Raw genomic sequence first — 57,671 nt, forward strand, 5'->3', positions numbered from 1 at the left:
AAGAAATTCAGGTGGTTATAGCACGAGGGTTCCACCTCTTCCCATTCCGAACAGAGAAGTTAAGCCTCGTCACGCCGATGGTACTGCGTAACAGTGGGAGAGTAGGTAGCCGCCATTTTTAGAGAAGCCCTTCTGGTATTTCTACCGGAAGGGCTTTATTGTTTTGGATACTTTCGGATTTAAGACTGGAGAGGATTTATTGATTATACATATTTCTCTCAATTATTAAACTTGGCGGACTTCTTTAAAACGTATGTACGCCTAACTACTTTTAACACATAAAATCACAAACTGCGAGAACAAAACACTTTGTACGTTGTTTCAATAATAGAGTTAAACTTTTATGCTTAAATGATGTGAATAACGACAAACGGATATATTTAATTGCTACATTTGTCGCCGAAATACGAGAATTCGATATAAACAACTAAAATAAATATCATGAAAGGTTCTGTGAGATTCATATTAGCGATTGTTCTGCTGATGCTATCATATAGCATAGGTGGAAATGCTATGAATATCACTTCATGTATTTCTCAGAGCGAATGCTCTTGTCAGTTGTCTGAATCAACTTCCGATACGAATTCTAATTCTTCATTTAAGACTCGTTCGCTGGGGTATGACAGATCATCCCAGTCTTTGTCTATTTCTGACGTAGAATTAGGCTTTAAATCAGTAACAGAAACATCTTCTAATAATTATCGTCTGCGTAGAATCATTGAATCCAATGATTTCTTTAAAGACGTTATGTATAAGTTCTTCTTGTTAAGAGAAAACTCACTTGTATTAGATCAAAGTAAATCCTATTATTCGGATAAGGATCCACATTACTCCATTATCTGTAGCGACTACTACGTGTTCGCTCTAAGACGTATCCTTATTTAATTACTTATCCCATCTTATTTACTTTTTCGTACCCTGTATGAAGCTGTGTGACTTTCATTCTTGAAAAGTCACAGGGTCTATAGCGCAGTGTATCTAATCATTTGAAAATTTTCTAAATAACTAAAATTAATATCTTAACAAAAAAACTTATTATGGAAACTACTAAAAAGTCTCAGATTGTAGGTATAAAGAATGCCGGTATCGTAATCATCTGCTGTTTCATTGTAGCAGTGTGTATTTTTCAGTTCCTGTTGGGAAATCCGTCTAACTTTATGAACAATGACCCTAACAACCATCCATTGAACATGTTGGGTACCATTTACAAAGGTGGTGTGATTGTGCCTGTTATTCAGACACTGTTGTTAACTGTACTCGCTTTGAGTATTGAACGCTTTTTTGCTCTTCGTTCTGCTTTCGGTAAAGGCTCGTTGGCTAAATTTGTAGCTAACATCAAAGAAGCTCTGGCTGCCGGTGACCTTAAGAAAGCACAAGAGATTTGTGACAAACAACGCGGTTCTGTTGCCAATGTAGTTACTGCTACTTTGCGCAAGTATGAAGAAATGGAAAAGAACACTGCTTTGCCTAAAGAACAAAAGCTGCTGGCTATCCAGAAAGAACTGGAAGAAGCAACTGCTCTGGAAATGCCTATGATGCAGCAGAATCTTCCGATTATCGCTACAATTACGACTTTGGGTACATTGATGGGATTGCTCGGTACTGTAATCGGTATGATCCGTTCATTTGCCGCATTGTCCGCCGGTGGTGGTGCCGACTCTATGGCTTTGTCACAAGGTATCTCTGAAGCCTTGATCAATACGGCTTTCGGTATCTTGACAGGTGCGCTGGCTGTTATTTCTTACAACTACTTCACTAACAAAATTGACAAATTGACTTACGGACTCGACGAAGTCGGATTCTCTATCGTGCAGACTTTTGCAGCTACTCATTAATTTGGCGAACCCTTTAAAATCTATTAATCATGGGTAGAGCGAAAATTAAAAAGAAAGATACGTTCATAGATATGACCGCTATGAGTGACGTAACTGTATTGCTTCTGACTTTCTTTATGTTGACATCAACATTTGTGAAGAAGGAGCCGGTGCAGGTTACCACTCCAGCCTCCGTATCGGAAATCAAGATTCCGGAGACAGATGTACTCCAGATTCTGGTTGACCAGGAAGGAAAAATATTTATGAGTCTCGACAAGCAGCAGGATATGCAGGCTGTCTTGGAGAGTATGGGTGAAGAGTATGGCATCAAGTTCACTCCGGAACAGGCAAAGAGGTTCACAGTGGCTTCTACGTTTGGAGTGCCTATCAGAAGTATGCAGAAATTCCTTGACCTCCCGGAAGATCAACGGGACAAAATTCTGAAGAATGAAGGAATTCCTTGTGATAGTACCGATAATCAGTTCAAGTCGTGGGTGCGTAATGCACGTGCCGCCAATGCTGATCTGCGAATTGCTATTAAAGCGGACGCTTCAACTCCATACTCAGTGATAAAGAACGTAATGAACTCACTTCAGGATTTGCGGGAAAATCGGTATAATCTGATTACTTCTCTCAAAGCAGAATCTGAAAATTAAAAGGGAGGAAAGACAATGAGTGCTGAAGTACAAGAGAGCAGCGGAAAAAGAGGAAAAGGCAAGCAGAAGAAAATGACTGTCCGGGTAGACTTTACCCCGATGGTGGATATGAACATGTTGCTGATTACTTTCTTTATGCTTTGTACCACGCTGAGCAAGCCTCAGACGATGGAAATAAGCATGCCGAGCAATGACAAGGATATAACTGAACAACAAAAGAGTATGGTGAAAGCCTCTCAGGCAATTACATTATTGCTGGGAGCCGATAACAAGCTCTATTACTATGAGGGAGAGCCTAACTACAAGGATTACACCTCATTGAAAGAGACTAGTTACGGGGCAAGCGGGTTACGTGCCGTACTTCTTCAGAAAAATGCTGCAGCTGTCAATCAGGTAAGAGCTTTGAAACAACAGAAGCTCGATCTGAAGATAACAGATGACGAATACAAAAAGAAGGTTTCCGAAATAAAAAGCGGAAAAAATACGCCGACCGTCATTATCAAGGCGACGGATGATGCTTCTTATATGAATCTGATTGATGCATTGGACGAGATGCAGATATGTAATATAGGTAAATATGTGATAACGGATATTGCCGAAGCTGATGAGTTCCTGATTAAGAATTATGATGCTAAGGGAGAACTGTCACAGAACTTGGCCGATAAATGATGTAACACCTAAAAAAAGAAAGTAAAATGGCAAAATTAGATTTAGCTTCTTCGGAATGGTGTCAGCTGATTTTTGAAGGCAAGAATCAAGCGTACGGCGCATATAGAATGCGTGCCAATTCACCCAGACGGCATACTATTGCAATGCTGATTGTGGTGGCGATAGCAATCGTTGGATTTACTATCCCTACGCTGCTTAAGTTGGCAACCCCGGAGCAAAAGGAAGTAATGACAGAGGTAACAACTTTGTCGAAATTGGCAGAACCGGAAATCAAACAGGAAGAGATGAAACGGGTAGAACCGGTTGCACCTCCCCCTCCTGCATTGAAGAGTTCTATTAAGTTTACTGCCCCTGTCATCAAGAAAGATGAAGAGGTGCACGAAGACGATGAGATCAAGAGTCAGGAAGAATTGACTTCTACCAAAGTGGCAATCTCCATTGCCGACGTAAAAGGTAATGACGAAGCCAACGGAGCCGATATTGCTGACCTGAAGCAAGTGGTGACACAGGCTGCAGAACCGGAAAAAGTATTTGATATGGTAGAGCAGATGCCGACTTTCCCCGGTGGACAGCAGGAACTGATGTCATACCTTGGAAAAAACATCAAGTATCCGACAATTGCACAGGAGAATGGAACACAAGGTCGCGTTATTATCCAGTTTGTGGTAGAGCGTGACGGTACTATCACCGATGTACGTGTAGCTCGTGGTGTAGACCCTTACTTGGATAAAGAAGCCGTGCGTGTGGTACAAAGTATGCCGAAATGGATTCCTGGTAAACAAAATGGTAAAGCGGTACGTGTGAAATTCACCGTTCCGGTAATGTTTAGATTACAGTAAGATGATGAAGAGACAATTTTGGCTGGTAGGAATCGTTTTGTTGGCGGTGTTGAGTGCTTGCCGTTCCAAATCGGATGGACCGACGGATACGTATTCGTCTGGGGTGATATCTATTGCGGCGGATGAAAGTTTTGAGCCTATTATACAGGAAGAGATAGATGTGTTTGAAAGTCTGTATCCTTTGGCCGGAATTGTCCCTCGCTACACGACGGAAGTCGAGGCTATTAATTTACTTCTGAAAGACAGTGTCCGGTTGGCTATTGCAACCCGGACATTGACTGAGGAAGAAATGAATTCCTTTCACAGCCGCAAGTTCTTTCCCCGCGAGATTAAGCTGGCTACAGATGGTCTGGCATTAATCGTCAATCGGGACAATCCGGATTCTTTGTTGACCGTACGGGATTTCAGCCGCATCCTCACAGGTGAGGCGAAAGACTGGAAGGATATAAATCCGAACTCCCGCCTGAAGAGTATTCAGGTGGTGTTCGATAATAAAAACTCCAGCACCGTACGCTATACAATGGATTCTATCTGTGGTGGAAAACCACTGGCTACTGACAATGTCAGTGCCTTGAAGACCAATCAGCAGGTGATAAAGTATGTAGCAGAGAACCCCGGAGCAATGGGAGTCATTGGTGTGAACTGGCTGGGCAACCGCAGCGACACCACCAACCTTTCTTTCACCGAGGAAATCAGAGTAATGGCAGTGAGTGCGGAGGATGTAGCTACTCCTGCTAACAGTTATAAGCCTTATCAGGCTTACCTGTATTACGGTAACTATCCATTGGCACGACCCATTTACGCATTACTGAATGATCCTCGCAGTGCGCTGCCTTGGGGATTCGCTTCTTTTATGACATCCGACAAAGGGCAGCGGATTATATTAAAATCTGGACTTGTTCCGGCTACTCAGCCAGTGCGTATTGTCCATGTGAAAGACGAATAATAACTAAAATTAGAGACTATCATGAAAAGAGTACAAATGTTTTTAGCTGGAGCGTTTATAGCAGTTGGGTCGCTCTATGCGCAATCATCTGATGCCGAATGGCAGGCAGGAGTTGCAAAATTGAAAGAAACCATTCAGACGAATCCGGCTCAGGCCAATGAGGAAGCTGAACAGTTGATAAAAGGAAAGAATAAAAAGAATGTGGAACTTCTGGTGGCTATCGGCGAGGTATATCTGAAAGCCGGAAAACTTCCGGAAGCACAGGAGTATGCTGCTCTTGCCAAAAAAGTGAATGGCAAATCGGCTCTTGCTTCCGTACTGGAGGGAGACATTGCCTTTGAGCAGAAAAACGCCGGTCTTGCATCTCAGAAATATGAAGAAGCTATCTATTTCGATCCGAGTTGCACGGAAGCATATCTGAGATATGCGGATATTTATAAATCAGCCAATGCTGCTCTGGCCATTGAAAAGCTGGAACAGCTGAAAACCCGGGAACCGTCCAACACAGCCGTAGATAAGAAACTTGCCGAAATCTATTATTTGAAGAATGATTTTAGTAAAGCTGCCGAAGCTTATTCGCGTTTTGCGATGGGACCGACAGCGACAGAAGAGGATCTGGTGAAATATGCATTTGCCCTCTTCTTGAACCATGACTTCGAGAAGTCACTTGAAGTGGCGAATATGGGATTGAAAAAGAATGCGCGTCACGCGGCGTTCAATCGCCTGACAATGTATAATTATACAGACCTGAAGCGCTTTGATGAAGCAATAAAGGCAGCGGATGCTTTCTTTACCGAATCGGACAAAGCTGATTATTCCTACCTTGATTACATGTATTACGGGCATTTGCTCGAAGCTCTGAAAAAATATGATGAAGCTGTAGAGCAATATGAGAAAGCCATACAATTAGATCCGACAAAGACGGACTTATACAAAAATATCTCTTCTGCCTATGAACAGAAGAATGATTATAAAAAAGCAATCAGTGCATACCAAAAATATTATGCATCTCTTGATAAGGAACATCAGACTCCGGATTTACAATTCCAGTTTGGCAGACTTTATTATGGTGCAGGTACGCAGACTGATTCGCTGACAATCAATGCTGAAGAGCGCAAGCAGGCTTTGATGGCCGCTGATTCTGTTTTCCATTCCATCGCAGAAGCAGCACCGGACAGCTACCTGGGTAATTTTTGGAGGGCACGTGCCAATTCCGCACTGGACCCCGAAACGACTCTTGGACTGGCGAAGCCTTTCTATGAGGAGGTAGCCACCCTGCTGGAAAGCAAGAATGATCCTCATTACAATTCAGCTTTGATTGAGTGCTACAGTTATCTTGGATATTACTACTTGTTGGCTATTGAAAATCCGGCACTGAAAGCGGAAGCAATGGCGAATAAAGAAAAATCTAAGGAGTATTGGAGCAAAATTCTGGCTATAGACTCCACTAATGCTACAGCTAAAAGGGCATTGGATGGCATCAAATAGTGAATAATTTTAGTTGTTTGTCGTGACAGGAGGAGTGGAGAGTGATCTTAGCTCCTCCTTTTTTTTATTGTCACGTTTAGCTGTTTTTCAGTCTGTTACATTCCTTTGGTAAGCGTAAAGCAGTCGATGTCCGGTGCCCAGTTGTAGCTGTTGCCCATACGGATATGATTGTAACCGGCTTTCAGATCAACGGGGATTGTTACTTGATTGTGCTTGTCATCCTCTCCCAGCGAATCGATTTTGGTTACGATGCCGTTGACATCTATCTCCAGTTGTCTTCCTTTACCGAATGAATAATGAACCGTCATTTGGTAACGTCCGCCGTCTGCGCTGTATACTTCCGACCATTCTGCGTAATTCTCCGGTTGTCCGCCCAAGAAACCTACTTTCATTTTTCCGGAAGCTTCCTGATCGGCAGCATATATGATGCCTTTCGGATTTTTGCCGAGATCATTGAACATTGGCAGGTATGCCCATTCTGCTTCATACAATGTCGGTTCCAGACGTGTTTCGCCTTCCATGCGGAGGAACATAGCGCTGTGTGCAGGAAGCGTTTGCTCAAAGACATCAGAGAAATTTCCCAAATCACTGCGTTTTGCCAAGTCACGTACTTTTACGTTCCCGCCAAATTCCAGTGCCGAGAAAGGTACGGAGAAGCTGCAAACAGTGTCCGATGGATTGTAAAGAGCAACGGCACGTACATTTCCACGTTTTTGTTCGATGTCTTTTACCAGTACATAGCCTTCGTTTTCATGTTGTGCTACGTATGCCTGCAAGCCTAGCGGGTCTTGGTTCAGAGCGATTAATTCTTTGTTTGTCAGCAGTTCAAGAGAAGATTCCGGCAGACTTTCCAGATTACATCCGATCAGCAGGGGTGAGCTCATGATACACCATAAGCCGAAGTGAGCTTCTTCCTCTGTCGGGGTAAGTCCTTTTCCTCCTACTTTGCTGTTGTCGCGGAAACCGATGACCATCATATCCATGTCATTGTAATGTCCGTCTTTGGCGTAGGCAGACAGGTATAGGTTTTTGCCGACCACATATCTCAATGACCCCCAATGCGCATTGATGTCACCGCTGATACGCCATGAAGTAGCTACATCCTTTGCCCATGTGCCGGGAAAAGCCCAACGGCAGATGTTGACAGAGACGTCCTTGTCTACTTTGTCGATGCTGTTCCGGATGGAAGTATAGCGTTCCTGTTCATTCAGGCCCAGTACATCTCCGCCGCAGTAGTCTATCTTGATAAAGTCGAATCCCCAGTCGCCGAAATAGAGTTGGGCATCCTGTTGCTCATGTCCGTAAATACCGGCACCTACTCCTGCATGATCGTTGTCCCAGATAGAACCGCAAGTGTTGTTGCCCGCATCTGTATAAATACCGGCTTTCATTCCAAGACTATGTATATGGTCGGCAACCGGTTTCATTCCATTCGGGAAACGGTTTTTGTTGGTCTGCATTTTCCCATTGCCGTCCCGTTCGCCGAAATAGCCGTCATCAACGTTGATATAGCGGTATCCTGCGTCTTTCAGACCTTTTTTTACCATCAGGTCTGCCTGATTTTTAATAATATCTTCACTGATGTCTACCCGGAAAGCATTCCATGAACTCCAGCCCATAATAGGGGGATTGACTGCTTTTTCACTTCCGGACTGAGAAACCTGAGTTTCTGCACAACTAACACATAACAAGGAAACTACCGCTGTGGCTAAAAGGTGGAATCTGTTTTTCATGATGTAATAGGTTGATGAATTAATGGGATTAAATGAAATATTGGTAACAAAGATATAAATGAATCTATTGGCGTGCAAATAAATTAAACTGAAAATAGGGAGGAATCGAACGAAAAAGAAATTGATTATTGAATTATCTGGTGGATGATCAGTACGTTATACCCGCCGTCCCGATTTCGTCCCGGCTGTTTAAAAAGATAAGGGGTTAACTTTCTGAATCTCAGTAAGCTAACCCCTTATCTTGTCGGAATGAGGCGACTCGAACGCCCGACCCCTACGTCCCGAACGTAGTGCGCTACCAACTGCGCTACATTCCGCTCTCGAAATGTGGTGCCACCAGCAACCGAAAATCGGTTTGTATAGCACTATTTCTCAATAAGTTATATCTTCATTACGATGTTAGTCCCTTGAATAAGGTTTTCACAACTTTGCACCGTTCAACACAATTTTGTGTCTTAGGTTCGATTTCTGCGTGCAAAGGTAGATATTTATTTGGAATTATCAATATATCCAAGAAGTTTTTTTAGCATTTAGTATATTTTCAAATATTACATTATCTTTTCGGGAAACGAAAACAAGAATATTATCTATTGAATAACAGGTATTTACAAGAAGTATATAGAATAATGGGTAACGATATAGAAACGAGCGTATTTCTTTAATTTGCCTTATGTTTCCACTGTTTCAATACTCTGCTACAAAAATAGTTATATTCCTTTAAATGCCAATAATGTCTTTGTAAAACTACAACTTTATTGTAGTTTTGTATAAGCATGAGATTAGTAAAAATATCATCTCCTAACAATATCAAACATATGAAGAACTTCAATGCACAATACGGTAAGCATTCCCGATTGGAATTATTAAAACATTTCATCTTGGAGCATGGAACTTATATCGAACTCAAAAAGGGAGAACAGTTCTCTGTTCAGGGTAAAATGAACCGCCGGGGGGCTTATATTGAAAACGGCTTATTGAGATATATCCATGTGGATGAAAGAGGAAATATACATATAGTAGGATATACTTTTTCAAATGAATTTGCAGGGAGTTTATGTACATTCATAAATCCCGACCGACCGTCATTAGTCACTATTGAGGCTGTTTGCGATTCAAAGATTTACTATCTACCGTATTCAACGGCAGAGGAATTCTTTACGACAAATGCCGAAACCATGCAAATAAAGTGTACGCTTGTCGAACAATCATACTTGTTGATGTATCATAGATTATTGGATATGTACTGTAAAACTACGGAAGAACTTTATCTTGATTTATTGAACAGATGCCCCGACATTCAAGAGCACATTACGTTGAAAGAAGTGGCTTCTTTCTTACAAGTCACACCTGAAACAATCAGTCGCATCCGCCACAAACTGAACAAATGCATCCGTTGCAAACTGGAGAAATAGCCAATCTTTAACATCCATTATAGCGGGGTCTTGACAATTGTCAAGACCTTTTTTCTTTATTCTTCCGTATTTTGCCATTTCAAGAAATCAATGTTCAATTACTTAAAACAGCAATAAGATGAAGAAGAAAATTACTTTTCACATGATGTTTTCCGTATTTATTATCTGTACTCTCTCGTGTCTAACAAGTTGTAGTAACAACGATATTCCTATTCCTGTCTTTACCTCTGAGGCATTGGAACAAACCACTTGGTAAGCACAAAGAACTGTGTACAATACCAAAATTAAAGAAGATGTATTAGCGGATAAGGCTTAAATGAAGTGTGGATGCGACTAATCAGATAATTTCAAACGTTTGGAAGACAGCAATATTTTTGTTATTTTTTTTATTTCTCGCCCGTTCAGTCAATGCACAAGTACAAAACGGGTGGACTCCAAACGATTCTGTCCGATTGACCAAAATGCTGAAAGGAGAAATGCCTATCCATATTGATGATGCTTTTAAAAGGGAACTGGAACAGTCTATTATTGGTCATTCGCCAAAAGACGATAATAGGTACTGGGATGATTTTAGGTTAGATATTGATTTTAAAGAAGATTTTCCGAATGTAGTAAATATTGAGTGCGCCACAACGTTTCACTACAAATTAAATCATAACAATAATCTATTGAATGGAAATCTAAAATGCAAAAGCCTTATGAGAAATAGTCGGATAGATAAAAATCTCCCTCTTATAAAGATTCAACAAAAAACAAACATGACTATTCCTTTAAACAAGAAATTACATTTTAGTGTATATGGAAGCTATACACTGGACAAAAAACGTAGTGTGATACTTCCGGCAACTTCTATCCCTTATAAGGTAGGAGCAGGATTTTCATATGAGATAGGTAAACATGCCATTATTAAATCCCAAACGAACTACCAATATAACATAATACAAAAAAAATGGGAATGGTTCTTTGGTGCAGGAGTTTTTTTTACCTTTTAGTAGTCTTGTAATCAATAAACTGAATTCGTATGATGCGATTAAATAAAATAATAACATTGACATTTTTCTACCTATTTTTAGGTTGCTCTCAAACAGTCGCTTGGGGGCAAACGATTAACGGAAAAATAATAGATGACAAACAACTGCCTATAGACGGTGCGACTATTATTTTGCAAACAATGGATTCGACTTATATAGGCGCATCCATTTCCAATGCTGACGGCATATTCGTTTTTAAAAGCCAACAGGAAGAATACCGATTGATAATACAACACCTTTTGTATGAAACAAAACAGATGACAGGTAAGGGAAATGATGCCGGAATTATTCAACTTCAACCTAAAGACTATGCTTTGGATGAAGTTATCATAAAGGCGGAACGTCCTTTTGTAAAAGTGGAGAATGGACTTTTAGGATATAATCTTGCTGTTCTTACCCAAAATCAACTCGTAAACAATGCGTATGAAGCATTGACAAAAATACCGGGAGTGCAAGAAGACAGAGGAATACTAACTTTGGCTGGAGCAGGAAAACTGACTGTTATTCTAAATGGGAAACCTACCACAATGGATGCCGGACAGCTTGAAACAATTTTGCGCAATACTCCGGTGAATCGTGTAGAAAAAGCGGAAGTGATGTATAGCGCACCTCCTGAATATCATGTACGGGGAGCAGTCATTAATCTTGTTTTAAAGCATGCAAACGATTACTCTTTTCAGGGGGAGATAAGTGCTGACTATAAGAACCAGTACTTCAATGACGGGGGAATGAATGGAAACTTTCGTTTATCAACTCCCAAAATGGCTTTTGATGTAATGTACGGAGCAAATAACGTAAAAAAGATAGAATACATAGACCTTGATTCCAAACATACGCTAAAAGATGAACCACATCATATCATACAAAACGAACAGTTACGTAGTAAGTACTGGAAGCACGACCTTAGAGTAGCTTTTGAATATAACTTCAACAACAAAAACAATATCAATGTAGCATACACAGGCAGTTATACCCCCGACCAGCATAATAACAGCCGGACATCAGGCAACTACCAAACCAGCAATGTGGATAAATATGTTGACAATCAAATGCACAATATTACATTGCAATATCATTTGGGGTTCGGAATTGAAATAGGTGGTGATTATACACATTATACTTCCAATAATAATCAAAGGCTATACGCAAATTATCAAGATGGAAATCAGAGTTGTTTCTCTATGGTTGGCGGACAAAAGATAGATCGCTATTCTATCTATGCAGACCGGAAACAGTCTTTACCCAAAAGATGGAATCTGGGTTATGGAGTTTCCTACCGATTTGCTAAAGACATTGATTTCCAAACTTATGATAAAGTGACAGGTAACATTCAAACTCAAAACACATATTCCAATCTAAGAGAACAAACTACCAGCTTTTATGTATCATTGAGCAAAAACTATACAACAGGTACGTCTTTATCCGTTTCTGCTACGGGAGAATATTATACGATTGGCAATTATCATAAATGGGCAGTTTACCCACAAGCATCATTGATTTACTTTAAAACACCGAAACATATGTTTCAACTTTCATTATCTACGGACAAAACTTATCCAAGCTATTGGGATATGCAATCTTCCGTCAGTTATCTTAATGGATATACAGAATTATGGGGAACGCCGGGGTTGAAACCGATGACAAACTATAACCTGAATGGGAATTATATATGGAAGCAGAAATACATCTTTGGTTTGTTTTTCACGTACACCTCAGATTATTTCACTCAAGCCGCCTATCAATCGACTGACAGGCTGGCACTAATCTATAAAAATACAAATTGGAACTATATGCAGGTATGGGGCGCAAACATCATATTGCCTTTTAAGGCAGGAAACTGGCTGGATTCCCGATTGACCTTAGTCGGTATGCAAATGCACCAACGCTGTGATAATTTTTTCGACATTCCTTTCAATCGTAAGAAATGGGTATTTAGCGGCACACTGGATAATACGTTTAAGGTAAATAAGAATTTGTCTTTCGAACTGATGGGAAATGTACAGACGCCCGTCATACAAGGGACATTTGATATAGAATCTATTTTTAATCTCACTGCCGGATTACGGTGGAATTTCGCCAATGACAAATTGAGCTTATCCGCCCGTTGCAATGATATATTTGATACGGGAATGCCTGCAACACGAGTTCGTTTTAAGGAGCAAAACTTGAATATGAATAGCGGATTTTATTCACGAGCATTTACTCTACATTTCAGTTATCGCTTTGGTGGATATAAGAAAAAAGAGGTAAAAAAGATTGATACATCAAGATTTAGATACTAATTCAAAAATGATATGAGAACATTGTTACTAATTCTGAGTGTTTTATGTTTCGGTTCATGCAAAACGTCATTGATTACCTATCGAAATGGATATATATTTGACAAGCAAGGTGAAACGATTGGTAATTATACTAACGGATATATTTATAGTTCAAAGAGAATACTTAAAGGATATTATTCCAATGGCTATATTTATGATGATAATCACAATATTATAGGGAATTATGCAAATGGATATGTGAAAATGAAAAACAAAGACGATTAATAATATAATTTCAACACTACATGGAAAGTGTATTACAACAGAGATTTTTCCGTTTATTATCGGAATACTCGCAGCGTACAGTTTCTGTTTCCGAGTTGGCAGAAGCTATCGAGGAATTGGCTACGCATGTAGCCAATTTTAGTATCAACGAACAGGATTATAGCGTATCACTGCGTTATTTTTCCTTTGGTTTGCACCGTCTTAAATCGTATCGTGTACGGTTTGAGCAAGAAAAAAATGCCCTATCTGTATCTAATTGATGAAGCGATAGGACTTTTGAACACCGAAATACGCCTTATCGAGTGGCATATCAAGTACCCGGAACAGTTACAGCAACCCGTCAACAAACAAGCCCTTTCCCCTCTTTTCCTCGCTGACAAGACTACTCTTATCAACATCATGGAAATGGTCAGCGGTCTGTTCCTCTCCAAAGAAATCGTATATCAGAACGGCAAGCCCGCCTACCTGGTGGATTTGTCCAAAGCCTTTGAATGGCTGTTCAACATCAAGATAAGCGACTGCCACCAAAAGCATGAGGACGTGATAAAACGCAAGCCGGGTAAAATCACAGAGTTTCTTAATGGACTGGCAGAGCTTATCCGCAAGGAACATGAAAAGAAAGGGTACAGATAACCAACGGCTTATGATTTATTTATAGGGGATTCCATTAGTTCCCCCGTAATTTCTTTGCGCCTGTTTTCTGAACTTTGCTTCATCAATCGATTGACAGACCATAATGTATAATCAGAAAAATGAAGCAATCATGTATATAGAGAATGACGATTTCAGCGTATGGATGCAGAAGCTGTACGCCAAACTGGAAGAACTCTGCAAGGATGTACGGGTACTGCGCAATGCCGACAGGGTGCTGCCCGAAGATGACAACCTGCTGGATAATCAGGACTTGTGCCTGCTCTTCAAGGTGAGTATCAAGACCCTGCAACGCTACCGGGCTATCGGTGCGCTGCCGTACTTCACAATCAGCGGAAAAGTGTACTACAAGGCTTCCGATGTCCGGGAGTTCATCAAGGAGCGGTTCAGCGTTACCACGCTGCGCCAGTTCGAGAAAGAACACTGCACAAAGAAAAAGAAGTGAATTAAAAAGCCGGGGCGGTTCTGCTCCGGCTTTGCTTTTGGTTTATGGTTTGCCTAATTTGTCGGCTTCCTCCCTTAACTGCTCGGCTTGTTCGTTCAACAGCCTTGCCCGTTCCAACGCTTCTGCCTGTTTCCTGCTGCGGTATTCAAAGCCTTTCACCGAATCGGTCAGGCTTCGGATGAAAGCGTTGTCCCGTTCCCGGCTGAACTTCGTTTCCAGCAAATCAAGGCTGCTGCCGTCTGCCTTTCCTTTCATCAGGATATAGCGGTATTTTATATCGTTGTCCTGTAACCGATGCATCCGTTCCGTAAAACGAATATTCAAGATTAGCGAAGTGATACAGATAATAAAACCTGCTGAAAGAAGAAAGAACTTGGGCTTCAGGTAGGGAGTTACCCGGTATATCAGTTTGTCATGCCATGAAACGGGCGTTGTTTCTCCGGTCGGTGTATCATCAGCCGGGAACAACACCTTTAACCGCTCCTTGAAATATCGGTGCGAGGTCACGATAAGCCCCTTTATATCTTCAAGGTCTTGTTTTTGGTTCTCGGACTGCCCTTTTCCGATACTGCCGATTTGGTTTAGAATCTCCTGCGCCATGTTTTCAGTAATGCCGGATTTACCTTGCATTTCCGAAATGCGCTGTTCGATAACGTCCAGTCGGTTAATCGTTTCCTCCCGGCTGGCTGGCGTTACCTGCTTCTCCTGCCGTTCTTTCAGTTCCGTAACCATGGAGAGAAGCCCCTCCAAAATTAAGTTATTTTCCATGTCCCTATAATTTTAAGTGTCGTTTCTTTTTCTTCTTTTTTCTTTCACCGGGATTGTCGGGCGTTTCATCAGCCGGAGAGGACGGGGCGGAGAACAGACCGCCCAAGTCTGCCAGTAACGGACTGTCGATTTTGCCCAGTGTCTGCGATAGCTCCTGAACAGGTGCGGAAACCGTCTGTCGGTTGCTTTCGGTAGTGTTCAGCCCCGCATCCCCGAAACATTTATCCAGCTTGGAGAAACTGAAACTGCGGTCTATCTCCGAACCCTTGAACGTGTATTCGCCTTTGGAAAAGGATATGCCCTGTACTTCGCCAGTCTGTCCCCTGTACTTGAAATGAATCCCGATACCCTTTTCTGCCAGCCGGGTTTGTAACTGCCGCCAGTTCCTTGATTTCCCGATTTCATCCTTTACGGCATTGTAAATCTCGTATTTGGATTTGTCCGGCTCTCTCAAACGGTGCTGCTTTACATGCTCCTTGCCTTTAGCGAAATAAAGCCCGTGTTTGGTTTTCAGCTTCTTGCATACCTGCTCGTTGCGGTACATGTCGTTCCTGTCCGAAATGGTCTTGCCGTTGTTGTCTATGCGGTTGAACACGATATGCACGTGCGGATGTTCCCGGTCTTGGTGGCGCACGATGATGTACTGCGTATCGGTGATTTTCATTTCACGCATGTACTCCTGCGCAAGCTGTACCATTTTCCCGTCTGTCAGCTTGGGTGCGTCCACCGGGGAATAGCTTAGCGCAATATGTCCGACTGGCTTTTTCAGGTCGGGGTTCATCCCGGCTTGCAGTATGAAACTGCGTATGATGTCCCGGTTGCTTTCGGCTAACACTCCCTCCGCATGAAGCAAAGCCGCCTGTTCCTTGCCGAGTACATAGTTCACGCAGCCTTTAAATCCGCTTCCCTTTTTTATTTTTCCAATCATCCGACAGTTGGTTTATGATTTCAACAATCCTGTTTTTGAGTTTCACCAGTTCCACGGCTACCAGTGCGAACCCTCCGGCATTCGCCCGGTGCGCCAACTGGTTGATGTTGTTGGCTTCGCCCGCCAGCCTGCGGATAGTGTCCGCATCCTGCCTGTTCAGCCGAGGCGTTACCTCTGCCGAAACGACAGCCTGCCGGACGTACTCGCTGACGTGCAGCCCGGCTTCGGTGGCTCGCTTCCTGATTGCGTAGAACTGTAACTCGGTCAGTTTCGTGCTGACTACCCGGTTCTGCTTGTCTATCCGGCTTTTTGCCGGGCGACCTCCCGGTTTGTTCCTTGTCCCTGTCATACGTTTTTGCTTTTAGGTGGTATCTTAAAAATTGCGACCAACGGGAGAAATTTTCTTTGCTGTCAAGCAAAGCAAGGTGTTTCGGTCTACCGAAACATAACCTTGCTCTCCCTAATCATACCGTTTACCGTTGGTAATCCTGCCGGACTAAATGCCTCTGCCCCTTTTCTGTTTTGGGGTGGCACGTTGTCCGGTTTCCTGCTTTATTTCCTGCGCTTGGCTGGTACTGTTTTTCTGTTCCTGTTTCCTGCCGCACAGATAGTCGTTCAAGTCCGAATAACCCCTGTAATTGTCCGAGAAGTCACGCACACGGTAGGAATATTCCAAAGCGATAGCCTGTGTTGCCCGAAATCCTGCTTCGTCATTGTCGAGCATGCAGTGGATGCGTTTATACGGGAACAGTACGTCAATGGCTTTCGGCACATTGGCGGTAGAGTTGAGTATGACATAATCCTGCCTGTCAAGGTCGGGCATGGTCGGACAGTTCTTCATCCGGAGTGTGAGGAAAGAAAGATAGTCCATAAAGCCCTCGAATACCAAACATTTCTCTCTCGGCTCTCCCTGCTGCCTTATATGGGTGATGTCTTTCGATGTGCTGCCCTTGAAACGGGGATTGCGAAGCTCGTAACCTCCTGAATCATTCCTGAACGCCAGCGCAAAATAAGGCTTGCCACCGATGCGGTAATACATTTCCTGCACGTATGGGGCTGCCGTTCCGGGGGAAATCCCCCTTTCCTGCAAGTAGCGCATGAGTGCCGGATTCTGTAACGGCTGTATTCTGCGTATCTCTATCGGGCTGGCTGCCTGCCTTTTCGTGTCCCTTTCGGGCAGGTCTTTCCCGTGAAAGGAAAAAGAGGTAGTGTCGTCCTGCTCCAGTCGGCAGATAGCACCGTAGGCGTTGCACCCGTTCTGCTTCATCACAAGGTCGATGAGCGTCCCGCCCTCGCCAGTTCCGTAGTCACACCATAGATTGGCGTTATAATCCACCTTGAAACTCGGCGTGTTGTCCTCCCGTAAGGGGCTGCGGTACATCCCGTAACTTCCTTTTTCCGTGACGGGCTGGATTCCCAAAGAGTTCAGGTAATCCTTGATACTGATATTGTTGGCTTCCTTGTAGGTCATAATCTTTATTTTTTTATTTAACGATAGTAATAATGAAGCAAGAAGCGAGTAAGAAGAAGCACGGGACACTACTACATCTATCTTTTTCTTTTTCAACGGATTGTAGTACATGTAGTAACATAGTAATTATTTATCCTTTAAAAAAGGAATAAATATATTCTATATATTATATTGCCGTTTTTTCTTTTTCCCGGATTTTCCAAAAGTTTGGGATTCTATCTTACTTCATACTACATAATTGGTAAACTATTGTTTATTAAATTGTTATGTATGTATCAAACAATATGTAGAAGCTACTACATTCCGGTTCTACCCGTAATCATCCCCTGTACGGGAAGCCGGAACGGGCTTTATCCTGTACCCATATACCGGATAATGGTTGTTGTTGATGCGCTTCTGTACCCGCTTGAAACCGATTTTCCGCAATGATTCGCCCAGCCTTTTTTCGGATAGCTGGACGGGGGATATATTACGCAGGTATGCGAGTACCTGTGCCGTTGTCATGAAGAACAGGGCTTCTTCCTCCTCTGTCGGCTTCTCAAAGTATTGTGTCAGCATCTCAAACTCGATTGTCTGTACCTCAAATTCCGCATTTGTCAGGTGCAGTTCTTCAATCTCCGCATCATTGAACCAGTAGCGCACGCCCTGACGGTACAGGTACATGATTTCGGAATAGACGTTATCCATGTGAATACTTTCTGCCGTGGGCTTGTCTATGTGCAGCACCTCGAACGGCAAAAAACGCCTGCTGCCTGTCGGGTCGGTCAGGAACTCGTTGCCGTTCACCGAAGCCATGAAGCTGGCGAGGTGGGGGTATTCCTCTATGTAAATATCATACGGTCTGCGGTACTTCACCGCCGGGGTGGTGATAAGGTTCTTCAATGCGTTCTCGTTCTGCTTGTTGAGTTCCTTTAGCTGGTCGTCAATGTTGATGAACAGGTATTCGGCTATCAGTGTCAGGATGTCTTTGCCCTGCGGGTCTATCTTCCCGGTGAACAGGTAGTTCTTAAGCGGTGTCGGGCAAAGGTTGTCCAGCCACCACGATTTGAACTGCCCCTGCCTGTCCCCGGTCAGCACCAAACAGGTATGGTTCTGACACCCTGTGTCGTTCATCGCGTTGGCTACCACACCGATAAGCCATTTCGTGAAATATTCCTCCCATTTGCCGGGGTTGGCTACCTGTACCGTGTTCAGAAGCCTGCCGATATGCCCGTGTTCGGCAGGATTCAGTAAGGGCAGGGCATTGAAATACTCCTGTATGGGGTGAGCCTTTCTTGCGAAGTCGCTTTCCAGTATCATGCGTATGTTGTCGGTCGAGGTGGCAATGTCAGCCGTTGCGTCCAGCCTGCGCCTGAAAGTGTTCAGGGCGAATTTTGTAACGGGCTGGTACAAGTCCGAAGAACCCGCAGCCCGGTATTCCGTCCGGCTCTTTACGGTGTTGAACCGGAAATCATACAGGACGTTCAACAGGCTTTCGATGCGCTCGTTCTTGGACTGCCAGCCCTCGATATGCCGTGTTTCATCACTTCTTTTCTTTTTCATCGGGAAGTCTGTTAGAAGCCGGGACATACTGCTGCTGCATCCACTTTTTGAGTTCCTCCATGTCGAAACGCAGGGTACGCCCACGCTTGACACACGGTATCATCCCCTTGCTGGCTAAATGATACAGGTAATTGACCGAATACCCGGTTATGCCGCTGGCAACGGATATTTTGACTAACACAGGCTCTTTTCCGTCCTGCCGTTCTTCGGGCTGTGCGCCCGTGACCGGGGCAATCATCTTTTCGATGTTCTCCAGCCGCTTGAAAATTTCTTCGAAAGGATTGTTCATAGGTGCTTGTTTTTTGAATTAGCACCACAAATAAAATAAGAAAAATCGGTAAAAAACAAAGCGTCAGCCGTTTGGAATCGCTTTGCTTCGCTCTGCGCCAAATTAATGTCGGCAAATGGAAAACGGCTTTGTGTTCATTACCTTACTTATTTAGGGAGTGGAGAAAAAACAGGTTTTTTGTTATCGGTTCATTTCTTTCGTGTTGTTGTTGGGTTGGCGGTGGACATTTTCGGACACGTAAGGTCATTTGCGGACAGGAAGAAACAACCTGTCATTCAGCCTTATATATTTGCACCAGTGAAGAAAAACGGAGTATTGACAAGAATAAATATATCGGTTATGGAAATAGTGACGATTGAAAAGAAAACGTTTGAACTATGGAAACAGAGGTTTGAAAATTTTGTGGGTCGTGTGGATGCGCTCTGCGTGCCTTTACGCAGGAAGCGTGACAAGTGGCTGGATAACTGCGAGACTTGCCGTTTGCTGAACGTTTCAGCCCGGACGATGCAGACTTACCGTGATACGGGAAAACTGCCTTATTCGCAGATTAACAATAAGATTTACTACAAGGCTTCGGACGTGGAAGCCTTTCTGCTCGACCAAGTAAGGGACAATTCTAAAAAGTAGGCGTATGGATTTGATAACGAAAGATTCCGAAACCACGCTGGTACTGTTTTCCTCCCTCGACAGGGTGCTGGAAAACGTGGAGTACGTGGTAATGAACTATCGCCCGGTATTGAACGGTGAACACTACCTGACGGGTGATGAGGTGTGCAGGCGGCTTTGCATCAGCAAACGGACGTTGCAGGATTACAGGGACACGGGGCTGCTGGGCTACGTGCAGCTTCCGGGAAAAATCATCTATCGTGAAAGCGAGATTTTAGACCTGCTGGAAAGACATTACAGAAAATGAAATCTTGAAAACATGAAATCTTGTTTTATTGATGTCTTGCTTTCTTGAAATATTGAAGTATTGAAATATAGCTGTCTTGTTTTCTATATTGTTTGATTAAAAGCCAGCAATCACGTTTTCTTGAAAACCGTGTTGCTGGCTTCTTCGTGGTTATACGGATAGCTGTTTCTCAACGGCTTGCATATCCCTTAGTATCGTTTGGTCTAATACTTTCGCATAATGCTGCGTCATTCGGGTGGATGAATGCCCCAGCATTTTAGCCACGTTCGGCAGTGACACGTTGTTAGCCAGTGCGATAACCGAAGCGAAACTGTGCCGGGCTGTGTGCGTGGTCAGGTTCTTTTTAATACAGCACAGGTCGGCAATCTCTTTCAGGTAGCTGTTCATCTTCTGATTGCAGGGAACGGGCAACAAAGTTCCTTTATCCATGCAGTAGGGGTTATCCTTATACTTTTCAAGTATCTGTTTGGGAATGCTCAAAAGCGGGATGTTACAGAGGTTGTTTGTTTTTTCACGGGGTTTCACTATCCACAGGTTGCCGTTGCTGTCCTCTGAAACGTGTTCGGGGCGCAAGTTATACACGTCTATGAATGCCAGCCCGGTATATACGCAGAAGATAAAGACATCCCGTACCAGTTCCAGCCGTTCAATCCTGAACTCTTTCTGCCATATCCGGTTTATCTCGGCTTGGCTTAGGAACTGTTTGTTTACCTCCACCTCGTGAAACTTGATTCCGGCAAACGGGTTCTTGGTCAGCCACTCGTTGGCAATGGCAAGGTTTATCACTTTCTTAAAACATTTCATGTACCGGATAACGGTATTCTGTGCGCAATGCTTCTCCGTCTTTAGGTATAAATCGAATTTGCGTACCAGTTCCCCGTTTACCTCACGCAGTAACATATCATCTACCTTGTAATCCCGTTTAACCAGTTCCATGAGGTATTTAAGGCAATTGTCGTAACGTCTTACGGTGATGTCGGCATAGTCCGTCCCGATTAGCTTCCGGCAGTTGTCGTTGTGTTCCTTGAATACATTATACAATGTCTTGAAAGTCTCGTCCTTTCCCTGATAGCGGTTCACTATGGCACGTGCGGAGATAATCTTTCCCTCCAGTTCCAAGTCTTGGTAAATCTGATAGAATTTCACACGCAGGGCGTCAATGTAATGGTTTAGTTCCACGGAATTGCGGTCTTTGCCTGTCGATTTCTCTTTTTCCTGTGACCAAAGTGGGACTTTTACGCTCCGCTTTAGTTGAAGTTCCACGTATAGGCGGTCATAAGTGACACGCACACGCACGGGTGCTTCCCCGTTTTTTAACAGTTTGCTACGCTTGATGAAGAACAACACGCTGAATCTTTTTCTTTCCATACGGCTCGATTTTTAATGATACAAAGTTAGGAAATCGAACCGAGAACCCTGTTATGTAAAATAGTGCAACGTGCTGTAAAAGAATGAAGTAAATACCTCGCAGTGGAACATTTCGGGCTTTTGAAAACAGTCCCTTGAATAAGGACGTATAGTTTGCTTCAATCCCACTAATTTTGCTTACTCTTGGAAAAGGAAAATCCCCGAACTTCTTTGAAATTCAGGGATTTACATCGTTTTGCCTTCTTAAAAAGTGGTGCCACCAGGAATCGAACCGGGGACACAAGGATTTTCAGTCCTTTGCTCTACCAACTGAGCTATGGCACCTTTCTCGTTTGCGGGTGCAAAGATAAGTATATTTTTTAATACTGCAATAACTTAGAGGGAATTTTTCGTCTACTTATGAGGAAAGAAAAAAAAACTTTTCTTTTGGGGGAGAATAAATATGCAAATGTGGCATCATTTATTCAGTATATTTTATACTTTTACGAGCCAAAACGATCAGGACACTACAAACAATAGAATATATTATTATGGCATTACAGTTTATTACGGTTATTTCGTTAGCTGCATTCATTTATGTACTGATTAAGTATCAGTCGGTTAAGAAGAATATGAATTTGAAAGCATCTGTAATGTTGCGTGAATCTAATGAGTTGACTTCTATACTACAGAATATAAACGTTTACTATCTGTTGATTGACAGAGACTTTATCGTTCACAATACCAATTATTATACACTGAATCATTTGACTCCTGCGCAGGGAGAGAGAAAAAAAGTCGGAGATTTATTGCATTGTAGAAATGCGATAGCAGCCGGCGAATGCGGAAAACATGAACAATGCAAATTGTGCTGTATACGTACATCCATAAGCAAGGCTTTTTATGAAAAGCAGGACTTTAAGAAACTGGATGCCTCTATGAAACTTTTAAGTGCGGATGAAAAGACGGTTATTTCCTGTGATGTTTCTGTTTCGGGCGCTTATCTGAAAATAAACGGTGAAGAACGTATGGTGCTGACAGTTTATGATGTGACGGAACTTCGAAATATGCAGCGCCTGTTGGATGTAGAAAGAGAAAATGCGATTTCTGCCGATAAACTTAAGTCTGCCTTTATCGCCAATATGAGTCACGAAGTCCGTACTCCGTTAAATGCCATTGTCGGATTCTCAGGGCTGATGGCTACGGCTACCAGCGAGGAGGAAAAGAAGATGTATACCGATATAATCTCTGAAAATAATGAGCGGTTATTGCGACTCGTAAATGACATCTTTGATCTTTCGCAGATAGATGCCGGCGTGTTGAACTTTGTATATTCGGAGTTTGATGCCAATGATTTGCTGAGGGAACTGGAAGGACTTTTCGGAATGAGGCTGAACGAGAACCCTTTGGTGACATTGGTCTGTGAGGCACATCTGGAACCGATTATGATGTATTCGGAGAAACAGCGTATTATTCAGGTATTGACTAATCTGCTCCATAATGCGATGAAATTTACGAAGACAGGTGAGATCCGTTTTGGATGTCGCAGGGAAGGTACGGATGAAGTCTGTTTTTACGTATCTGATACCGGTATCGGCATTCCGGAGGAGGAGCAGGAGAAGATATTCTCCCGTTTTACGAAACTTGACCGGGAGATGCAGGGAACAGGACTCGGGCTGACGCTTTCGCAGACAATCGTTCATAATCTGGGGGGAAGATGCGGAGTCGAATCGGAAGTAGGCAAGGGTAGTACTTTCTGGTTTATATTGCCCTTGGTCACGAAGACAGAAATAACAACTGATAAGATATGAATAATCCCACCCTGAACATTCACTGGTTCAAGGTGGGATTATTAATGTAAACGATATGTTTAGCTTTTAAGATTTGGGTGCACCCGCATCCTTATTTCCGGAATCAGGCGATCCGTTGCTTGCAGTGGTACTTCCACCGGAAGAAGCCGGATTGCTTGCCGGAGCAGAACCGGAGGTGGTAGAACCTGCACTTGCCGGACCGGAAGTTGGGGTACTTGCTGGTTTGGCAGTAGCGGAACTGGCCGGACTTGCAGACGATGTTGAAGCAGAAACCGGACGAGCGGCATTTGCACTGTTGGCAGTAACGCCGGCAGTAACAGTCTGAGGCTGAACTTCCCAGTGGAACGGTTCGAAGTCAGTATCCGGATCTTTCCAGGACGGTTTCTTGGCAGCGTAGATGATGAACGGAGCAACGACTACAATGATTGCACCGATAATCAATACAGAGAACCAAACGGTGTTGCTACCGGTAGAAATCTGGCTGGGCGGGATGAAGCTCAAAATGAAAGCGAGCAGTGAACCGCAGAAACCAAGACCACCAATGAACCACATCAAACCGTTACCGGACTTACCGATACGGAACGGACGATCCAGTTTCTTCATCTTATAACGCAGTGCGATAGCTCCGGAGAACATTAACAGATACATAATCAGATAAAGAATCACTGTCAACTGCGACAAAATCTGATAGAAACTCTGTACGGAAGGCATAACGACGAACAACAAACTCAATACAGTCACAGCGATACCCTGTACGAACAAGATATTCTTCTGTACACCCAGTTTGTTTGTTTTCTGGAAGAACGGAGGCATATAACCAGCTTTACCTACGGCAAAGATACCTTTTGAAGGACCTGCAACCCATGTCAACACACCGGCCAAAACTCCAAACGCAAGAGCGATGGCGATAATCGGTGATAACCAGGAAGCGTGAATGTACTTGAAGTAGTTATCAAAACCGACGAGCAAACTCTGAGTTAAGTTAATATCCTTGGCAGGGATGATAACGCCCAATGCGAATGTGCCCAAAACGAAGATAAGAACAGTGATAAGCGCACCGATAAATACGGCTTTCGGATAATTCTTGGATGGGTTTTCTACGTCTTTCACGTGGATACCGCCCATTTCCATACCGGCATAAAACAAGAAGATACTGGCAGCAAGAACGACATTGTCGAAATTAGTAAAATCAGGAATGAAGCTGCTGTGGAAATCCATATTGGATTGTCCGCCGGTTGCCAGATAAATGATTCCCAGGATAATCAGCAGGGCAGCCGGAATAATTGTACCGACCATACCACCAATTTTGGCTACTTTACCAACCCAGCTCATACCTTTCAGTGAAATGAAAGTTGCCAGCCAGTAGATGATAAGTACTACGGCGAGTGTATAATACTTGTTGTTTGCCAGCGACATATCATGTACGTCGTTCATTCCGATGAAGGCGATGGATACGGCACCGAATGTCAATACGGTAGGATACCAGATCGTACTTTCGATCCATTGTACCCAGATGGCGAGGAATCCCAGTTTCTTGCCGTAGGCTTCGCCTACCCACCGGAACACACCACCTTGCTTATCCTGAAACATAGCTGCCAGTTCGGCTGCTACGAGCGATGTCGGGATAAGGAAGACAATCGCCGCGAAAAGATAGTAGAAGGCCGAACTCATTCCGTATACGGCCTCGGCTGGTAGCCCACGCAATGATACTACTGCCGTAACGTTCATGATAGCCAGGGTAAACACGCCCAGCTTCACTGCATTTTTAATATTTGCCATAAGTTAAGGTTTTAAGTGAAAAATATTTTAAAGTCAGTGTTATAACAACATTTTGCGTGAGATGTTTCCGCAATCTCTTTCAAAGTTCGTTAATTAACATCGCCGGATGGCTCAATTGTAAACCTCCGGACGCCTGTTCCGAAACAATCGCTTTCTCAGATTGTTTCTAAGCATTATAAGTTACATAAGAATCATTTTATTATAAATTAAGTAGTTATGAAATCAGCGCTTTCCGATTTTATTCTGGGGAAAAAGGGGATTTATGGCATTCTCCACATTATTATATTGTTAATGTCCCTTTTTTTGGTTATTAGTATTTCAATCGATACGTTTAAGGGGATTCCTTTTTATACACAGTCCTCGTACATGAAGATCCAGTTGTGGATTTGCATCTGGTTCCTGTTCGATTTTGTACTGGAGTTTTTTCTGGCAAAGCATAAGTGGCGTTATATACGGACGCACTTTATCTTTTTGCTGGTGGCGATCCCTTATCAGAACATCATTGCGTATTACGGGTGGACCTTTTCTCCCGAAGTCACTTACCTGCTCCGGTTTATTCCTTTGCTGAGAGGGGGATACGCATTGGCCATCGTAGTGGGCTGGCTCACCTATAACCGGGCTTCCAGCCTGTTCGTTTCCTATCTGACGATGTTGCTGGCAACGGTCTATTTCGCCAGCCTTGCCTTCTTTGTCCTTGAACATAAAGTGAATCCGCTGGTCACAGATTATGGAGACGCTTTGTGGTGGGCATTTATGGATGTGACTACCGTCGGGTCGAATATAATCGCGATGACGACCACCGGAAGGGTACTTTCCGTATTGCTGGCAGCTTTGGGAATGATGATGTTCCCGATCTTTACAGTCTATATTACGAATCTGATTCAGCAGTCTAATCAAAAGAAAAAGCAGTATTATGCGGAAGAGGAAGAAAAGACGGCGTCTGCATAGGGGACATAAACCTTTTTCATATCGATCATTCATTATTCATGGGTTTAGTTTATTTCCATATCGACTTAGCTCATTAGAATGCGTTATAAACTAATTTCAGATATGCGCATATTTACTCCTCGTTTTTAATAAATCTATCGCCTGAAGTATATAAAACTATTCGTCTGACAACTGTTATTCTTTCGTCTAACAACTGTCAGACGAAAGTTTAACAGTAGTCAGACGAAAGTTCAACTATAGTCAGACGAATAAATTTAAGTGCATCGAGGATTAGTTCTTTGCATACACAGAATTAAACTTAAGTAAAGAAGGGGGAATGATTAGCTCGCTAAGGAACGAGAAGCCTGCAAAAGCATTTTTATAAAAATAGAAAAGGTTACTACCCGGAGGATAGCAACCTTTTGTTTTTCTCATAGAGCGGATAAACTAGTCGACTACGATCAAGTGATTGTCACTGAATACGTTCAGTCCCAGTTTATTCATGACATATTGGATAGCCAATTGTGCTTTTACCGAATTGCCTGCACCATCCAAAGGAGGAGCGAATGCGGCAATACCGAACTGTCCGGGCAATACACCCATTACACCACCGCCTACACCGGTTTTGGCCGGAATACCGGAGGTATACATCCAGTCTCCCGTGTGCTCGTAGAAACCTACGGCAGCGATCATTGCAGTGATCTTGGGAGCGAGGCTGGCATCGAATACTTCTTTCTTTGTCACCGGGTTCACACCACCGTTGGCGATTGTTCCGGCTGCCACAGAAAGCTGCAAGGCCGTTACTCCCAATGAGCATTGGCGGGTATACAGGTCCAGCGCCATATCCGGATCATCATAAATACGGTTGTAGTTCTTCAGCAACCATGCAATGGAACGGTTGTTAAAGTTCGTATCCGATTCGGATTTGTACAATTCATCAATCAGCTGGGGAGCGCTGCCGCATAAATCGGTCACGTTCTCTACGATGGCATCCCACTTCTTGTCAGAGTCGCCGATAGGTTGTACCATACTGCAGGCGGAGATGGCACCGGCGTTTACCAACGGAGTAGACGGATGGTCATTTTCCAGCAAGATAGCGATGATTGAATTGAAAGGCAGGCCCGTTGCGTCAGCTCCGATCTTGTCTAATATTTCTTTGGCACCATATTGGCGCAGTGCAAGGATAGCCGTATGTACTTTGGATACGGATTCGATGCCGAAGCGGTAGTCAGTATCTCCCACATGGATGGTCTGCCCGTTGAGCAGGCAGACACTGATTCCAAAGAGATCTTTGTTGACATTGGCCAGATAAGGGATATAGTCGGCATTCTTACCGCCTGTATTCGTTTTCACCTGATCGTATGCCTCCTGTACCACTTTTTTCAATTGAGCGAGTGTTACTTTTTTGTCCATAGATCAATTTATTTTTTAACGGTTTTATGACGACGACCACCGTGATTGAACATCTTGGCTTCTACCGGAAGATTCTTTTCCTGAGCCATGCGGGTAGGAGTCGGGAAATCAAGTTTTTCCAGTTCGGCAATTGCGTTCTTGATATCACCCAGCAACATATCTGCCATGTCGCGGCTGAATCCCTGGCGGACAACCACACGCATTACTACATAATCTTCCAGTTTAGAAGGCAATGTATAAGCCGGAACCATCCAGCCGTGCTGAGACAGTTTGTCCTGCAGATCGTACAATGTCCACTTGGCACTCTTTGCATATTCCGGTTTCAGATACCAGATGAACAATGGGTTCACTACATTTTCGGAGTAATTGACGAACGGAGCCATCTTGGCGATTTCACCGTGGATGTATTTGGCAATCTGCAAAGAATTATATTGTACTTCCTTGTAACCTTGGAATCCCAAACGGATGAATTGATAGTATTGTCCCAGAATCTGAGCGGCAGGACGAGAGAAGTTCAAGCCGACCTGAGTAATGTTGGCACCCAGATAGTTGACGCTGAATGACATTTCTTCGGGCAGATATTCTTTGCCTTTCCAGCAAACCCAGCCAAGTCCAGGATATACCAGACCGAACTTATGACCGGATACACTGATAGAAAGTACCCATTTCAGACGGAAATCCCACTTCGTGTCCGGATAGAGGAACGGAAGAATGAAACCACCACTGGCGGCATCTACGTGGATAGGAATGTCATAACCGGTTTTGGCGTTGTAAGCGTCGAGAGCTTTGTCCAGTGCTTCAACGTCATCGTTCAGTCCTGTCCATGTAACACCTTGGATAGGTACAACACAGATCGTGTTTTCATCACACATCTTCAGCGCTTCTTCGGGGTCGAGAGTGGTCTTGTCAAGAGTCAAAGGCACTTCACGCATTTCGATCTGCCACAGTTGCGCGAACTTTTCCCATACTACCTGGAAACCTGTTGAGATAACGAAGTTAGGTTTGTCAAACGGTTTACCCTGAGCTTGTCTTTTCTTACGCCAGCGCAACCATGCAGCTACACCGCCCAGCATACAAGCTTCGGAAGAACCGATTGCCAATGCACCGGTTTTCCATGTATCTTTTTCCGGAGAGTTCCACAAGTTGGCAACGATGTTGATACATTTACCATTCATTACGGCGATACGAGGGTATTCGGTTTCATCAATATAGTTGATGTTGATTGCCTCGTTCATCAGCTTGGTAGCGTAATCGTCCATATAAGTGGTTACGAAAGTAGCTAAGTTCAAGCGTGGCTGAGTCTGGGCAAAAGTTTCATCTTTAACCATTTGGTAAGCGACTTCAGGGGTGGTTGGTCCATCAGGAATTCTTTCTACCGGAGAGGGTTGTAACATTCTGTCTGAACCGAATACGTCGGTTTTTGCATCACCTTTTCTGAAATTTAAATCTTCCATACTAATTTGTTTTTTTAAAGGTTTAGGGCGATGGGGATTTTCCCCGTCGAATTTCCCTCAACAACAGCAGATGGTTTTGAAAGTTTTCGACTTTTACATTATTTGGCGTTTATTAAGGGGCGGCTTTGGGGCAGGTGTAAGGCGGTGGGGACGGAAACAAAAAAGGCAAGAAGGGGTTGTTTCCCTCTTGCCTTTGGCTATTCGCTGACAACTGGCAGCTTATAGTTATCTGATACCTATTGAATTGTGTTGTTAAGGTTTAGCGGAAGTCCTTCAGTTCTTCCTGCAGTTTTTGGCGGGTGAAGAATATGCGGCTCTTTATCGTACCTAACGGCAGGTTCAGCTTTTCTGCGATTTCGCGGTACTTGAAGCCGGAAACGTGCATGGCAAACGGCACTCTGTATTCTTTGGGTAATGAGTTGACTACACGGTGCATCTCTTTCAGGTCATAGGCTTTTTCGGTACTTTCAAACCCTGTGTCCTGCGGTAAATTCAGGTGGTAAAGGTTGTCCGTCCGGTCAACGAATGTCTGGTCACGAACTACTTTGCGGTAGTTGTTGATAAAGATATTGCGCATGATGGTATACATCCATCCTTTAAAATTTGTGTCAGGCATATATTTATCTTCATTGTCTAATGCTTTTAATGATGTTTCCTGCAACAAATCGTTTGCTTCTTCGCGGTCGGTTGTCAGCTTATAAGCGAAACGGAGTAATTCGTCCTGTACTCCTACTAAATCTTTTCTGAAGCTTACACTTTTCATATACGTTGCTTTTTAAATTGTGAATATTCGTTGTTAAATTTCGATGATGCAAGTTTACGGGATTTTTTAAAGTACGGCGGGGGTGAAACTGACGGAATTTAGCCTAAAAACTGTTTGCGGATAGTTTTTAGGCCATAATCTGATAGTTTTTGGGTGTTTTTCACCCGTTTTTTGAATATTCACTGTTGCCTCATTTGAACTTTATAAGGTAATCATTGTTTTCATCAGACCTAAACTTTTAACGAACCGGTATATGAAAATACAAACTGGAAGGGGAACAATACCTCTTATCACTTTAATAGCTATTTGGTCTATCTCGGCATTGACCTCTTTGCCGGGGCTGGCTGTTTCGCCTATATTGGGCGACCTTACCAAAATCTTTCCGAAAGCGACCGACCTGGATATTCAGATGTTGACTTCGCTGCCGTCGTTGCTGATTATCCCTTTTATCCTTTTGGGCGGTAAGCTCACGGAAAAGGTTGATTTTGTCCGTATCCTGAAAATCGGACTCTGGCTCTTTGCTGCAAGCGGTATCTTATATCTGATCTCCAACAAAATGTGGCAATTGATCGTTGTGAGTGCCCTGCTGGGTATCGGCTCCGGACTGATTATTCCTCTGTCCACGGGGTTAATCTCAAAATATTTTGTGGGTACTTATCGGGTGAAACAATTCGGATTGAGTTCTGCCATTACCAATTTTACATTGGTGATAGCTACTGCCGTGACCGGATATCTGGCGGAAGTCAGCTGGCATTTGCCGTTTTTGGTCTATCTGCTCCCGTTGATTTCTATTCTGTTGGTTGGTCACTTAAAAGAAAGTCGGTCTGACGCTGCCGTCAAACCTTCTTCTCAAAGTACCGCGCCATCCGGACAAATGGCTGCCGTAGATACCGGAGGAAGTAAATATGGAATCCATATCAAGCATCTGCTTCAGATCATGCTTTTCTACGGAGTGACGACTTTTATTGTGCTGGCAGTCATATTCAACCTTTCTTTCCTGATGGAGAAACACCATTTCTCCAGTGGCAATTCGGGACTGATGATCTCGCTTTTCTTTTTAGCGATTATGGCTCCGGGTTTCTGTCTGGACAAGATAGTGGATGAACTGAAAGAACGTACCAAAGCATACAGCCTCCTGTCTATGGCTGTGGGGCTGGCGCTGATCTGGATTGCCCCGATCGAATGGCTGATTATTCCGGGATGTATCCTGGTCGGTTTGGGATATGGCATTATTCAGCCTATGCTGTATGATAAAACGACGCATACGGCACTGCCTCAAAAGGCGACAATGGCATTGGCTTTTGTGATGATGATGAATTATCTCGCCATCTTGCTCTATCCTTTTATTATAGATTTTCTCCAAAATCTGTTTCATACCCAGTCGCAAGAGTTTCCTTTTGTCTTCAACTTGTTGATAACTATTGTCACATTCTTCTGGGCTTACCTGCGCCGTGATACCTTTTTGTTTAACGATCAACTGAAATAAAAAAAGATGAAGAATAAGAAACTGGAAGCCAATCTGAGTATGGCTGTATCAAAAATATTCAGCGGTTTGAATATGAATGCCCTGAAGTATCTGCTTCCCCTATGGATGAGCCCGTTGACAGGTGCGACACTTCGTTGCACCTTTGCCGCCGCTGCATTTTGGGTGATCGGATGGTTCATGCCGCCGGAAAAGTCATCCGCCAAAGACAAATGGCTGCTTTTCCTGTTAGGGGCATTCGGACTGTACGGCTTTATGTTTCTTTATCTGGCGGGGTTGAGTAAAACGACTCCTGTATCCAGTTCCATATTTACCAGTCTGCAGCCTATCTGGGTGTTTCTGATTATGATTTTCTTTTATAAGGAGAAGGCGACATGGAAGAAGATTCTCGGAATCTCCATCGGACTGGTCGGTGCACTGGTCTGCATCCTGACCCAACAGAGCGATGATTTGGCCTCCGATGCTTTCATGGGAAATATGCTTTGCCTGATCAGTTCCATCGTTTATGCTGTCTATCTGATTCTGAGTCAGCGTATCCTTTCATCTATCGGGGCGATGACTATGTTGAGATATACATTCTCCGGTGCGGCGGTTTCTGCTATTATTGTGACATTTATTACAGGATTCGATGCGCCGGTGTTCTCTATGCCGTTCCATTGGACACCTTTCCTGATATTGATGTTTGTACTCATATTTCCGACAACGATCAGCTATATGTTGCTTCCGGTCGGTCTGAAGTATCTGAAAACAACAGTCGTCGCGATCTACGGTTATCTGATTCTGATTGTTGCGACCATTGCTTCTCTGGCTCTCGGACAGGACCGTTTTAGCTGGACGCAGACGTGTGCCATCATTTTTATTTGTATCGGCGTTTATCTGGTTGAGGTAGCCGAAAGCAAAGACAAGTCGCCGGACCCCTTGAAGAAATAATCATATATAATGTATGATATGAAAAAAAGCGGGCGCCCTTCTCAGGGTGCCCGCTCGCTTATGTCGTCATCATGTTTTATAGAGAGGAGCTGATTGCTTGCGCAATGGATTTAAATTCTTCATCCGATAATTTCAGTTTCGGATTGGAGAACAACATATCCGATTCCTTCTGAATAGGAATTAAGTGGATATGGGCATGCGGTACTTCCAGGCCGATAACCGCTTCGCCTACCTTTTTACAAGGGAAGGCTTTTTCGATGGCACGGGCTATCTTCTTTGCGAATACGTGCATTGCTGCGAGGTCTTCGTCACTTAAATCGAAGATGTAGTCTACTTCCTGTTTGGGGACTACCAGCGTATGTCCCTTTACCAATGGATTGATATCAAGAAAAGCAAAAAAACGATCGTTTTCCGCTATCTTGTAGCAAGGAATTTCGCCTGCGATGATTCTACTGAATATTGTTGCCATAATCTTTGATAGATAAAAGAAGGCAAGCCTCACACGGAGACCTGCCTTTCTGTTAAATTGATATGTTTACTACTTCTAATGCAATTTTACCCTGCGGTACGGTAATTTCTGCAATATCACCTACTTTCTTGCCAAGCAGACCTTGTGCAATCGGGGTGTTTACGGAAATCTTGCCTTCTTTCAGGTTAGCTTCGCTTTCGGAAACGATGGTATAAGTCATCTTCATGCCATTTTTGACGTTCTTCAGCTCCACTTTGTTCAGAATCTGTACAGAGTCTGTCTTTAGTTTGGACTCGTCGATGATCTTGGCATCTGCAATGACCGTTTTCAATTTGTTGATACGCATTTCAAGCATCCCCTGTGCTTCTTTGGCTGCATCATATTCTGCATTTTCCGACAAGTCGCCTTTATCCCTTGCTTCGGCTATAGCCGCAGAGATTTTGGGGCGTTCCACTGTTTCCAGTTCCTTTAATTCTGCCATTAACTTTTTGTAACCTTCTTCTGACATATAAGCCATGATGTTTTTCCTCCTTTTATTTAAAATGGTCATATAAACAAAAAAGAATTCCAACATGGCACATGTTGGAACCCTCTCTTCAATTATTTCTCTGCAAAGATAGACTTTTAAGTGATATCTGTCAAGTGAAAAATGATGCTATGTAACATATTTAAATGAAATATGCTAAATTATAACAACTTAGAGTAATGACTTGACGGATGCTTCGAGGTCTTTGATGTCTTCGCCGCGGAGCTTCAGTTCGTTGTTCCGGTTGATCAGGAAGATGGATGGAACCTGGCGAACATTATATACAGCTACGTTGGTCGAGTAGACACCGTTGCCGTCACGTACGCAAACCCAGGGCAGGTTGCCTGCTGCGGTTTTCCAGTAGTGCTCGTCTGCGTCGAGAGATACCTGATAGATTTCCAGCCCATCCTTTGCGTATTTATTATATAGTTCGCGAAGCATCATATTGTGAGGCGCTCCTGCCGGTGACTGGAATACGGAGAAATCCAGCAGCACTACTTTCCCTTTCAGGTCGGTCAGTTTGCGGGTATTTCCTTTCACGTCACGCAGGGCGATGTCGATAATACCGGTCTCGATGATCTTGTCCTGTGGAATTTCCAGAGACTTGCTCTGTGGCTGACGGGTATTTTTCATCCCTTTGATTACGATATTATATAGATTTTTTGAACGTACAGCATCCGGATATGTATTGTTGAGGCTGGTAGCGACAGCTGCAAAACATTTTACATCGTCCTTGTTGTTCAGCGGATCGAAGATCAGATAGTCATTCAGCTTTTGGAACAGGGCGAAGTAAGCGGCTGCCGTGTTGGGAGCTGCGAATATATAATTCACTTTGACGTCCTCCTTATAGTTCTTCAGCAGTGTTGCAAGGTTCTCTTCAAACGTATCGTGTCCCAGTTTGTTGGCACGCAGCGCATTCAGTTGCTCGTCCACATTCTTTTGAAGATTGATTTGTTTCAGCGTCAGTTCCTTTATCTTACTGCTGTTTTCAGATCCTTCTACCGTGTAGGCGGTAGAGAAATCAACGTATGGAGCGTTGATCTGTAGCGTTTCGATAGAATCCACAGAAAAGTTGATGACTTTGTTGTCCACCCGCAAGCGATAAAACTCGGGTGATTCGGGGCGGGGTTGTTTAAACTTGAATGTACCTTCTCCTTTCAATTTAACCGAATCAAGCGGAACAATACCTTCCAGACCGGAAGCTTCGAGATAAAGCATTTTCCCGTCGGCCCCTGATATGTCTCCGTTCACTTCAAACTCAGGACCGGAACTACAAGCTGTAATGGTAAGTGCGGCAAGCGCTACAAAAGTTATCTTTTTCATATCTCGTGTGTTTTTTAAGAGTTGCAAATATACGTCTTTTCGAGATTACTCAAAGCTTTTTGCCTGCTTCTTCACCTCTATTTTGCAAAAAAAACATATAGCATCTAACTTTTTAGCTCATTTCCACCTGATTACAACGAGAAATGTATATCTTTGCAGGAATTTTGAAAGAAAAGTATAGATAAAACAATTTTTATGATTAACCCAATTGTTAAGACGATCGAGTTACCTGATGGAAGAACCATCACACTCGAGACGGGAAAGTTGGCAAAACAGGCAGACGGTTCTGTAATGCTACGCATGGGAAACACCATGTTATTAGCTACTGTTTGTGCCGCTAAAGATGCAGTTCCCGGAACAGATTTCATGCCTTTGCAGGTAGAGTATAAAGAAAAATTTGCGGCATTCGGCCGTTTTCCTGGTGGCTTCACCAAGAGAGAAGGTAGAGCTTCCGATTATGAGATTTTGACTTGTCGTCTCGTTGACCGCGCTCTCCGCCCACTATTCCCTGATAATTATCACGCAGAAGTATATGTAAATATCATCCTTTTCTCTGCTGACGGTGTAGATATGCCGGATGCACTGGCCGGATTGGCAGCTTCTGCAGCACTCGCTGTTTCAGATATTCCTTTCAACGGACCGATCTCGGAAGTACGTGTAGCACGTATCGACGGTCAGTTTGTAATCAATCCTACTTTTGACCAACTGGAAAAAGCTGATATGGACCTGATGGTTGCCGCTACTTATGATAACATCATGATGGTAGAAGGCGAAATGCACGAAGTATCTGAAGCTGAACTGCTGGAAGCAATGAAGGTAGCTCACGAAGCTATCAAAGTGCATTGCAAGGCTCAGATGGAGCTGACTGAAGAAGTAGGCAAGACAGTGAAACGTGAATATAACCATGAAGTAAACGATGAAGAATTGCGTAAGGCAGTTCGTGAGGCTTGTTATGACAAGGCTTATGCAGTAGCTGCTTCCGGAAATAACAACAAGCACGAACGTTTCGATGCTTTTGATGCTATCCGCGAAGAGTTCAAGGCTCAGTTCTCTGAAGAAGAACTTGAAGAAAAAGCTCCGCTGATCGACCGTTACTATCATGATGTAGAAAAAGAAGCGATGCGTCGTTCAATTCTTGACGAAGGCAAGCGCCTGGATGGTCGTAAGACTACTGAAATCCGCCCGATCTGGTGTGAGGTTGGTCCTCTGCCCGGTCCTCACGGATCTGCTATTTTCACTCGTGGTGAAACTCAGTCTCTGACTTCTGTCACTTTGGGTACGAAGCTCGACGAAAAGATTATCGACAATGTATTGGAACACGGAAAAGAACGTTTCCTGCTGCACTATAACTTCCCTCCTTTCTCTACAGGCGAAGCAAAAGCTCAACGTGGTGTAGGCCGTCGTGAAATCGGTCACGGTCACTTGGCTTGGCGTGCCTTGAAAGGACAGATTCCTGCTGACTATCCGTACGTAGTACGTGTTGTTTCGGAAATCCTCGAATCTAACGGTTCTTCTTCTATGGCTACCGTATGTGCCGGAACATTGGCATTGATGGATGCCGGTGTGAAGATCAAGAAGCCGGTATCGGGTATTGCTATGGGACTGATCAAGAATCCGGGCGAAGAAAAATATGCTGTATTGTCTGACATCCTCGGTGACGAAGACCACCTCGGAGATATGGACTTCAAGGTAACCGGAACAAGAGACGGTATCACTGCTACTCAGATGGATATCAAGGTAGACGGTCTGTCTTACGAAATTCTGGAACGTGCTTTGAACCAGGCTAAAGAAGGACGTATGCACATCCTCGACAAGATCACCGAGACAATCGCTGAACCGCGTGCTGACCTGAAAGACCATGCTCCTCGCATTGAAACAATGACTATTCCTAAAGAATTTATCGGAGCTGTAATCGGCCCTGGCGGAAAAATCATTCAAGGTATGCAGGAAGAAACCGGTGCTGTTATCACTATCGAAGAAACAGACGGTATGGGACGCATCGAAGTTTCCGGAACCAACAAGAAGTGTATTGATGATGCAATGCGCATGATCAAAGCAATCGTTGCTGTTCCTGAAGTAGGCGAAGTATATAAAGGTAAAGTTCGTTCTATCATGCCTTACGGTGCATTCATTGAATTCCTGCCGGGTAAAGACGGTTTGCTGCACATTTCCGAGATCGACTGGAAACGTCTGGAAACAGTGGAAGAAGCCGGAATCAAGGAAGGTGATGAGATCGAAGTGAAACTGATTGACATCGATCCGAAGACAGGAAAATTCAAACTTTCAAGAAAAGTATTGATGCCAAGACCGGAAAAGAAGTAAAAAAGCAGATAGCTTTTAGATAATGTGATAGCCCGATTACTCAGTATTCGGGCTATTTTTTTGTCTATTATTTTGCTTTTCTGCGAAAATATGTGTTCTTTTGTACGAACTAATGAAAATAGCCTGTAAATCTTATGCGTGATGCACCAAACGAACAACATATCTTCTATTCAACTTTTTTCTGAATTCTTTCATGAGAATCAAGAGAAGTTTTTGTCGTTTGCCTATTCTTATATAAGAGACAGGCAGGAGGCGGAAGATATATTGATGGAGTCAATGATTACTCTGTGGGAAAACAGGGATAAGTGGGAAGAAGATTCCAATCTGCACGGTCTGCTGCTGACGATCATCAAAAACAAAGCGCTCAACTATCTGGCACATCTGCAAGTGCGTCTTCGGGCCGAAGAAGAAATAAATAGCCATAGCCAGCGGGAACTGGACCTGCGAATCTCTACACTGGAAGCCTGCGAACCGGATACGATCTTTGATTCGGAAATACAGCATATCGTACAGAAAGCATTGAAACGTATGCCGAACCAAAGCCGGCAGATTTTTATATTGAGCCGTTATCAAAATACTCCGAACAAAAAGATAGCGGAACAACTCGGTATTTCCGTCAAAAGTGTGGAGTTCCACATCACCAAAGCATTGAAAATTCTGCGTACCGAACTGAAAGATTACCTGGTTTCTATTCTTTTTTAAAAATAATCGCATTTTTCGTTAGGGTTGTTCAGGGCTGACCTGTTTTATATATAGAAAGGGGAGAAAAAGCCTTTCTATAAATATAAATAGGAAAAGACAACATCTATGAACCAGGATTTACTACATAAATATTTTAAGGGCGAGACTTCTGTTGACGAAGAAAAACGCATTCTTAACTGGGTGGACGAATCGGAAGAAAACCGGAAGACATTACAGAAAGAACGTATGCTGTTTGACATCGCCCTTTTTACTGACTCTAAGAGAAAAATGAGAGAGAAAGCAGGCGCGGGCGCTCGCATCATTCCCATGTTAAGGTGGAGTGCCCGTATAGCTGCAGCTGTAATCGTAGCTGTCAGTTGCGGACTTCTGATTAATGAATACCGGTATGATAAATTGGCACAGTTGCAGACGGTTACTGTTCCTGCCGGTCAGCGGGCACAGATTACGCTGGCGGACGGAACCAAAGTCTGGCTGAATTCTGAATCGACGCTGAGCTACAGATCTGACTTCGGGCGCCGCGACAGAGATGTGGAACTGGACGGAGAGGCTTACTTTGAAGTAGCGAAGAATAAGGAGATACCTTTCTACGTAAATACGGAGACCAATCAGGTCAGAGTGGTAGGTACTCATTTCAACGTCTGCGCATATAAAGGAAGCAATGAATTTGAGACTACCTTGGTAGAGGGCATCGTTGATATCTACGCTTATGACAATGAACGTCCGCTGACCCGCCTGACTAAGAATGAGTTCTTCGGCTCCTATCAGGGAAAATATAAAAAAGCCGTTCTGCCTTCTTATGATTATCTGCGTTGGCGGGAAGGACTGTATTGCTTCGACGATTCTCCTTTCAGTTGCATCCTCACCAAGCTGGAGAAATATTATAATGTGAAGATCACCGTAGAGAATCCGAAAGTGCTGAATTATCGCTGTACGGGCAAGTTCAAGGAACAGGACGGTATCGAGCACATTCTCAAGGTTATCCAGAAAGATCACCCGTTTACTTATTCGATCAGTGAGGAAGGAGACAGCATCCGGATAGAATAAAGCCGGAATAAAAATTAAGATGAATAACTGAGCTCAATGATATATACCTTAAATTAGTACTAACCCTTTAAAAGCATAATGATTATGAATAACAGTCAATAAGTATACCCCTTACCGAAAAAGAATCGGAAAGTACCCCCATACTTCCCGATTCGAAACAGTCAAAAATCGACCTTAATCAATTTATTAACTTAACACGTTGCAAAGATATGAGAAAAATTTCTTTGAAAGGGCTTTTTTGCCCAAAAAGTTTAGAATCTAAGCAAATAATACTGACTATGAAGATCACATTATTCCTTCTTCTGTTCGTAACATTCCAGGCTTATTGTGAGAATGGATACTCTCAGAGTGCTAAAATAAGCATTCCGCGTTCGACTCTGAAAGTAAGCGAATTGCTTACCCAGATTGAGTCTCAGACCGACTATTTGTTTGTCTACAATAAAAAAAGTGTCGATACCAAGCGGGTAGTTAATGTAGATGCTACCAATCAGCCGGTATCCGAAATACTCGATAAGGCTTTTGAAGGAACAGGTATCCATTATGTGGTGGAAGGCAATAATATTGTGCTGACCAAGAACGTAACGGAGCATGCATCCACACAGCAACAGAAACAAATTACGGTGAAAGGTGTCGTGACCGACATGAGAGGCGAGCCTATCATTGGCGCCAGTGTCGTGGAAAAAGGTACGACGAATGGTACAATCACCGATTTGGATGGCAACTTTACTTTGAAAGTGCCAAGCGACGCTATCATTAATATCACCTATGTAGGTTACCAACCGCAGAGCCTCTCTGTCAGCGGACAAACCACTTTCAAGATCAAGATGGAAGAAGAGTCGATGGCACTGGAGCAGGTAGTGGTAACTGCTATGGGTATCAAGAAAAAAGCCGCCTCGCTGACTTATTCTACCCAACAGCTTGGAGGCGACGAACTGACCCGTGCCAAAGACCCCAACATGATTGCCGCCCTTGCCGGAAAATCGGCAGGTGTGCAGATCAGCAAGAGTGCTTCCGGTTTGGGAGGTTCGGCCAAAGTATCTATCCGTGGTATCCGTTCGGCCAACGAAGACGGAAATAACCAGCCGTTGTATGTGATTGACGGTGTGCCTATGCTCAATAGCACCACAGAATCCGTATCTACTGTTATGGGCGGTAAGAATGACGGTGTCAACCGTGATGCGGGTGACGGTATCTCCAATCTGAATCCGGATGATATTGAAAGCATGAGTATTCTGAAAGGTGCCTCTGCTGCTGCATTGTACGGTTCGCAGGCAGCCAACGGTGTGATTCTTATTACGACTAAGAAGGGTAAAGCGGGAATCCAGAGAATTACTTACTCATCCGGTCTGACGGTTGATCATGCGATCAGTTTGCCGGAATTTCAAAATAGTTATGGAGCGAAAGCCGGTTCAAGCTGGGGAGAAAAGGAAAATGTGAAGGACTATGATAATGCCGGAAACTGGTTCAGCAATGGAGTGACCGCTATCAACTCGGTTTCTGTGATGACCGGTAATGAGAAATTGCAGACTTACTTCTCTTATGCCAACACGACCGCCAAAGGTATTGTCGACTCCAACAAGTTGCGTAAGCATAATCTGACTTTGCGTGAGAGCGCTTCCCTTTTCAATGACCGTCTGAAACTGGACGCCAATGCTAACCTGATGGTGCAGACTATTAAAAACTCTCCTACTTCCGGAGGTATCTACCTCAATCCGTTGGTGGACGTTTATGGTTTCCCGCGCGGACAGGACCTGAGCGAATATGCCACTAATTTCGAAAAGTTCGACGAGAATCGTAATATGCCCGTACAGAGCTGGTTTACCACTCCGAGCGAATGGACACAAAACCCATATTGGGTAAAGAACCGTATCTTGAACAACAATAAGCGCTACCGTGCATTGGCCTCCCTGACTGCCAATCTGAAAGCAACCGACTGGCTCAACCTGCAAGCTCGTGGGAATGTGGATTACGTCAGCGATAAGTTTGACCAGAAAATGTATGCGAGCACTTCTCCTGCCATTGTAGGAAATAACGGCCGCTATGTATATGCCGACACACAGAACTTCCTGATTTATGGTGACGTGATGGCTATGTTCAACAAGCATTTCGGAGATTTCTCCGTGAATGCCGCTTTGGGTGGTAGTATTAATGTGCAGACCGAGAATTCATTGACATTGGATTCCAAGACAGCTTCTTTGTATAAACCCAACTTATTCACTGTTCCCAATATTGTAATGAACACCAGTGCTTCTGCCGAGCAAGTGATTGACCGCAGACGTACGATTCAATCCGTATTCGCAACAGCGCAGGTAGGATGGAAAGACGCATTGTTCCTCGACTTGACAGCACGTAATGACTGGTCGTCCACGTTGTCACATACCAATAGTATGGATAAAGGATTCTTCTATCCTTCTGTAGGACTCTCCTGGGTGATCAACGAAAGCTTTAAATTACCGCAATGGATTTCTTTCGGAAAGATTCGCGGATCATGGGCGCAGGTAGGTAACGACTTACCGATTGGTATTACCGATTTGTCTGATATCATCGGGGCCGGAGGAAAGTTGCAGGCAGTAGACGTATATAACAGAGGTGACCTGAAACCGGAAATCAGTAACTCTATTGAATTTGGTCTGGAATGGAGATTGTTCAACAGCCGTGTTGATTTTGATTTTACTTACTACAAGACAGATACTAAGAATCAGTTGCTGAAAGTTCCGACCAGTGCGGGTGAAGATTATGCATACCGTTATATCAATGCAGGTAAGATTCGCAACAAAGGATTTGAAATCACATTGGGAGCTACTCCGGTGCTGACCGAAGATTTCCGTTGGAAAACGACTTTCAATTATTCACAAAACCGTAATAAGGTAGTCGAACTGGCTCCGAATTATACTTCCTTCGTATATGGTGACCCGGGTTTCTCTATGGCATATATGATGCAGATTAAAGAAGGCGGCTCTTTGGGAGACATCTATGGAAATACGTTCGCACGTGACGAACAAGGTAAGATTAAGGTATCCGATGAAGGCAAACCTATTTCAGAGTCAGGTAATAAAACATATCTGGGAAATTGTAATCCGGACTTTCTGTTGAGTTGGGCTAATACCTTCACTTATAAGGGTTTCTCTCTGTATTTCCTGATCGATATGCGCAAAGGCGGTGATGTCATGTCTCTGACACAAGCTACATTGGACGGCAGAGGCGTAACGAAGGCTACGGCTGAAGCACGTGACAGAGGTTATGTGGAAGTTGACGGAACAAGATTTGAGAATGTAGAAGGTTTCTATTCAGTAGTAGGTGACCGTAACGGTATTTCCGAGCGTTATATGTACAGTGCGACCAATATACGTTTACGCGAATTATCTCTGAGCTATTCGTTCCCGTCTACTTTGCTGGCCAAGACTAAGGTATTCACTGGTATCGATGTATCATTGGTGGGACGTAACCTGTTCTTCTTCTACAAAGATGCTCCTTTCGATCCGGATGCTATCTTGTCTGTAGGTAACACTAATCAGGGAGTTGATGTATTCGGTATGCCGACAACCCGTAACATTGGTTTCAACGTTAAATTTACATTCTAACTTTAAAGCAAGCGAATTATGAAAAAAAATCTATATATAGCGAATCTGTTAGTAGCCGGACTGATGACATTTACCGGATGTACGGATGGTTTTGAATCAGATAATGCCAATAAAGCCGGATATACGCCTGAACTTCAGGAATATGATCTTCAGAAATATGTGCTGAACCTCGGAGTCATGCAACAGGGTATTTACTTCAACTACGATTGGGGAAAAGGTACCGACTGGACTTTCCAGACTATACAGAATCTGGGTCATGATATGTTTGCCGGATATTTTCACGATATGAACAACAGTTTCAATGACAAGAACTCTGTATATGCTTTGAATGACGGCTGGACAGGCTCGGCATGGACATATACTTATGGATATATAATGACCGCCGCTCAGAAATCGGAGAAGATCAATCAGGAACAGAAAGGTTTGCTGGGAGTGACCAAAATCCTGAAAGTCGAGTTGATGCACCGTATAGCTGATACTTATGGCCCTATTGTCTACACTAAATTCGGACAGGAAGAGGGTGATAATGTCGATAGTCAGGAAGCCGCTTACCGTCAGTTCTTCAAAGATTTGGACGAAGGAGTCAAACTGATCAACGAATATAAGAAAGCCAATGCCGCTCTTGAACCTTTTGCTGCTGCCGATATTCTGATGCCGGCAGGCAAACGTACACTGTCACAGTGGGTGAAGTTTGCAAACTCTCTCCGCTTGCGGCTTGCAATCCGTGTATCGATGAGTGCCCCTGATCTGGCGAGAGCAGAAGTTGCCAAAGCGATGGATGCAACTGCCGGTGGCGTGTTGGAGAGTGCGGATGAAACAGTTGCCGTTTCTACCGAAAGCGGTTATAAGAATCCGCTGGGAACAGTCAATGAAGGCTGGGGAGAAGTATTCATGGGTGCTACGATGGAGTCTGTTTTGGTAGGATATAATGATCCGCGACTGATTAAGTATTACTCGAAAGCGGAAGGTGGTGATATAAAAGACGAAAAGGGTAATTTGATTATTGCCGAAAGAAATAAGATTGCCGGTACTTATAAAGGTGTTCCCCAAGGAACAGGAGTTACTGTAAAAGACGAGAACCGTTACCGTCTGCATTCCAAGAGTACGATAACCAAACAGACCGATGCTATCTTGATGACTGCTGCCGAAGTATGGTTCCTTCGTGCTGAGGCTGCCTTGCGTGGATTTACTTCCGAAAACGTGAAAGACTGCTACGAGAAAGGTATTACGGTTTCCTGTCAGCAATGGGGAGTGAATGTAGGCGATTATCTCACAAGTGATGCTACTCCTTCCGATTATGTCGATGCCTTCGAAGCAAAATATGATGTGAAAGCGCTGATTAAAGTGACTCCGAAGTGGGATGGAGGTGCTTCTCCGGAAGAGCAACTGGAAAGAATCCTTACACAGAAGTGGATTGCTTGTTATCCTGAAGGCTATGAGGCTTGGACAGAACAACGCCGTACAGGTTATCCGCAGTTGTTCAAAGTCTTTGTGAACAATAGTGGTGGAGCTATCGATACCAACATACGTATTCGTCGCTTGCCATATCCGTCAGACATTCAAAAAAACAATCCTACTCAATATTCTGCTTTGAAGAAAGCTTTGGGAGGTGAAGATAACGGTGGAACTCGCCTCTGGTGGGATACTGGTAGAAATTTCTAGAGGTTTATAAATATTAGGTGTAACTTTTTTTAATTCAAACTTGTTTTCTCCGTGTATTAGGCAAAAAGTAGAGGAGAAAGATTGTGGGGGAGTGAAGTCAAGGGGGGCTTCGCTCCCCTTGACTTAAAATAAAGTTTTATATGAGCTTACGTCCTTAACTTTGTTTCCCTTTCTTTTGTTCTTTTAGCCGGAATATACTTTTGTTTTATGCGTGCTTGCACGAACTGAACGTGTTATTCTGAGTATTTTGAAGGCGAACGTAATATTCAGGGCTTTTTTACCGCTTACCTGAGTGTGAATGCTTATTATCTGACAGCTCCGGAAGTTGAATTGAATCATGGTTACTGCGATTTATTTCTGATGCCGGACTTACTTCGTTATGAGGTGAAGCATAGCTATATCCTTGAACTGAAATATCTGTCTTTAAAAGATACGGCAGAGAAAGCAGAAGCACAAGGGCAAGAGGCTGTGGAGCAGATAAAGGGATATGCAGTTGCCCCAAGAGTACGCCAATTGATACAAGATACCGAGTTACATTGTATTGTAACGCAGTTTCGTGGCTAGGAATTAGAACGGATGGAAGGGGTCTGTCAATAATGTGACTTAGAAAAAGTATTTCCTATTCGTCCGTCATTTGTGTGAGTTAAAAACAGCTAGTCCCTTCACTGTTAACAGGTACTTTTGTCGAGGATGTTTAGGATTATTGGGATAAAGAAGAGTTACAAAACCACTTTGAATAGCCGGTGTCAGATAATTCGTTATAAAAGTGGGGCGATGCTTTAATCCTATTTTCTCCATTAATGCTTTTAATGAATACTGTTCTGTACCGATAGCTTTTATGATTGCTGTAAGTGCTGCACTGAGTTGTTCGGTTAGCATGTTCGGTACTTGTTCGGTACTTGTTCGGTCAACTTGTTCGGTCAACTTTTGTGGGGCGTTGATAATCATTGTTCTATTTTTCAGCTCATTATTTTCTCCTATCATCAGATTCCTGAAAAACAAAATCAAAAAACTCATATCAGATTCAATGCCTTTCCGTACATTTCTATAATTGGCACGAACTAATGCATTGCGAAAATACCAAGAGTTGTCGGCAAACAAGTCATTGTTCACGTCAAAGCCGATGCTGCGTAAATACTTTATAGTAAATACTGCCGTAGTACGAGTGTTACCCTCGCCAAATGGATGAATCTGCCAGATGCCTGATACGAACTTAGCTATATGTACCACTACATCGTCCATAGATAAGCCTTGGTATGAGAAGGTCTTTTCTTGCTCCAAGTCATATTCTAATGCCCTGCGTAAATCCTCAGAGTTGACGTAAAGTACCGTATCACCACGAAGTACCCATTCTTTTTTCGTTATATCATAGTCGCGAATTTTTCCGGCAAACTTAAATATCTCTTCAAATAATCTGCGGTGAATGGAAGTGAATCCTGCCACGGAAAAAGCAAACGATTGTTCGTTTAAGATTCGGGCAATATTGGCAGATACCTTATCCGCTTCCTCAGTCTCTTCATCTTGTAAAGTACGCGCAGTCTTTGATTGATAGTATCCATTGATGAGTTTCTTCACCTCATCAATGCTTATATCACCTTCGATATGCTTTACAGCTGTATCTTTAAGATAATCAGATGTCTGTAATCCATCTACAGCTTGTAAGCCGATAGCTGTTTTCCAAGCTGAAGCCTTTTCTTTTTTGTCAGGCTCGCTGCCACGGATGTATGATTCAAAATCTATGTCCATTTGTATCCAATCTTAAATAACCGTGAGCTTACTATAAACTAACGGTTAATTCTTTGAAAATAAGTAATAGCAGTAGTAGACTTATGGTCTTCAGTTATAATATTTACTGGATTTTACCGCTAAATTCATTGAAAGCAAAATTACTGAAATTTATTGTTTAGCAGGCGATTTCTGCCAAGAAATCACCAAATAACAAGAGAAATTCTGAAACGGTGGATGATGAGCTCAAAAATATTGTTCGGATAGGACATCTCAGACATAGATCTTTCTCACACCATTCAGCCTTTTCAGTCTCGTTCGCAAACGCCCTGATAGAAGGGGATAGAGGCTGAAGTCGCTATTTTGTACCCCGTCTTTGGAAGCCTCTGAGCGAGAGTTATTGATTTCAGCTCTTTCAGTCGGAAAAAATAAGAGCTTCGAACACTGTTAGTCTTAGGCTCAACAGAGCCTGTGTTTATCTCAATTTGAGGCTCCATTCGGTATAAACAGAGGGTCTGTCCAGAGTAAACAGACCCTCTGTTTGTTTCTGAACTATTGGTTTGTCTTTACTCTTTTGAAATAAGCCGGCATCCCACTTACTTTTATCTCGGTGGTGAGTAACCTTTACCTCGGTGGCGAATGAAACTCATCTCCGAGCTTACAGAATTTACCCCACGTGTTGAGGGACTATAACTTGTATGCAGAGTCGCTATAGTAAACAAACTATGGTTTTTATGTATTATCAACGCTGAAAGGACTGAAATCAGTTACTCCCGTTCAGAGGTTCCTAAATGCGGGGTACAAAATAGCGCATTCAGCCTCTATCCCCTTCTATCAGGACGTTTGCGAACGAGACTGAAAAGGCTGAATGCGAAGAGTGACTCAATAAGAGGGTGGAGTGGAGGTAGTACATCTTTGCTCCAAATCTTGTACCGGAATCAGACAACTTAAGTACTTATCACAATCCAGTCTTGTACTTATTCGGAAGTACTCTTATAGAAGTTTGATTCCCTCTTGTATAAGGGATTTGCTCATTATTATTTCGAAATGAAGCTTACCGTAGTTTGGAGTTGATGTCTTTATTTTAAAAGGGACGACCCCTTCCTTATGAAAAAGAAAGAGGCCGTGGGGATAAAAAAAGACTGGTGGGGTATTTATAAATAGATTAGGATTTATTGTTTTTGCTTAGATGTTGGATGAATATCTCTTCTGACTGATATTCTTCTGCTATCTGTTTTATTCTTTCATCAGTTTGATCTAATATGTAATTTAGTTCTGTTTCGTCGAAACAATCTCCTAAGTGTATGGGAGTATGTAGTAAATCTGAATTCTGATTTGTTTCTGTTGTTAATTGTTGTCTATGAACTGTGACTTCAATTTCTCCCTTTTCATCTGTAGTGAAAAGTAAGTTGTATTTTTCTATCAGGGCAATGAATTCTTTTAAGAACTTGTATTCTATTTCGGTTAATACTTTTATCATATTTGTTCGTTTGGTGTTTATTTTATACTTGGCAAAGTTCTAATTTCTTTTTGAACTTTAGAATGAAAGTAATATGATTTTTATTCCATTTGCTAAGTTGGAATATTCCTTTTATTCATATTACCACATCTATTCGTTTTTTTCGTATATTTGCTTCGAACGAAACTTTTCATTTGTATATTTGTTGGATTTTAAAAAGAAAAAAGAATCATGGAAGCAGAAGAATTAACTGTTGGGAGAGTTCATCATGGACATAACATACGTCGTTTTCGTATAGAAAAGAATATGAATCAGGAGGTTTTAAGCCAATTAGTACATTTATCACAATCAGCAGTATCTAAATATGAGCAGATGAGAGTGATTGATGATGAAATGTTACACCGCTTTTCACGGGCATTGGGAGTCCCTTTCGAGTATCTGAAGAGTTTGGAAGAGGATGCGCAGACGGTGGTGTTTGAAAATAATACGGTGAATGATTCGGAACAATATACAGGTGGAGCAAAGATTAGTTTGGGTACAGTTAAATCCTATACGGAAGATAGCGACAATAGTACTGATAATAGAGTCAACAACTTCAATCCTATCGAAAAAATCACTGAACTCTACGAACGTCTGCTGAAAGAGAAGGATGAAAAGTACGCAGCACTGGAACGTCGTTTGCAAAATATAGAGCAGAGCTTGCAGAAATAAAGAACAAATATAATGAAAGGAATCGTGATATGATGAAACAAATACCCTATGGATTGACGGACTTTGCCCGAATTCAAAAGGACAATTATTACTATGTAGATAAGACCATGTTCATCGAGAGAATCGAGATGCAACCGGCTTATCTTTTCCTGATTCGTCCTCGTCGGTTTGGAAAGAGTTTGACTTTGGCTATGTTGGAGGCTTATTACGATGTAGTATATGCTAATGACTTTGATGAGCTATTCGGGCATCTTTATATAGGTCAACATCCAACCCCGAAGCATAATTGTTATCTCATTATGCGGTTCAACTTTTCGGAAGTAAGTTCTAATGTCAATGAAGTAGAGCGATCATTTAAATTGCATTGCTGTAGTAAGCTTAGGGATTTTGTGTTCAAATATGAAGATCTTTTGGGAAAAGAAATTTGGGATGTTCTCGATGAAGAGATACAGCAAGATCCGGGTGCTTTTTTATCAGCTATCAATTCTTATGCTTCCCGTAAAGGAAATCTACCTATTTATCTCCTTATTGATGAATATGATAATTTTACGAATACGATTCTTTCGACCTATGGTACAGAGTATTATCAAAAGGCGACTCATGGTGAAGGCTTCGTTCGTGGATTCTTTAATGTGATAAAGGCTGCTACCACCGGTACGGGGTCCGCTCTTCAGCGTATGTTTATCACAGGAGTGAGTCCTGTCACGATGGATGACGTCACCAGTGGTTTTAATATAGGAACCAATATTACGACTGATCCTTGGTTTAATGATTTAGTAGGTTTCAGTGAAGCGGAACTGCGTGAAATGCTTACTTATTATAAAGAACAGGGAGTGCTCATGCAAACGGTAGATGAGACAATTGTCATGATGAAACCCAACTATGACAATTACTGCTTTAGTAGAAGTAGATTAGCAGATTGTATGTTTAACTCCGATATGGTGCTTTACTTTATGAAATCTTTTGTATTGCATGGAGAAAAGCCTGATGAAATTGTAGACCCCAACATTCGTACTGACTTTAATAAATTAGCTTACTTGATTCGACTTGACCACGGATTGGGGGAGAACTTCTCTGTTATTAAAGAAATAGCCGAGCAGGGAGAAATAACTACGGACATTGCTACACACTTTTCCGCATTGGAAATGACGGATGTACGCAATTTCAAGTCTTTGTTATTCTATTTCGGACTTCTTTCTATTAAAGGAGTCGATATGGTGGGAAGACCCATTCTGCATGTCCCGAATCTGGTGGTCAGAGAACAGCTTTTTAGCTTTTTGATCCAAGGATATATCAAACATGATATTTTTAAGATTGATATGAACCGGATGACGATGTTATTTGAGAACATGGCTTTCAGAGGAGACTGGAAACCGTTGTTTAATTTTATAGCAGAGGCTATCCGTGAGCAAAGCCGTATTCGCGAATATATAGAGGGCGAAGCACATATTAAAGGCTTTTTGTTGGCTTATTTAGGTATGTACCGTTATTATCAACTGTATCCGGAATACGAACTGAATAAAGGTTTTGCCGACTTCCTTTTCAAACCTAGTCCGTCGGTTCCTGTAATGCCGCCATTAACTTATCTGCTCGAAGTGAAGTATGCAAAAGCTGGTGCTTCGGAGAAAGAAATAAGGGCACTTGCCGATGAGGCGCGGGAGCAGTTACTTCGTTATAGCCAGGATGAATTGGTAGCGGAGGCTAAAGCGAAAGGCGGACTAAAACTAATTACGATAGTGTGGTGTAGTTGGGAACTTGTGCTACTGGAAGAAGTACTTTAGATTCCTACTGCCTTTATCCCCTTCAAGTAGTTCCAGCATTAGTTTCAAGCGAATGAAACTTTCAGTGAGAGCAAACGTTTGCTCTCACTCTGTTACCACAGTTGCTCCCATTGCTGCAACCCTCATGAATAAAGGGATATAGATAAACTGTTAGAGCATGAGAGCAAAACTGCTATCAAATCACTGTGGAGGCTATATAATGTATCTGCCCGAATCATTTATACTGTACACGAAAAAACAGTAACAATTGAGGTGATTGCCGTGCGGAGCTAAGAGCCTTACAGGTAAAAATAGGAATGGCTACGTTTGTTATTTATAGATTTGTACAGGAAGTTCCCCTCTTAATGCCCCTAAAGCATTAAATGCTAATGACTCCATTTCCCCTTCACCGGGATAGACATGTATAGGGGCTAAGAAAGAGATTCTTTTCTTCAATCTTGAAATGATATAGTCCGAATAAGCAATACCTCCTGTCAGCAGAATGGCATCTACTTTCCCGTAGAGTACGGTGGCGGCTCCGCCAATGGCTTTCGCAACATTATATATCATGGCATCCAGTATCAGTTCAGCTTTTTTGTCACCTTCTTCTATGGCTTTGATAATGGCGGGAACATCGGTAGTGCCCAGATGGGCCGTCAGTCCGGCACGTCCGGAGATACGCTTCTTTAATTCATCTTTCGTGAACTGTCCGCTATAACAAATATCGATCAACTGACCGGCAGGAAGGGTGCCAGCCCTTTCCGGCGAGAAAGGCCCTTCGCCGTCTAAAGCATTATTGGCGTCAATAGCTTTGCCATGCTGATGAACGGCTATAGAGATACCGCCACCTAAGTGACAGATTATCAAGTCCAGTTCTTCATATTTCGTTCCCTGCTCCTTTGCGAAGCGGCGGGCGATTGCTTTCTGATTCAAGGCGTGCCAGATGGTGATCTTAGGCATCAGCGGAGAACCCGAAATACGCGCTACATCTTCCAGTTCATCCACCACTCCCGGGTCTGCGATGAAAGCCGGGCAATCAGGAAGGGAAGCGGCCAGTTCGGCTGCAATCAGTCCGCCTAAATTGCAGGCATGGGTACGCATGGCGTGCAAAGTATCTTGCTTCATGGCTTCGTTGACTGCGTAGACTCCTCCCGGAATGGGTTTGACGAGGCCGCCGCGTCCGATGACAGCATCGAATGCAAAGGGTATTCCATTTGCCTCTAATTCCTGAAGAACCAGATTCTTACGAAATTCAAACTGGTCTATCACCTGTGGATAAACGGATAATTCTTCGACCGTATGCTTGATGTTACGGACGAGCAACGGAGTTTCGTTCTCGTAGACTGCTATCTTCGTAGAAGTGGAGCCGGGGTTGATGACCAGAATCTTCATATCTTTGGAGTTATAAGGTTTGAATTATGATTAACGGTTCAGGTTGAGCTTCTCTCTGCATTCGCAGCCGGCCACTTGCAGGCAGGCCATTGCGATGCTGTAATATTTCGATAAGCCGGAATCACTGCGGGAAGGGAGTACTACCGGACAGATAGGTCCTTGCAACAATCCTGCCATATCCGCATTGGCAAACAGGGAGACGGACTTGTAGAACGCATTTCCCGATTCTATATTGGGGAAAATCAGCACATCCGCCTGTCCGTTGATAGGCGAAACAATTCCTTTGATGTTCCCGCTCGCCTGCTCACAGGCAGTGCGTACATCCAGCGGACCGTCGATGATTACATTTCCGAACTCTCCCGCTTCGGCAAGCTCCACGATATTTACATAATCCAGCGAATGCGGGAATTTGGCGCTTACTTTCTCGGTGCAGTGTATCAGTGCGACGCGAGGCTGCTCGATACCGAAATGGCGGCAAGTGCAGATGGCATACCAGATCATTTCAATCCGTTGTTGCAGCGTGGGGCGTGGAATCACTGCGGCATCGGAGAAGAACAGCAGTTTATGGTAAGTCGGAATCTCCATCACCGCCAAGTGCGTGAGGATTTTCCCTTTGGGGAGCAGTCCTTTCTCTTTGTCGAGGATGGCGTGCAGCAGATTGTCCGTGTTGATGATACCTTTCATTAAAATATCCGCTCCCCCTTCACGCACGATGCGGACAGCTTCGCGTGCCGCTTCGTCCGAATCTTCGATGTGAATGGTCTTCACATAGTCGGGATATTGCTTCAAGGCAGGATATTTTTCCAGAATAGCCGAATCCCCGATCATGAGAAACTCTGCAATTCCTTCTTCCAAAGCACGGGTAATGGCATATTCCGTATTAGGGTCGTTGGCGCAGACTACGGCAATTCGTTTCCTACGATTCTGTTGTTTAAGATGGGCTGTTAGCTGGGCAAAGTTCTGAATAGGTTCCATAACGTTAGATTTTTAGCAAATATCAGAAAAATCATTGAGAAAATAATACTCATAACCCGAAAAATTGCGCCTGTTATGTAACATTTTGTTATATTTTAGTTGTTTTAGTGTGTAGATATACACCGAACCGTTTTTTCCTGTATTTTTGCAAATGAATCCCCCTTAAACTTTAAAACAAAATGAAACAGTTCAGAAATCTATTATTTATTAGCACATTACTCCTTTGTTGGGTACTCGTTTCCTGCAAAACGACAAGAGTTGCTTCCTCCGGCTGGTCGCTGGTATGGGAAGAGAATTTTAATCAGAAGAAAGGCTTTGACCCGCAGGTCTGGAGCAAGATTCCGCGAGGGAAGGCCGATTGGAATAATTATATGACGGACTTTGATTCCTGCTTTGCCATGCGCAAAGGCAAGCTGGTGTTAAGAGGCATTGCCAATCAGACGCTGCCCAATGATACGGCACCTTATCTGACAGGAGGCGTTTATACCAAAGGTAAAAAGGCATTCCTTGACGGACGCATCGAAATATGTGCCAAGCTGAATGCCGCAAAAGGAGCATGGCCGGCTATCTGGCTGCTGCCCGAAAATGCCAAATGGCCGTCGGGAGGCGAAATAGATGTGATGGAGCGTCTGAATGACGACTCTATCGCTTATCAGACAGTTCATTCTCATTATACGTACACTTTGGGCATCAAGGATCATCCCAAGTCACACTCCACAGGAGTCATCCATCCCGATCGCTATAACGTTTTCGCTGTAGAAATGTATCCGGACAGTCTATCGTTCTATGTCAACGACATACATACGTTTACTTATCCCCGCATACAGACGCAGAAGGAAGGACAATTCCCGTTCGACCAGCCGTTTTATCTGCTGATCGATATGCAGTTGGGCGGTTCGTGGGTCGGAGCAGTCGATCCCAAAGACCTTCCGGTAGAAATGGAAGTAGACTGGGTGCGTTTTTATCAGCGAAAGTCACTCAAATAAAACATTAAATATGAATATTCAACTTCCTTCTTTTTTACAGAAAGGTGATAAAGTAGTGATTGTGTCACCTTCCAGCAAGATAGACAAAGAGTTTCTGAAACGTGCGAAGAAACGGCTTGAATCATGGGGATTGAAAGTCTCTGTGGGGAAATATGCCGGTGGTTCTTCCGGACGTTATGCCGGAACGATCCGGCAACGTCTGCAAGACTTGCAGAGTGCGATGGATGATCCGAAAGTGAAAGCTATTCTTTGCAGCAGAGGAGGATACGGGGCTGTGCATCTGGTGGACAAGATTGACTTCACCGCCTTTCGTGAACATCCGAAGTGGTTGCTGGGATTCAGTGACATCACTGCCTTGCATAATTTATTTCAGAAGAATGGATATGCCTCCCTGCATTCGCTGATGGCGCGTCATCTGAGCGTGGAGCCGGAAGAAGACCCTTGCGTAGCCTATCTGAAAGATATTCTCTTTGGTAATCTGCCCATTTATACTTGCGAAAAGCATAAACTGAACAGGCAAGGTACGGCCGAAGGTATCCTGCGTGGCGGAAATATGGCGGTAGCTTACGGGCTGCGCGGCACTCCTTATGATATTCCTGCCGAAGGAACCATCCTGTTTCTCGAAGATGTCAGTGAACGTCCCCATGCGATTGAGCGCATGATGTACAATCTGAAACTGGGCGGTGTGCTTGAAAAACTCTCCGGACTCATTATCGGTCAATTTACCGAATACGAAGAAGACTGTTCGTTGGGTAAGGAGCTATATCCCGCTTTGGCCGATTTGGTGAAAGAATATGACTATCCGGTTTGTTTTAATTTCCCGGTAGGTCATGTGACGCATAATTTGCCGCTTATCAATGGCGCGAAAGTGGAATTGACCGTTGGAAAGAAAAATGTGGAGTTAAAGTTTATTTGTTAATAATCCATTCTATCTGAACGATACTGTGGTGAAAATGACTAATTTTGAGGCTTCATATAGATAAAAGGACGATGAAAAAGAAATCTATGATAGTGTTGACGAGTGCCTTTGTATTATTATCTGCTTTTTCTTGTGGAGGAGGCGGCAAGGCAACTGGTACGAATGAACAAAGTGAAAAAGTGGTGGTAAATGTACCTCAGTTTGATGCGGACAGTGCCTATTTGTATGTAAAGAATCAGGTAGATTTTGGTCCCCGTGTCCCCAATACGAAGGAGCACGTAGCTTGTGGCAATTATCTGGCCGGAAAGCTGGAGGCTTTCGGTGCGAAGGTAACGAATCAGTATGCCGATCTGATTGCCTATGACGGCACACTGTTGAAGGCGCGGAACATCATCGGCTCTTACAAACCGGAAAGTAAGAAGAGAATAGCGTTGTTTGCACATTGGGATACCCGTCCGTGGGCGGATAATGATGCTGACGAAAAGAATCACCATACCCCTATTCTGGGAGCCAATGACGGAGCAAGCGGAGTGGGAGCCTTGTTGGAAATCGCCCGGTTGGTCAATCTGCAACAGCCGGAACTGGGCATTGATATCATCTTTCTGGATGCGGAAGACTACGGAACTCCTCAATTCTACGAGGGAAAGCACAAGGAAGAGGCTTGGTGTCTCGGCTCGCAGTATTGGTCGCGCAATCCTCACGTGCAAGGGTATAATGCCCGTTTTGGTATCTTGCTCGATATGGTGGGTGGTGAGAACAGCGTATTTCTGAAAGAAGGATATTCCGAAGAGTTTGCTCCGGATATCAACAAGAAAGTATGGAAAGCGGCTAAAAAAGCAGGTTATGGGAAAACCTTCATCGATGAGAGAGGCGATACCATCACCGACGACCATCTGTTTATTAACCGTCTGGCTCGTATCAAGACAATCGATATTATTCCCAATGATCCGGAAACAGGCTTCCCTTCGACTTGGCATACCATTCATGATAATATGGACCATATCGACAAGAATACGCTGAAAGCCGTCGGACAGACAGTGCTGGAAGTGATTTATAATGAAAAGTAAATAGTTAACTAGTAAACCGTAAATAACTTCATGTCAATTAATGAATTACAAGACGAAGTGATTGCTGAATTCAGCGACTTCGATGACTGGATGGACCGCTACCAGCTGCTCATTGACTTAGGTAATGAACAGGAACCGCTCGACGAAAAGTATAAGACCGAACAGAATCTGATCGAAGGCTGCCAGAGCCGTGTATGGCTTCAGGCGGACGATGTGGATGGAAAAATCGTGTTTAATGCGGAAAGTGACGCTTTGATTGTGAAAGGAATCATTGCTTTATTGATCAAAGTCCTTTCGGGGCATACGCCCGATGAAATACTGAATGCTGATCTTTATTTTATCGATAAGATAGGTTTGAGAGATCATTTGTCTCCTACCCGTAGCAATGGGTTGCTGTCGATGGTAAAGCAGATACGTATGTATGCGCTGGCATTTAAGGCAAAAGAAGGGAAATAAAGATAATAAATTTAGGCACGGATTACGCGGATTACACGGTTTTAAGAGATGCATCTGGCAGAAACCGTGTAATCCGCGTAATCCGTGCCTAAAAAAATATAAGCTTTTCCCCTTGTTTAATCGCAAATTTCCTCCTGATATTCCAGTATATCTGCCGGCTGGCAGTCCAGTACTTTGCAGATAGCCTCCAGCGTAGAGAAACGGATTGCCTTAGCTTTTCCGGTTTTTAATATAGAAAGGTTGGCGGGGGTGATATCTATTTTCTCCGCCAGCTCGCCCAGAGATATTTTTCTGCGCGCCATCATGATGTCAAGGTTTACTATAATTGCCATAATTTTATTTTCTCGGTTTGGGTTAAATGGTCAGTTCTTGTTCTTCTTTCATTTTCAGTCCGATAGCGAATGTTTCGGCTACAATCAGGCAACCGAGTCCCAATAATAAATCAGTCGTCTGTAGCGCCAGGGGAGCGATGATATAATGTTCAAGCGCGAATACTTCTTTCAGTCCCCAGTAGTTGACGACCTGCGGAATCAGGTAAAACACGAAGGACATAATCAGCAGACTACCCAGCCAGCGCAGGCGGCGGACATTCTTCCATTCGAATATCTGCGATTTGTTGATGCTCAGAATCAGCATGACAAAGATAATAAGTGCGGAGATGGTGAGCAGTGCATTCATCAGCGAACAGGAACTGCTGATAATCAGGTAACTGTAATTCACTTCTTTTCCGGTGCGTACCGCCATTTGCGTATACATGACGGGCACTTTCTCATTGTTTTGGGCATTGATGATCGTATCCGGTTTGATCATGGCGATCGTAGGTACGACATCCACAAAACGGAAATCTCCTGCAAGCATAGGTCTGTCACATGCTTTCGATTCCTTGTGCTGTTCTTTGGCCAGACTCATTCCGGCTTTCATTCCTGTTCCGAACTGGTATCCTGTGGTATACAGAGAAAGTCCCAGAACAATGAATACCAATATGCTGAGAATATTCAAACGTCTTTTCATCGCTGTTATTTTTTAGTCCGTGATATTTGTTTCTTCTTTCCAGGGATAATGGACGGTCGTACGACGCATCGCCCAGATAACTCCTGCCAGTATCAAAACTGCTACAAAAATAGCAATTAGATAGGAGGTAGTGTCCATCAGATCGCTCATATTTTCAGCTTCCGGATATTTCGTGCTAAGAAATACGGATAACGAATTATTCAGTATATGCATCAGTGTGCAGGGGATGAGGCTGGCAGTCTTGTAATACGTCCATGCAAACAGGATACCGATCAGGAATGCCGGAAGTATCTGGGCAGGATTGATATGGAAAACACCGAATAAAAGGGCTGAAAGCAGAATTGCCTTTGTCGGGCTGTACTGCTGTAGCAATGCTTTGGTGATGGCTCCGCGAAATAGCAGTTCTTCGAGTACGGGACCTATGACGGCTATGGCAAGAATGCCTCCCCAGCCGGACTGGAGGATATCGAAGGATTGTTCCATGATGTTGGGAATCCACTTCATCAGTTCTGCCAATGCGGATACGACGAAGCCACAGGTGAGGACAGCCAATGCACTGAAGAACAGATACGAGGATGAAACGGGCGACCAGGTTATTTTCTTTGTGCTGATGTATCCGGCTTTCCATAAATAGATACCCATCATCAGCTGACCGGCCAGTTGCGCCGGAATCATAAGCATGGTAATGAGCGTGTCTTTGTCTAAGTTTCCGGTAGTGGCTACCAGATAAATCACACAGGGGATCATGACTAAAATGGGAGCAATGATCTGTGCGATAAGCAGATTCAGTAATATCAGTTTAATAGCAGTTCTCATATTTGTAGTATTCTTAGTATTCTTGGATGGGATACAAAGATAATCGTTTGTTATTTACTGGCAATGAAGCTGCACAGAAACATGGCTATCATTGAGATGGATACTACCAGCATCGATATACTCATTAATGACTTTTTCATAAAGTGTTATTTTTTAATAGATGATTAAATAGAAAATGTTTGTTTTTCGATGATTATTTATCGTTTATCGATATGCAAATGTAGAGGTAAGTTTTGAGTTGGCAAAGGAAAAAGAGATTTTATTTATCGAAAAACAATAAAAAAGATATGTTTTTCGATATTAACGGACTCGTTGCAGCCGAAAAGAGGCTTATTAATGTGGTTAATTTAGAGAAAAAGGGGGATCATTTCTCCTGTTTGGCAGCGAGTAGAATGGCTTCAGTTTCTTCCGCATCTTTGTGAAGCTGTGCGATTAGTTCGTCGATACTATCGTATTTCAGTTCGGGGCGTGTCCGCTTCACGAAAGTAAGCCGGATAAATTTGTCGTAAATGTCGGAGTGGAAATGAAGGATATTCACTTCGATTGTGCGGTTGGGACCATTTCCGATGGTAGGGCGGACGCCTATATTCAGCATTCCCATATAGGTCTTCCCGTCGAATGTGACCCATACGGCATAGACTCCGTCTGCGGGAATCAGTTTGTCGGGATCATCCACGCTTAAATTGGCAGTCGGAAAACCGATCTTCCGGCCTACCT

54 protein-coding genes, 2 tRNA genes, 1 rRNA gene and 1 pseudogene (1 of these 58 running past the window's edge) are annotated in these 57,671 nt (G+C 43.3%); 33 read left to right on the forward strand and 25 right to left on the reverse strand.

Translation table 11 applies throughout. The annotated features are described in order from the left end of the window. Positions 1-7 precede the first annotated feature (7 nt). The 8 genes from rrf (at position 8) to NBH01_RS14570 (ending at position 6,412) form a co-directional block, all read left to right on the forward strand. Positions 8-118 (forward strand): 5S ribosomal RNA (rrf, locus tag NBH01_RS14535). 323 nt (positions 119-441) lie between these two features. Next, positions 442-885 (forward strand): DUF8440 family protein, encoded by a 444-nt coding sequence (locus NBH01_RS14540; RefSeq protein WP_011108440.1) that lies wholly within the window; start codon positions 442-444, stop codon positions 883-885. Positions 886-1,037: 152 nt separating this feature from the next. Further along, on the forward strand, positions 1,038-1,835 hold the full coding sequence (locus NBH01_RS14545) for a MotA/TolQ/ExbB proton channel family protein (protein WP_008763543.1): 798 nt from the start codon (positions 1,038-1,040) through the stop codon (positions 1,833-1,835). A gap of 29 nt (positions 1,836-1,864) precedes the next feature. After that, on the forward strand, positions 1,865-2,470 hold the full coding sequence (locus tag NBH01_RS14550; RefSeq protein ID WP_008763544.1) for an ExbD/TolR family protein: 606 nt from the start codon (positions 1,865-1,867) through the stop codon (positions 2,468-2,470). Between the two features lie 15 nt (positions 2,471-2,485). Further along, positions 2,486-3,139: an ExbD/TolR family protein gene (locus tag NBH01_RS14555; protein WP_008765212.1), complete on the forward strand. Its 654-nt coding sequence runs from the start codon at positions 2,486-2,488 to the stop codon at positions 3,137-3,139. A 26-nt stretch (positions 3,140-3,165) separates the two neighbouring features. Then, positions 3,166-3,978 (forward strand): energy transducer TonB, encoded by an 813-nt coding sequence (locus NBH01_RS14560; protein WP_055221857.1) that lies wholly within the window; start codon positions 3,166-3,168, stop codon positions 3,976-3,978. A gap of 1 nt (position 3,979) precedes the next feature. Beyond that, on the forward strand, positions 3,980-4,924 hold the full coding sequence (locus NBH01_RS14565) for a PstS family phosphate ABC transporter substrate-binding protein (RefSeq protein WP_008763547.1): 945 nt from the start codon (positions 3,980-3,982) through the stop codon (positions 4,922-4,924). Between the two features lie 21 nt (positions 4,925-4,945). Continuing rightward, positions 4,946-6,412 (forward strand): tetratricopeptide repeat protein, encoded by a 1,467-nt coding sequence (locus NBH01_RS14570; RefSeq protein WP_193759450.1) that lies wholly within the window; start codon positions 4,946-4,948, stop codon positions 6,410-6,412. A gap of 95 nt (positions 6,413-6,507) precedes the next feature. On the opposite strand, the gene NBH01_RS14575 is transcribed toward NBH01_RS14570, so the two are convergent. Next, positions 6,508-8,145 carry an alpha-galactosidase D gene (locus tag NBH01_RS14575; RefSeq protein ID WP_225680655.1) on the reverse strand — a complete coding sequence of 546 codons (1,638 nt, stop codon included), beginning with the start codon at positions 8,143-8,145 and terminating at the stop codon, positions 6,508-6,510. Positions 8,146-8,389: 244 nt separating this feature from the next. Then, a tRNA-Pro gene (locus NBH01_RS14580) sits at positions 8,390-8,462 on the reverse strand. A gap of 498 nt (positions 8,463-8,960) precedes the next feature. Here NBH01_RS14580 and NBH01_RS14585 point away from each other — a divergent pair. From NBH01_RS14585 to NBH01_RS14610, 6 genes are all read left to right on the forward strand, one after another. Beyond that, positions 8,961-9,557, forward strand: a complete 597-nt coding sequence (locus NBH01_RS14585) for a Crp/Fnr family transcriptional regulator (protein ID WP_025815044.1) — start codon at positions 8,961-8,963, stop codon at positions 9,555-9,557. Between the two features lie 323 nt (positions 9,558-9,880). Further along, the gene (locus NBH01_RS14590; protein ID WP_025815045.1) at positions 9,881-10,549 is read left to right on the forward strand and encodes a hypothetical protein; all 669 of its coding nucleotides are present in this window, start codon (positions 9,881-9,883) and stop codon (positions 10,547-10,549) included. A 29-nt stretch (positions 10,550-10,578) separates the two neighbouring features. Further along, entirely contained in the window at positions 10,579-12,870 is a 2,292-nt protein-coding gene (locus tag NBH01_RS14595; RefSeq protein WP_117887904.1) for an outer membrane beta-barrel family protein, read from the forward strand. Between the two features lie 284 nt (positions 12,871-13,154). Then, positions 13,155-13,394, forward strand: coding sequence for a hypothetical protein (locus NBH01_RS14600; RefSeq protein WP_025815047.1), 240 nt, complete (start codon positions 13,155-13,157; stop codon positions 13,392-13,394). Then, complete coding sequence (locus tag NBH01_RS14605) at positions 13,348-13,767, forward strand: RteC domain-containing protein (RefSeq protein WP_025815048.1); 420 nt, start codon at positions 13,348-13,350, stop codon at positions 13,765-13,767. The genes NBH01_RS14600 and NBH01_RS14605 overlap by 47 nt, the downstream gene beginning before the upstream one ends. A 130-nt stretch (positions 13,768-13,897) precedes the next feature. Continuing rightward, complete coding sequence (locus tag NBH01_RS14610) at positions 13,898-14,230, forward strand: helix-turn-helix domain-containing protein (protein WP_005646002.1); 333 nt, start codon at positions 13,898-13,900, stop codon at positions 14,228-14,230. 42 nt (positions 14,231-14,272) lie between these two features. On the opposite strand, the gene NBH01_RS14615 is transcribed toward NBH01_RS14610, so the two are convergent. The 6 genes from NBH01_RS14615 to NBH01_RS14640 all read right to left on the reverse strand — a co-directional run bounded on the left by NBH01_RS14615 (position 14,273) and on the right by NBH01_RS14640 (position 19,228). Continuing rightward, a complete protein-coding gene (locus tag NBH01_RS14615; RefSeq protein ID WP_025815049.1) occupies positions 14,273-14,998 on the reverse strand; it encodes a hypothetical protein in 726 nt (241 codons plus the stop codon). A gap of 4 nt (positions 14,999-15,002) precedes the next feature. Next, positions 15,003-15,926, reverse strand: a complete 924-nt coding sequence (locus NBH01_RS14620) for a relaxase/mobilization nuclease domain-containing protein (RefSeq protein WP_117974724.1) — start codon at positions 15,924-15,926, stop codon at positions 15,003-15,005. Next, positions 15,892-16,275 carry a MobC family plasmid mobilization relaxosome protein gene (locus NBH01_RS14625; protein WP_025815051.1) on the reverse strand — a complete coding sequence of 128 codons (384 nt, stop codon included), beginning with the start codon at positions 16,273-16,275 and terminating at the stop codon, positions 15,892-15,894. Before NBH01_RS14625 ends, NBH01_RS14620 begins: the two co-directional genes overlap by 35 nt. A 147-nt stretch (positions 16,276-16,422) precedes the next feature. Further along, entirely contained in the window at positions 16,423-17,397 is a 975-nt protein-coding gene (locus tag NBH01_RS14630) for a toprim domain-containing protein (RefSeq protein ID WP_025815052.1), read from the reverse strand. 309 nt (positions 17,398-17,706) lie between these two features. After that, positions 17,707-18,939 carry a virulence-associated E family protein gene (locus NBH01_RS14635; protein ID WP_117952102.1) on the reverse strand — a complete coding sequence of 411 codons (1,233 nt, stop codon included), beginning with the start codon at positions 18,937-18,939 and terminating at the stop codon, positions 17,707-17,709. Continuing rightward, a complete protein-coding gene (locus NBH01_RS14640) occupies positions 18,920-19,228 on the reverse strand; it encodes a helix-turn-helix domain-containing protein (protein ID WP_024988792.1) in 309 nt (102 codons plus the stop codon). Before NBH01_RS14640 ends, NBH01_RS14635 begins: the two co-directional genes overlap by 20 nt. Positions 19,229-19,567: 339 nt before the next feature. Here NBH01_RS14640 and NBH01_RS26685 point away from each other — a divergent pair, with 339 nt between their 5' ends. Together NBH01_RS26685 and NBH01_RS14650 are read left to right on the forward strand one after the other, a co-directional pair. Beyond that, positions 19,568-19,855 carry a helix-turn-helix domain-containing protein gene (locus tag NBH01_RS26685; RefSeq protein ID WP_025815054.1) on the forward strand — a complete coding sequence of 96 codons (288 nt, stop codon included), beginning with the start codon at positions 19,568-19,570 and terminating at the stop codon, positions 19,853-19,855. Positions 19,856-19,859: 4 nt separating this feature from the next. Beyond that, a complete protein-coding gene (locus NBH01_RS14650) occupies positions 19,860-20,141 on the forward strand; it encodes a helix-turn-helix domain-containing protein (protein ID WP_024988805.1) in 282 nt (93 codons plus the stop codon). A 150-nt stretch (positions 20,142-20,291) separates the two neighbouring features. Here NBH01_RS14650 and NBH01_RS14655 read toward each other — a convergent pair whose 3' ends face one another. Together NBH01_RS14655 and NBH01_RS14660 are read right to left on the reverse strand one after the other, a co-directional pair. Beyond that, positions 20,292-21,509 carry a site-specific integrase gene (locus NBH01_RS14655; protein WP_025815055.1) on the reverse strand — a complete coding sequence of 406 codons (1,218 nt, stop codon included), beginning with the start codon at positions 21,507-21,509 and terminating at the stop codon, positions 20,292-20,294. Positions 21,510-21,760: 251 nt separating this feature from the next. Continuing rightward, positions 21,761-21,833 (reverse strand) — tRNA-Phe (locus NBH01_RS14660). Positions 21,834-22,039: 206 nt separating this feature from the next. Between NBH01_RS14660 and NBH01_RS14665 the strand changes: the two genes are divergently transcribed. Then, the gene (locus NBH01_RS14665) at positions 22,040-23,299 is read left to right on the forward strand and encodes a sensor histidine kinase (RefSeq protein ID WP_235714258.1); all 1,260 of its coding nucleotides are present in this window, start codon (positions 22,040-22,042) and stop codon (positions 23,297-23,299) included. A gap of 66 nt (positions 23,300-23,365) precedes the next feature. On the opposite strand, the gene gadC is transcribed toward NBH01_RS14665, so the two are convergent. After that, complete coding sequence (gene gadC / locus NBH01_RS14670) at positions 23,366-25,078, reverse strand: glutamine/gamma-aminobutyrate antiporter GadC (RefSeq protein WP_008765207.1); 1,713 nt, start codon at positions 25,076-25,078, stop codon at positions 23,366-23,368. A 216-nt stretch (positions 25,079-25,294) separates the two neighbouring features. Here gadC and NBH01_RS14675 point away from each other — a divergent pair, with 216 nt between their 5' ends. Beyond that, on the forward strand, positions 25,295-26,026 hold the full coding sequence (locus NBH01_RS14675) for a potassium channel family protein (RefSeq protein WP_011108359.1): 732 nt from the start codon (positions 25,295-25,297) through the stop codon (positions 26,024-26,026). Between the two features lie 426 nt (positions 26,027-26,452). Here the strand turns inward: NBH01_RS14675 and glsA are convergent, their stop codons facing one another. Both glsA and gad read right to left on the reverse strand, forming a co-directional pair. Then, positions 26,453-27,418, reverse strand: a complete 966-nt coding sequence (gene glsA / locus NBH01_RS14680) for a glutaminase A (protein WP_234141228.1) — start codon at positions 27,416-27,418, stop codon at positions 26,453-26,455. An 8-nt stretch (positions 27,419-27,426) separates the two neighbouring features. Continuing rightward, a complete protein-coding gene (gad, locus tag NBH01_RS14685) occupies positions 27,427-28,872 on the reverse strand; it encodes a glutamate decarboxylase (protein ID WP_055221819.1) in 1,446 nt (481 codons plus the stop codon). Positions 28,873-28,902: 30 nt separating this feature from the next. Here gad and NBH01_RS26690 point away from each other — a divergent pair, with 30 nt between their 5' ends. After that, positions 28,903-29,097, forward strand: coding sequence for a hypothetical protein (locus NBH01_RS26690; protein WP_055230036.1), 195 nt, complete (start codon positions 28,903-28,905; stop codon positions 29,095-29,097). Between the two features lie 34 nt (positions 29,098-29,131). Here NBH01_RS26690 and NBH01_RS14690 read toward each other — a convergent pair whose 3' ends face one another. Next, positions 29,132-29,635 carry an RNA polymerase sigma factor gene (locus tag NBH01_RS14690; RefSeq protein WP_011108357.1) on the reverse strand — a complete coding sequence of 168 codons (504 nt, stop codon included), beginning with the start codon at positions 29,633-29,635 and terminating at the stop codon, positions 29,132-29,134. 253 nt (positions 29,636-29,888) lie between these two features. On the opposite strand from NBH01_RS14690, the gene NBH01_RS14695 reads away from it, so the two are divergent. Together NBH01_RS14695 and NBH01_RS14700 are read left to right on the forward strand one after the other, a co-directional pair. Next, positions 29,889-31,121, forward strand: coding sequence for an MFS transporter (locus tag NBH01_RS14695; RefSeq protein WP_211479267.1), 1,233 nt, complete (start codon positions 29,889-29,891; stop codon positions 31,119-31,121). A gap of 6 nt (positions 31,122-31,127) precedes the next feature. Then, positions 31,128-32,048, forward strand: coding sequence for a DMT family transporter (locus tag NBH01_RS14700; RefSeq protein ID WP_211479266.1), 921 nt, complete (start codon positions 31,128-31,130; stop codon positions 32,046-32,048). A gap of 76 nt (positions 32,049-32,124) precedes the next feature. On the opposite strand, the gene NBH01_RS14705 is transcribed toward NBH01_RS14700, so the two are convergent. The 3 genes from NBH01_RS14705 to NBH01_RS14715 all read right to left on the reverse strand — a co-directional run bounded on the left by NBH01_RS14705 (position 32,125) and on the right by NBH01_RS14715 (position 34,366). After that, entirely contained in the window at positions 32,125-32,517 is a 393-nt protein-coding gene (locus NBH01_RS14705) for an HIT family protein (protein WP_008763564.1), read from the reverse strand. A 52-nt stretch (positions 32,518-32,569) separates the two neighbouring features. Further along, a complete protein-coding gene (gene greA / locus NBH01_RS14710) occupies positions 32,570-33,034 on the reverse strand; it encodes a transcription elongation factor GreA (protein WP_008765198.1) in 465 nt (154 codons plus the stop codon). A 180-nt stretch (positions 33,035-33,214) separates the two neighbouring features. Then, on the reverse strand, positions 33,215-34,366 hold the full coding sequence (locus NBH01_RS14715; RefSeq protein WP_008763566.1) for a TlpA disulfide reductase family protein: 1,152 nt from the start codon (positions 34,364-34,366) through the stop codon (positions 33,215-33,217). 195 nt (positions 34,367-34,561) lie between these two features. Between NBH01_RS14715 and pnp the strand changes: the two genes are divergently transcribed. The 6 genes and pseudogenes from pnp to NBH01_RS14745 form a co-directional block, all read left to right on the forward strand. Beyond that, entirely contained in the window at positions 34,562-36,688 is a 2,127-nt protein-coding gene (pnp, locus tag NBH01_RS14720) for a polyribonucleotide nucleotidyltransferase (RefSeq protein WP_008765197.1), read from the forward strand. A 141-nt stretch (positions 36,689-36,829) separates the two neighbouring features. Further along, positions 36,830-37,390 carry an RNA polymerase sigma-70 factor gene (locus tag NBH01_RS14725; RefSeq protein WP_048698248.1) on the forward strand — a complete coding sequence of 187 codons (561 nt, stop codon included), beginning with the start codon at positions 36,830-36,832 and terminating at the stop codon, positions 37,388-37,390. 105 nt (positions 37,391-37,495) lie between these two features. Then, complete coding sequence (locus tag NBH01_RS14730) at positions 37,496-38,434, forward strand: FecR family protein (protein WP_225680142.1); 939 nt, start codon at positions 37,496-37,498, stop codon at positions 38,432-38,434. 209 nt (positions 38,435-38,643) lie between these two features. Then, positions 38,644-42,015, forward strand: coding sequence for a TonB-dependent receptor (locus NBH01_RS14735; protein WP_195577477.1), 3,372 nt, complete (start codon positions 38,644-38,646; stop codon positions 42,013-42,015). Positions 42,016-42,033: 18 nt separating this feature from the next. Beyond that, positions 42,034-43,677: a SusD/RagB family nutrient-binding outer membrane lipoprotein gene (locus NBH01_RS14740; RefSeq protein WP_117978294.1), complete on the forward strand. Its 1,644-nt coding sequence runs from the start codon at positions 42,034-42,036 to the stop codon at positions 43,675-43,677. 249 nt (positions 43,678-43,926) lie between these two features. Continuing rightward, positions 43,927-44,241 (forward strand): annotated as a pseudogene (locus tag NBH01_RS14745) (PD-(D/E)XK nuclease domain-containing protein); the annotation flags it as partial. A 66-nt stretch (positions 44,242-44,307) separates the two neighbouring features. On the opposite strand, the gene NBH01_RS14750 reads toward NBH01_RS14745, so the two are convergent. Together NBH01_RS14750 and NBH01_RS14755 are read right to left on the reverse strand one after the other, a co-directional pair. Further along, a complete protein-coding gene (locus NBH01_RS14750; RefSeq protein ID WP_178068122.1) occupies positions 44,308-45,423 on the reverse strand; it encodes a Fic family protein in 1,116 nt (371 codons plus the stop codon). A gap of 1,144 nt (positions 45,424-46,567) precedes the next feature. Further along, positions 46,568-46,882 (reverse strand): hypothetical protein, encoded by a 315-nt coding sequence (locus tag NBH01_RS14755; protein WP_225680144.1) that lies wholly within the window; start codon positions 46,880-46,882, stop codon positions 46,568-46,570. Between the two features lie 210 nt (positions 46,883-47,092). Here NBH01_RS14755 and NBH01_RS14760 point away from each other — a divergent pair, with 210 nt between their 5' ends. Together NBH01_RS14760 and NBH01_RS14765 are read left to right on the forward strand one after the other, a co-directional pair. Beyond that, positions 47,093-47,572 carry a helix-turn-helix domain-containing protein gene (locus NBH01_RS14760; protein ID WP_061473110.1) on the forward strand — a complete coding sequence of 160 codons (480 nt, stop codon included), beginning with the start codon at positions 47,093-47,095 and terminating at the stop codon, positions 47,570-47,572. A gap of 29 nt (positions 47,573-47,601) precedes the next feature. Further along, complete coding sequence (locus tag NBH01_RS14765; RefSeq protein WP_055300413.1) at positions 47,602-49,353, forward strand: PD-(D/E)XK nuclease domain-containing ATP-binding protein; 1,752 nt, start codon at positions 47,602-47,604, stop codon at positions 49,351-49,353. A gap of 309 nt (positions 49,354-49,662) precedes the next feature. Here the strand turns inward: NBH01_RS14765 and buk are convergent, their stop codons facing one another. Both buk and NBH01_RS14775 read right to left on the reverse strand, forming a co-directional pair. Further along, the gene (buk, locus tag NBH01_RS14770) at positions 49,663-50,724 is read right to left on the reverse strand and encodes a butyrate kinase (protein WP_008763573.1); all 1,062 of its coding nucleotides are present in this window, start codon (positions 50,722-50,724) and stop codon (positions 49,663-49,665) included. Between the two features lie 30 nt (positions 50,725-50,754). Continuing rightward, the gene (locus NBH01_RS14775) at positions 50,755-51,699 is read right to left on the reverse strand and encodes a phosphate acyltransferase (protein ID WP_234141230.1); all 945 of its coding nucleotides are present in this window, start codon (positions 51,697-51,699) and stop codon (positions 50,755-50,757) included. Between the two features lie 179 nt (positions 51,700-51,878). On the opposite strand from NBH01_RS14775, the gene NBH01_RS14780 reads away from it, so the two are divergent. From NBH01_RS14780 to NBH01_RS14795, 4 genes are all read left to right on the forward strand, one after another. Continuing rightward, a complete protein-coding gene (locus NBH01_RS14780) occupies positions 51,879-52,685 on the forward strand; it encodes a glycoside hydrolase family 16 protein (RefSeq protein ID WP_048691881.1) in 807 nt (268 codons plus the stop codon). Between the two features lie 10 nt (positions 52,686-52,695). Beyond that, positions 52,696-53,604 (forward strand): S66 peptidase family protein, encoded by a 909-nt coding sequence (locus NBH01_RS14785; protein ID WP_225693563.1) that lies wholly within the window; start codon positions 52,696-52,698, stop codon positions 53,602-53,604. Positions 53,605-53,675: 71 nt separating this feature from the next. Further along, positions 53,676-54,671, forward strand: a complete 996-nt coding sequence (locus NBH01_RS14790) for a M20 family metallopeptidase (RefSeq protein WP_090616055.1) — start codon at positions 53,676-53,678, stop codon at positions 54,669-54,671. Positions 54,672-54,701: 30 nt separating this feature from the next. Continuing rightward, positions 54,702-55,127 (forward strand): SufE family protein, encoded by a 426-nt coding sequence (locus tag NBH01_RS14795; protein ID WP_008763578.1) that lies wholly within the window; start codon positions 54,702-54,704, stop codon positions 55,125-55,127. A 116-nt stretch (positions 55,128-55,243) separates the two neighbouring features. Here the strand turns inward: NBH01_RS14795 and NBH01_RS14800 are convergent, their stop codons facing one another. The 4 genes from NBH01_RS14800 to NBH01_RS14815 form a co-directional block, all read right to left on the reverse strand. After that, positions 55,244-55,459, reverse strand: coding sequence for a helix-turn-helix domain-containing protein (locus NBH01_RS14800; protein ID WP_011108348.1), 216 nt, complete (start codon positions 55,457-55,459; stop codon positions 55,244-55,246). Positions 55,460-55,481: 22 nt separating this feature from the next. Then, the gene (locus NBH01_RS14805) at positions 55,482-56,138 is read right to left on the reverse strand and encodes a DUF2975 domain-containing protein (protein WP_008763580.1); all 657 of its coding nucleotides are present in this window, start codon (positions 56,136-56,138) and stop codon (positions 55,482-55,484) included. Positions 56,139-56,150: 12 nt separating this feature from the next. Next, entirely contained in the window at positions 56,151-56,954 is an 804-nt protein-coding gene (locus NBH01_RS14810; RefSeq protein WP_048691891.1) for a CPBP family intramembrane glutamic endopeptidase, read from the reverse strand. A 364-nt stretch (positions 56,955-57,318) separates the two neighbouring features. Further along, positions 57,319-57,671, reverse strand: partial view of a bifunctional riboflavin kinase/FAD synthetase gene (locus NBH01_RS14815; protein ID WP_225693567.1) — the end only. The gene runs 610 nt beyond the window's last position; 353 of the gene's 963 nt are visible here — the last part of the coding sequence; its start codon lies off the right edge, out of view; it ends in the stop codon at positions 57,319-57,321.

Origin of the sequence: Bacteroides sp. B1-V-101, from assembly GCF_023656585.1 — a bacterium.
In the GTDB taxonomy this organism is placed as follows: domain Bacteria; phylum Bacteroidota; class Bacteroidia; order Bacteroidales; family Bacteroidaceae; genus Bacteroides; species Bacteroides thetaiotaomicron.

Excerpts from the sequence above, each read along its gene's own strand:
- NBH01_RS14540 (WP_011108440.1), top strand. The coding sequence starts at position 442 with ATGAAAGGTTCTGTGAGATTCATATTAGCGATTGTTCTGCTGATGCTA.
- NBH01_RS14545 (WP_008763543.1), top strand. The coding sequence starts at position 1,038 with ATGGAAACTACTAAAAAGTCTCAGATTGTAGGTATAAAGAATGCCGGT.
- NBH01_RS14550 (WP_008763544.1), top strand. The coding sequence starts at position 1,865 with ATGGGTAGAGCGAAAATTAAAAAGAAAGATACGTTCATAGATATGACC.
- NBH01_RS14555 (WP_008765212.1), top strand. The coding sequence starts at position 2,486 with ATGAGTGCTGAAGTACAAGAGAGCAGCGGAAAAAGAGGAAAAGGCAAG.
- NBH01_RS14560 (WP_055221857.1), top strand. The coding sequence starts at position 3,166 with ATGGCAAAATTAGATTTAGCTTCTTCGGAATGGTGTCAGCTGATTTTT.
- NBH01_RS14565 (WP_008763547.1), top strand. The coding sequence starts at position 3,980 with ATGATGAAGAGACAATTTTGGCTGGTAGGAATCGTTTTGTTGGCGGTG.
- NBH01_RS14570 (WP_193759450.1), top strand. The coding sequence starts at position 4,946 with ATGAAAAGAGTACAAATGTTTTTAGCTGGAGCGTTTATAGCAGTTGGG.
- NBH01_RS14575 (WP_225680655.1), bottom strand. The coding sequence starts at position 8,145 with ATGAAAAACAGATTCCACCTTTTAGCCACAGCGGTAGTTTCCTTGTTA.
- NBH01_RS14585 (WP_025815044.1), top strand. The coding sequence starts at position 8,961 with ATGAAGAACTTCAATGCACAATACGGTAAGCATTCCCGATTGGAATTA.
- NBH01_RS14595 (WP_117887904.1), top strand. The coding sequence starts at position 10,579 with ATGATGCGATTAAATAAAATAATAACATTGACATTTTTCTACCTATTT.
- NBH01_RS14600 (WP_025815047.1), top strand. The coding sequence starts at position 13,155 with ATGGAAAGTGTATTACAACAGAGATTTTTCCGTTTATTATCGGAATAC.
- NBH01_RS14610 (WP_005646002.1), top strand. The coding sequence starts at position 13,898 with ATGTATATAGAGAATGACGATTTCAGCGTATGGATGCAGAAGCTGTAC.
- NBH01_RS14615 (WP_025815049.1), bottom strand. The coding sequence starts at position 14,998 with ATGGAAAATAACTTAATTTTGGAGGGGCTTCTCTCCATGGTTACGGAA.
- NBH01_RS14620 (WP_117974724.1), bottom strand. The coding sequence starts at position 15,926 with ATGATTGGAAAAATAAAAAAGGGAAGCGGATTTAAAGGCTGCGTGAAC.
- NBH01_RS14625 (WP_025815051.1), bottom strand. The coding sequence starts at position 16,275 with ATGACAGGGACAAGGAACAAACCGGGAGGTCGCCCGGCAAAAAGCCGG.
- NBH01_RS14630 (WP_025815052.1), bottom strand. The coding sequence starts at position 17,397 with ATGACCTACAAGGAAGCCAACAATATCAGTATCAAGGATTACCTGAAC.
- NBH01_RS14635 (WP_117952102.1), bottom strand. The coding sequence starts at position 18,939 with ATGAAAAAGAAAAGAAGTGATGAAACACGGCATATCGAGGGCTGGCAG.
- NBH01_RS14640 (WP_024988792.1), bottom strand. The coding sequence starts at position 19,228 with ATGAACAATCCTTTCGAAGAAATTTTCAAGCGGCTGGAGAACATCGAA.
- NBH01_RS26685 (WP_025815054.1), top strand. The coding sequence starts at position 19,568 with ATGGAAATAGTGACGATTGAAAAGAAAACGTTTGAACTATGGAAACAG.
- NBH01_RS14650 (WP_024988805.1), top strand. The coding sequence starts at position 19,860 with ATGGATTTGATAACGAAAGATTCCGAAACCACGCTGGTACTGTTTTCC.
- NBH01_RS14655 (WP_025815055.1), bottom strand. The coding sequence starts at position 21,509 with ATGGAAAGAAAAAGATTCAGCGTGTTGTTCTTCATCAAGCGTAGCAAA.
- NBH01_RS14665 (WP_235714258.1), top strand. The coding sequence starts at position 22,040 with ATGGCATTACAGTTTATTACGGTTATTTCGTTAGCTGCATTCATTTAT.
- gadC (WP_008765207.1), bottom strand. The coding sequence starts at position 25,078 with ATGGCAAATATTAAAAATGCAGTGAAGCTGGGCGTGTTTACCCTGGCT.
- NBH01_RS14675 (WP_011108359.1), top strand. The coding sequence starts at position 25,295 with ATGAAATCAGCGCTTTCCGATTTTATTCTGGGGAAAAAGGGGATTTAT.
- glsA (WP_234141228.1), bottom strand. The coding sequence starts at position 27,418 with ATGGACAAAAAAGTAACACTCGCTCAATTGAAAAAAGTGGTACAGGAG.
- gad (WP_055221819.1), bottom strand. The coding sequence starts at position 28,872 with ATGGAAGATTTAAATTTCAGAAAAGGTGATGCAAAAACCGACGTATTC.
- NBH01_RS26690 (WP_055230036.1), top strand. The coding sequence starts at position 28,903 with ATGGGGATTTTCCCCGTCGAATTTCCCTCAACAACAGCAGATGGTTTT.
- NBH01_RS14690 (WP_011108357.1), bottom strand. The coding sequence starts at position 29,635 with ATGAAAAGTGTAAGCTTCAGAAAAGATTTAGTAGGAGTACAGGACGAA.
- NBH01_RS14695 (WP_211479267.1), top strand. The coding sequence starts at position 29,889 with ATGAAAATACAAACTGGAAGGGGAACAATACCTCTTATCACTTTAATA.
- NBH01_RS14700 (WP_211479266.1), top strand. The coding sequence starts at position 31,128 with ATGAAGAATAAGAAACTGGAAGCCAATCTGAGTATGGCTGTATCAAAA.
- NBH01_RS14705 (WP_008763564.1), bottom strand. The coding sequence starts at position 32,517 with ATGGCAACAATATTCAGTAGAATCATCGCAGGCGAAATTCCTTGCTAC.
- greA (WP_008765198.1), bottom strand. The coding sequence starts at position 33,034 with ATGGCTTATATGTCAGAAGAAGGTTACAAAAAGTTAATGGCAGAATTA.
- NBH01_RS14715 (WP_008763566.1), bottom strand. The coding sequence starts at position 34,366 with ATGAAAAAGATAACTTTTGTAGCGCTTGCCGCACTTACCATTACAGCT.
- pnp (WP_008765197.1), top strand. The coding sequence starts at position 34,562 with ATGATTAACCCAATTGTTAAGACGATCGAGTTACCTGATGGAAGAACC.
- NBH01_RS14725 (WP_048698248.1), top strand. The coding sequence starts at position 36,830 with ATGCACCAAACGAACAACATATCTTCTATTCAACTTTTTTCTGAATTC.
- NBH01_RS14730 (WP_225680142.1), top strand. The coding sequence starts at position 37,496 with ATGAACCAGGATTTACTACATAAATATTTTAAGGGCGAGACTTCTGTT.
- NBH01_RS14735 (WP_195577477.1), top strand. The coding sequence starts at position 38,644 with ATGAGAAAAATTTCTTTGAAAGGGCTTTTTTGCCCAAAAAGTTTAGAA.
- NBH01_RS14740 (WP_117978294.1), top strand. The coding sequence starts at position 42,034 with ATGAAAAAAAATCTATATATAGCGAATCTGTTAGTAGCCGGACTGATG.
- NBH01_RS14750 (WP_178068122.1), bottom strand. The coding sequence starts at position 45,423 with ATGGACATAGATTTTGAATCATACATCCGTGGCAGCGAGCCTGACAAA.
- NBH01_RS14755 (WP_225680144.1), bottom strand. The coding sequence starts at position 46,882 with ATGATAAAAGTATTAACCGAAATAGAATACAAGTTCTTAAAAGAATTC.
- NBH01_RS14760 (WP_061473110.1), top strand. The coding sequence starts at position 47,093 with ATGGAAGCAGAAGAATTAACTGTTGGGAGAGTTCATCATGGACATAAC.
- NBH01_RS14765 (WP_055300413.1), top strand. The coding sequence starts at position 47,602 with ATGATGAAACAAATACCCTATGGATTGACGGACTTTGCCCGAATTCAA.
- buk (WP_008763573.1), bottom strand. The coding sequence starts at position 50,724 with ATGAAGATTCTGGTCATCAACCCCGGCTCCACTTCTACGAAGATAGCA.
- NBH01_RS14775 (WP_234141230.1), bottom strand. The coding sequence starts at position 51,699 with ATGGAACCTATTCAGAACTTTGCCCAGCTAACAGCCCATCTTAAACAA.
- NBH01_RS14780 (WP_048691881.1), top strand. The coding sequence starts at position 51,879 with ATGAAACAGTTCAGAAATCTATTATTTATTAGCACATTACTCCTTTGT.
- NBH01_RS14785 (WP_225693563.1), top strand. The coding sequence starts at position 52,696 with ATGAATATTCAACTTCCTTCTTTTTTACAGAAAGGTGATAAAGTAGTG.
- NBH01_RS14790 (WP_090616055.1), top strand. The coding sequence starts at position 53,676 with ATGAAAAAGAAATCTATGATAGTGTTGACGAGTGCCTTTGTATTATTA.
- NBH01_RS14795 (WP_008763578.1), top strand. The coding sequence starts at position 54,702 with ATGTCAATTAATGAATTACAAGACGAAGTGATTGCTGAATTCAGCGAC.
- NBH01_RS14800 (WP_011108348.1), bottom strand. The coding sequence starts at position 55,459 with ATGGCAATTATAGTAAACCTTGACATCATGATGGCGCGCAGAAAAATA.
- NBH01_RS14805 (WP_008763580.1), bottom strand. The coding sequence starts at position 56,138 with ATGAAAAGACGTTTGAATATTCTCAGCATATTGGTATTCATTGTTCTG.
- NBH01_RS14810 (WP_048691891.1), bottom strand. The coding sequence starts at position 56,954 with ATGAGAACTGCTATTAAACTGATATTACTGAATCTGCTTATCGCACAG.